At 61.6% G+C, this 56,976-nt stretch carries 51 protein-coding genes (1 of these 51 running past the window's edge); 34 read left to right on the plus strand and 17 right to left on the minus strand.

Annotated features, from left to right (window positions below; translation table 11 throughout):
• Positions 1–23: 23 nt before the first annotated feature.
• Genes A9971_RS08215 through plsB form a run of 3 tightly spaced genes read right to left on the minus strand, consistent with a single transcriptional unit; the run spans position 24 to position 3,692 of the window.
• A complete protein-coding gene (locus tag A9971_RS08215; RefSeq protein WP_011059507.1) occupies positions 24–713 on the minus strand; it encodes a DUF4197 domain-containing protein in 690 nt (229 codons plus the stop codon).
• 24 nt (positions 714–737) lie between these two features.
• Positions 738–1,136 (minus strand): YbaY family lipoprotein, encoded by a 399-nt coding sequence (locus A9971_RS08220; RefSeq protein ID WP_011059508.1) that lies wholly within the window; start codon positions 1,134–1,136, stop codon positions 738–740.
• 51 nt (positions 1,137–1,187) lie between these two features.
• Positions 1,188–3,692 carry a glycerol-3-phosphate 1-O-acyltransferase PlsB gene (gene plsB, locus A9971_RS08225; RefSeq protein WP_011059509.1) on the minus strand — a complete coding sequence of 835 codons (2,505 nt, stop codon included), beginning with the start codon at positions 3,690–3,692 and terminating at the stop codon, positions 1,188–1,190.
• Positions 3,693–3,939: 247 nt separating this feature from the next.
• Here plsB and A9971_RS08230 point away from each other — a divergent pair, with 247 nt between their 5' ends.
• A complete protein-coding gene (locus A9971_RS08230) occupies positions 3,940–4,149 on the plus strand; it encodes a cold-shock protein (RefSeq protein ID WP_011059510.1) in 210 nt (69 codons plus the stop codon).
• Between the two features lie 103 nt (positions 4,150–4,252).
• Here the strand turns inward: A9971_RS08230 and A9971_RS08235 are convergent, their stop codons facing one another.
• The 4 genes from A9971_RS08235 to A9971_RS08250 all read right to left on the minus strand — a co-directional run bounded on the left by A9971_RS08235 (position 4,253) and on the right by A9971_RS08250 (position 9,453).
• Positions 4,253–4,630 carry a hypothetical protein gene (locus A9971_RS08235; protein ID WP_011059511.1) on the minus strand — a complete coding sequence of 126 codons (378 nt, stop codon included), beginning with the start codon at positions 4,628–4,630 and terminating at the stop codon, positions 4,253–4,255.
• Between the two features lie 85 nt (positions 4,631–4,715).
• On the minus strand, positions 4,716–5,525 hold the full coding sequence (locus A9971_RS08240) for a putative RNA methyltransferase (RefSeq protein ID WP_183001382.1): 810 nt from the start codon (positions 5,523–5,525) through the stop codon (positions 4,716–4,718).
• Positions 5,525–6,676 carry a succinyl-diaminopimelate desuccinylase gene (gene dapE / locus A9971_RS08245; protein WP_015634323.1) on the minus strand — a complete coding sequence of 384 codons (1,152 nt, stop codon included), beginning with the start codon at positions 6,674–6,676 and terminating at the stop codon, positions 5,525–5,527. The genes A9971_RS08240 and dapE overlap by 1 nt, the downstream gene beginning before the upstream one ends.
• A 185-nt stretch (positions 6,677–6,861) precedes the next feature.
• Positions 6,862–9,453 (minus strand): glycosyltransferase, encoded by a 2,592-nt coding sequence (locus A9971_RS08250; protein WP_011059514.1) that lies wholly within the window; start codon positions 9,451–9,453, stop codon positions 6,862–6,864.
• A gap of 217 nt (positions 9,454–9,670) precedes the next feature.
• Between A9971_RS08250 and tcdA the strand changes: the two genes are divergently transcribed.
• Positions 9,671–10,486 (plus strand): tRNA cyclic N6-threonylcarbamoyladenosine(37) synthase TcdA, encoded by an 816-nt coding sequence (gene tcdA, locus A9971_RS08255; RefSeq protein ID WP_183001383.1) that lies wholly within the window; start codon positions 9,671–9,673, stop codon positions 10,484–10,486.
• Between the two features lie 82 nt (positions 10,487–10,568).
• Here the strand turns inward: tcdA and A9971_RS08260 are convergent, their stop codons facing one another.
• The 4 genes from A9971_RS08260 to A9971_RS08275 all read right to left on the minus strand — a co-directional run bounded on the left by A9971_RS08260 (position 10,569) and on the right by A9971_RS08275 (position 13,688).
• A complete protein-coding gene (locus A9971_RS08260) occupies positions 10,569–10,979 on the minus strand; it encodes a SufE family protein (RefSeq protein WP_011059516.1) in 411 nt (136 codons plus the stop codon).
• Complete coding sequence (locus A9971_RS08265) at positions 10,976–12,181, minus strand: aminotransferase class V-fold PLP-dependent enzyme (RefSeq protein WP_183001384.1); 1,206 nt, start codon at positions 12,179–12,181, stop codon at positions 10,976–10,978. Before A9971_RS08265 ends, A9971_RS08260 begins: the two co-directional genes overlap by 4 nt.
• Before the next feature lie 76 nt (positions 12,182–12,257).
• Complete coding sequence (dapD, locus tag A9971_RS08270) at positions 12,258–13,292, minus strand: 2,3,4,5-tetrahydropyridine-2,6-dicarboxylate N-succinyltransferase (protein ID WP_011059518.1); 1,035 nt, start codon at positions 13,290–13,292, stop codon at positions 12,258–12,260.
• 33 nt (positions 13,293–13,325) lie between these two features.
• The gene (locus A9971_RS08275; protein WP_011059519.1) at positions 13,326–13,688 is read right to left on the minus strand and encodes an ArsC family reductase; all 363 of its coding nucleotides are present in this window, start codon (positions 13,686–13,688) and stop codon (positions 13,326–13,328) included.
• A 237-nt stretch (positions 13,689–13,925) separates the two neighbouring features.
• On the opposite strand from A9971_RS08275, the gene A9971_RS08280 reads away from it, so the two are divergent.
• Complete coding sequence (locus A9971_RS08280; protein WP_015634329.1) at positions 13,926–15,572, plus strand: Na+/H+ antiporter; 1,647 nt, start codon at positions 13,926–13,928, stop codon at positions 15,570–15,572.
• 55 nt (positions 15,573–15,627) lie between these two features.
• Here the strand turns inward: A9971_RS08280 and dapC are convergent, their stop codons facing one another.
• The 3 genes from dapC to map are packed head-to-tail and all read right to left on the minus strand — an operon-like array spanning position 15,628 to position 20,399.
• Entirely contained in the window at positions 15,628–16,827 is a 1,200-nt protein-coding gene (gene dapC / locus A9971_RS08285) for a succinyldiaminopimelate transaminase (RefSeq protein ID WP_123473868.1), read from the minus strand.
• Positions 16,828–16,865: 38 nt separating this feature from the next.
• Complete coding sequence (locus tag A9971_RS08290; RefSeq protein WP_011059522.1) at positions 16,866–19,568, minus strand: [protein-PII] uridylyltransferase; 2,703 nt, start codon at positions 19,566–19,568, stop codon at positions 16,866–16,868.
• Positions 19,569–19,616: 48 nt separating this feature from the next.
• Positions 19,617–20,399, minus strand: coding sequence for a type I methionyl aminopeptidase (gene map / locus A9971_RS08295; protein WP_011059523.1), 783 nt, complete (start codon positions 20,397–20,399; stop codon positions 19,617–19,619).
• 407 nt (positions 20,400–20,806) lie between these two features.
• Between map and rpsB the strand changes: the two genes are divergently transcribed.
• From rpsB to ispD, 23 genes are all read left to right on the plus strand, one after another.
• Positions 20,807–21,544 (plus strand): 30S ribosomal protein S2, encoded by a 738-nt coding sequence (gene rpsB / locus A9971_RS08300; protein ID WP_011059524.1) that lies wholly within the window; start codon positions 20,807–20,809, stop codon positions 21,542–21,544.
• Positions 21,545–21,747: 203 nt separating this feature from the next.
• On the plus strand, positions 21,748–22,614 hold the full coding sequence (gene tsf / locus A9971_RS08305) for a translation elongation factor Ts (protein WP_011059525.1): 867 nt from the start codon (positions 21,748–21,750) through the stop codon (positions 22,612–22,614).
• Positions 22,615–22,823: 209 nt separating this feature from the next.
• The gene (pyrH, locus tag A9971_RS08310; protein ID WP_011059526.1) at positions 22,824–23,567 is read left to right on the plus strand and encodes a UMP kinase; all 744 of its coding nucleotides are present in this window, start codon (positions 22,824–22,826) and stop codon (positions 23,565–23,567) included.
• On the plus strand, positions 23,564–24,121 hold the full coding sequence (gene frr, locus A9971_RS08315; RefSeq protein ID WP_011059527.1) for a ribosome recycling factor: 558 nt from the start codon (positions 23,564–23,566) through the stop codon (positions 24,119–24,121). The genes pyrH and frr overlap by 4 nt, the downstream gene beginning before the upstream one ends.
• Positions 24,122–24,136: 15 nt before the next feature.
• On the plus strand, positions 24,137–24,892 hold the full coding sequence (gene uppS / locus A9971_RS08320; protein ID WP_011059528.1) for a polyprenyl diphosphate synthase: 756 nt from the start codon (positions 24,137–24,139) through the stop codon (positions 24,890–24,892).
• Complete coding sequence (locus A9971_RS08325) at positions 24,892–25,698, plus strand: phosphatidate cytidylyltransferase (RefSeq protein ID WP_183001385.1); 807 nt, start codon at positions 24,892–24,894, stop codon at positions 25,696–25,698. Before uppS ends, A9971_RS08325 begins: the two co-directional genes overlap by 1 nt.
• Entirely contained in the window at positions 25,695–26,885 is a 1,191-nt protein-coding gene (gene ispC / locus A9971_RS08330; protein ID WP_183001386.1) for a 1-deoxy-D-xylulose-5-phosphate reductoisomerase, read from the plus strand. The genes A9971_RS08325 and ispC overlap by 4 nt, the downstream gene beginning before the upstream one ends.
• A 49-nt stretch (positions 26,886–26,934) precedes the next feature.
• The gene (gene rseP, locus A9971_RS08335; RefSeq protein ID WP_011059531.1) at positions 26,935–28,287 is read left to right on the plus strand and encodes a sigma E protease regulator RseP; all 1,353 of its coding nucleotides are present in this window, start codon (positions 26,935–26,937) and stop codon (positions 28,285–28,287) included.
• A gap of 74 nt (positions 28,288–28,361) precedes the next feature.
• Positions 28,362–30,752, plus strand: a complete 2,391-nt coding sequence (gene bamA / locus A9971_RS08340) for an outer membrane protein assembly factor BamA (RefSeq protein WP_183001387.1) — start codon at positions 28,362–28,364, stop codon at positions 30,750–30,752.
• Between the two features lie 45 nt (positions 30,753–30,797).
• Complete coding sequence (locus A9971_RS08345; protein ID WP_011059533.1) at positions 30,798–31,301, plus strand: OmpH family outer membrane protein; 504 nt, start codon at positions 30,798–30,800, stop codon at positions 31,299–31,301.
• 3 nt (positions 31,302–31,304) lie between these two features.
• Positions 31,305–32,360: a UDP-3-O-(3-hydroxymyristoyl)glucosamine N-acyltransferase gene (gene lpxD / locus A9971_RS08350; protein ID WP_011059534.1), complete on the plus strand. Its 1,056-nt coding sequence runs from the start codon at positions 31,305–31,307 to the stop codon at positions 32,358–32,360.
• A 109-nt stretch (positions 32,361–32,469) separates the two neighbouring features.
• The gene (gene fabZ / locus A9971_RS08355; RefSeq protein WP_007924058.1) at positions 32,470–32,910 is read left to right on the plus strand and encodes a 3-hydroxyacyl-ACP dehydratase FabZ; all 441 of its coding nucleotides are present in this window, start codon (positions 32,470–32,472) and stop codon (positions 32,908–32,910) included.
• A complete protein-coding gene (lpxA, locus tag A9971_RS08360) occupies positions 32,907–33,683 on the plus strand; it encodes an acyl-ACP--UDP-N-acetylglucosamine O-acyltransferase (RefSeq protein WP_183001388.1) in 777 nt (258 codons plus the stop codon). Before fabZ ends, lpxA begins: the two co-directional genes overlap by 4 nt.
• A 2-nt stretch (positions 33,684–33,685) precedes the next feature.
• Entirely contained in the window at positions 33,686–34,810 is a 1,125-nt protein-coding gene (gene lpxB, locus A9971_RS08365; protein WP_065364546.1) for a lipid-A-disaccharide synthase, read from the plus strand.
• A 17-nt stretch (positions 34,811–34,827) separates the two neighbouring features.
• Entirely contained in the window at positions 34,828–35,460 is a 633-nt protein-coding gene (gene rnhB, locus A9971_RS08370; protein WP_015634336.1) for a ribonuclease HII, read from the plus strand.
• 69 nt (positions 35,461–35,529) lie between these two features.
• Positions 35,530–39,051: a DNA polymerase III subunit alpha gene (gene dnaE, locus A9971_RS08375; RefSeq protein ID WP_183001389.1), complete on the plus strand. Its 3,522-nt coding sequence runs from the start codon at positions 35,530–35,532 to the stop codon at positions 39,049–39,051.
• 139 nt (positions 39,052–39,190) lie between these two features.
• Positions 39,191–40,138 carry an acetyl-CoA carboxylase carboxyltransferase subunit alpha gene (locus A9971_RS08380; protein ID WP_011059539.1) on the plus strand — a complete coding sequence of 316 codons (948 nt, stop codon included), beginning with the start codon at positions 39,191–39,193 and terminating at the stop codon, positions 40,136–40,138.
• Between the two features lie 133 nt (positions 40,139–40,271).
• Positions 40,272–41,588: a tRNA lysidine(34) synthetase TilS gene (gene tilS / locus A9971_RS08385; RefSeq protein WP_152685983.1), complete on the plus strand. Its 1,317-nt coding sequence runs from the start codon at positions 40,272–40,274 to the stop codon at positions 41,586–41,588.
• Between the two features lie 274 nt (positions 41,589–41,862).
• Positions 41,863–43,494 (plus strand): CTP synthase, encoded by a 1,632-nt coding sequence (locus A9971_RS08390; RefSeq protein WP_011059541.1) that lies wholly within the window; start codon positions 41,863–41,865, stop codon positions 43,492–43,494.
• A gap of 5 nt (positions 43,495–43,499) precedes the next feature.
• Positions 43,500–44,345, plus strand: a complete 846-nt coding sequence (kdsA, locus tag A9971_RS08395; RefSeq protein WP_011059542.1) for a 3-deoxy-8-phosphooctulonate synthase — start codon at positions 43,500–43,502, stop codon at positions 44,343–44,345.
• A 155-nt stretch (positions 44,346–44,500) separates the two neighbouring features.
• Positions 44,501–45,790: a phosphopyruvate hydratase gene (gene eno, locus A9971_RS08400; RefSeq protein ID WP_011059543.1), complete on the plus strand. Its 1,290-nt coding sequence runs from the start codon at positions 44,501–44,503 to the stop codon at positions 45,788–45,790.
• A gap of 172 nt (positions 45,791–45,962) precedes the next feature.
• Positions 45,963–46,241, plus strand: a complete 279-nt coding sequence (gene ftsB / locus A9971_RS08405) for a cell division protein FtsB (protein WP_011059544.1) — start codon at positions 45,963–45,965, stop codon at positions 46,239–46,241.
• Positions 46,238–46,945, plus strand: a complete 708-nt coding sequence (ispD, locus tag A9971_RS08410; protein WP_183001390.1) for a 2-C-methyl-D-erythritol 4-phosphate cytidylyltransferase — start codon at positions 46,238–46,240, stop codon at positions 46,943–46,945. Before ftsB ends, ispD begins: the two co-directional genes overlap by 4 nt.
• A gap of 117 nt (positions 46,946–47,062) precedes the next feature.
• Here ispD and A9971_RS08415 read toward each other — a convergent pair whose 3' ends face one another.
• Positions 47,063–47,962: a LysR substrate-binding domain-containing protein gene (locus A9971_RS08415; protein WP_183001391.1), complete on the minus strand. Its 900-nt coding sequence runs from the start codon at positions 47,960–47,962 to the stop codon at positions 47,063–47,065.
• Positions 47,963–48,066: 104 nt separating this feature from the next.
• Here A9971_RS08415 and A9971_RS08420 point away from each other — a divergent pair, with 104 nt between their 5' ends.
• From A9971_RS08420 to rpoS, 8 genes are all read left to right on the plus strand, one after another.
• Positions 48,067–49,179, plus strand: a complete 1,113-nt coding sequence (locus A9971_RS08420; protein WP_011059547.1) for an S-(hydroxymethyl)glutathione dehydrogenase/class III alcohol dehydrogenase — start codon at positions 48,067–48,069, stop codon at positions 49,177–49,179.
• Positions 49,180–49,264: 85 nt separating this feature from the next.
• Positions 49,265–50,110, plus strand: a complete 846-nt coding sequence (gene fghA, locus A9971_RS08425; RefSeq protein WP_041116226.1) for an S-formylglutathione hydrolase — start codon at positions 49,265–49,267, stop codon at positions 50,108–50,110.
• 52 nt (positions 50,111–50,162) lie between these two features.
• The gene (ispF, locus tag A9971_RS08430) at positions 50,163–50,636 is read left to right on the plus strand and encodes a 2-C-methyl-D-erythritol 2,4-cyclodiphosphate synthase (protein ID WP_011059549.1); all 474 of its coding nucleotides are present in this window, start codon (positions 50,163–50,165) and stop codon (positions 50,634–50,636) included.
• A complete protein-coding gene (truD, locus tag A9971_RS08435) occupies positions 50,633–51,691 on the plus strand; it encodes a tRNA pseudouridine(13) synthase TruD (RefSeq protein ID WP_053149271.1) in 1,059 nt (352 codons plus the stop codon). Before ispF ends, truD begins: the two co-directional genes overlap by 4 nt.
• The gene (surE, locus tag A9971_RS08440) at positions 51,679–52,428 is read left to right on the plus strand and encodes a 5'/3'-nucleotidase SurE (protein WP_011059551.1); all 750 of its coding nucleotides are present in this window, start codon (positions 51,679–51,681) and stop codon (positions 52,426–52,428) included. The genes truD and surE overlap by 13 nt, the downstream gene beginning before the upstream one ends.
• Before the next feature lie 41 nt (positions 52,429–52,469).
• A complete protein-coding gene (locus tag A9971_RS08445; RefSeq protein WP_169892832.1) occupies positions 52,470–53,105 on the plus strand; it encodes a protein-L-isoaspartate(D-aspartate) O-methyltransferase in 636 nt (211 codons plus the stop codon).
• Between the two features lie 212 nt (positions 53,106–53,317).
• Complete coding sequence (locus A9971_RS08450; protein ID WP_183001392.1) at positions 53,318–54,178, plus strand: peptidoglycan DD-metalloendopeptidase family protein; 861 nt, start codon at positions 53,318–53,320, stop codon at positions 54,176–54,178.
• Between the two features lie 106 nt (positions 54,179–54,284).
• Positions 54,285–55,292 (plus strand): RNA polymerase sigma factor RpoS, encoded by a 1,008-nt coding sequence (gene rpoS / locus A9971_RS08455; RefSeq protein ID WP_011059554.1) that lies wholly within the window; start codon positions 54,285–54,287, stop codon positions 55,290–55,292.
• Between the two features lie 512 nt (positions 55,293–55,804).
• Here the strand turns inward: rpoS and fdxA are convergent.
• Positions 55,805–56,128 (minus strand): ferredoxin FdxA, encoded by a 324-nt coding sequence (gene fdxA / locus A9971_RS08460; RefSeq protein WP_011059555.1) that lies wholly within the window; start codon positions 56,126–56,128, stop codon positions 55,805–55,807.
• Positions 56,129–56,271: 143 nt separating this feature from the next.
• A protein-coding gene (mutS, locus tag A9971_RS08465; RefSeq protein ID WP_053156555.1) for a DNA mismatch repair protein MutS crosses the window boundary here: on the minus strand, positions 56,272–56,976 show its 3' portion. The gene runs 1,875 nt beyond the window's last position; the window shows 705 of its 2,580 coding nt (coding positions 1,876–2,580); its start codon lies off the right edge, out of view; it ends in the stop codon at positions 56,272–56,274.

The raw sequence follows: 56,976 nt of genomic DNA on the forward strand, positions 1-56,976 counted from the left end.
GCTCCTACAGGTAGCGGGGAGGCTTACAGGGTGCCGAAGACTTTCTTGGCCAGGCTAGTGGCGGCTGCCGCCGGGTTCTGGCGAATGGTTTCTTCCTGCTTGCCGATCATTTCGAACAGGCCATTGAGGGCTTGTTCGGTCACGTAACTCTCGATGTTGGCGCTCTTGGCATCCAGCACGCCGAGCGTCGCAGCCTGGCCGGCGAAGGAGTTGTACTGCTTGGCCAGGCCGACCTGGTCAGTGGCCTGCTTGACGATCGGCAGGAACTTGGCGCGGATCTGCTCGCGGCTGCTCTTGTCCAGGTATTGGGTGGCGGAGTCCTTGCCGCCGGCAAGAATGCCCTTGGCGTCAGCCACGGTCATCTTCTTCACGGCATCCACCAACAGGGCCTGGGCTTGCGGCACAGCGGCCTCGGCAGCCTTGTTCATGCTGGTTTCAAGCTGATCGACCTGGTCGCCCATGCCGAACTGTTTCATTTTTTTCGCGACCTTGCCCAGGTTGCCCGGCAGCTCGATGCGCACCTCGGGGTTGTTGCTGAAACCACCTGGGGTGCCCAGCTGTTTGACGGCGATCTGCGCACCCTGGGTCAGGGCATCTTTCAGGCCACCGCTGGCGTCACCCTGGGACAGGTCGCTCAGGGACAGGGCCAGGGCGCTGGCGGAGATCAATAGGCCAGCGCACAGGCTGGTGAAACGAAGCGAAGTACGGAGCATGGCGGCTTCCTTGTGCAATAAGAATTAGCGAACAGCGTCGACCCGCAGCTTCAAGGGCTGCGGGTCGCTGCCGTCGAGTTTAACGGCGTTGTTTTCGGTGGTGATGAAGACCAGCTGGCCAGCCACTTCAATCCGCGCGCTGACCGAATAGCGGTGGCCGGGCTTGACCTGGGCCGGGTCGTAGCTGAGGTGAAAGGGCAGCGGCACCTGGCCCTTGACCGGACCGCTCTGCTCGGCCAGGACCACGGCAGGGGCGTCGGCCAGTGACACGTCCTGCAGGCTCACGCTCAGGGTGGCGGCCGGAGGCAGGGCGATGCGCTGCAAGTAGAAGACTTCGCCGTCGAGGCTGGCCTTGGCAGCGGGATTCATGGACTGGCAAGCGCCGAGCAGCGCGGTGGCGGCCAGCAGGCTGAGCTTTTTCATCGCGGATCTCCGTATCGAGGGCGCCGCAGCTGCTCCGGCGCCCGTAAGAATCTAGTCGTTTTGCGCAGGTGCCGCGAGCTGGTCGGCGGCGTCTTCGCTGCGGTGCAGGGCGACCTGGCGGATCGACAGGCGAATTTCTGCCGGCAGCACGCGCTTGGCGGCACCTTCGGCCAGTTCCCCCAGCGCTTCGTGGTAGCTCAGCTTGCCGGCTTCGTCGCGGCGCAGCACACCCTGGTCCAGCAGGGTCTGGATAAAGTGGCGGAACAGGCTCTTGTCGAAGAACTCCGGGGCATTGAGGCCATGCAGGATCGACAGGCGCTGGGCCATGACCGTGCACAGGTCTTCCAGCTCCTCGGCGCTGATGCTGTTCTGGCCGCTGTTGAGCAACAGGGAAATAGCCATGTAGAAGCGTTGCAGGGTCTGGGCAATGCTCTTGGACAGCAAGGTCAGCAGGACGAAATGCCGCGAGCTTGGGGCCGGACGCTGGTACAGGTCCTTCTCGAAGCGCAGCAGGCCCTGTTCGACAAAGGCCTCCAGCCACTGGTCCACCACCGCGTCCAGCTCATCCAGCGGCCAGCGGATGAACAGCTCCGATTGCAGGTAGGGATAGAGCGCGCGGGTATAACGCAGGATCTGTTCGCGGCTCATGCGCGACGAGCTCTGGAAGAAGCTCGCCAGCAACGCCGGCAGGGCGAAGATGTGCAGCACGTTGTTGCGGTAGTAGGTCATCAGGACGGCGTTCTGCTCGTCCAGGTAGAGGATCTTGCCCAGGGCGTCGCTCTGTTCGGCCAGCAGGTCCATGTCCTTGACGTGCTGGATCAGAGCCCGGCCGTCGCCTTCGGGCAAGGTGGTGTGGGGCGAGTAGGGCACGCGACGCAGTAGCGCCAGGTACAGGTCCAGGACCCGCGCCATGGCGCGGTCGTCCAGGGCCAGGCGGGTGGTGGAGAGCAGGGCCAGGGCCACCAGGTTCACCGGGTTGATCGCCGCGGCTTCGTTGAGGTGCTGGGCCACCCGCTCGCCGAGACGGTTGGTGGTTTCATTGAGCCAGGCCGGGCGGTACTGCGGGCCCAGCTCCTGGGTCCGCCAGTCCGGCTGTTCCTGGTCGAGGAATTCCGCCAGCTTGATCGGTTCGCCGAAGTTCACTGCCACCTGGCCGAAGCGCTGCTTGAGGGCGCCGATGACCTTGAAGATGTCGAAGATCGATTCCTTCTTCTTGCTCGCGCCGCGCAGCTCGCCCAGGTAGGTCCGGCCTTCCAGCACCCTTTCATAGCCGATGTACACCGGTACGAAGACGATGGGCATGCGCGAGGAGCGCAGGAAGCTGCGCAGGGTGATTGCCAGCATCCCGGTCTTGGGTTGCAGCATGCGCCCGGTGCGCGAACGGCCGCCCTCGACGAAGTACTCCACCGGGAAACCCTTGGTGAACAAGGTGTGCAGGTATTCGTTGAACACCGAGGTGTAGAGCGGGTTGCCCTTGAAGGTGCGGCGCATGAAGAAGGCCCCGCCGCGACGCAGCAGGCCGCCGATCACCGGCATGTTGAGGTTGATCCCGGCGGCGATGTGCGGCGGGGTCAGGCCGTTGCGAAACAGCAGGTAGGACAGCAGCAGGTAGTCGATATGGCTGCGGTGGCAGGGCACGTAGATCACTTCGTGGCCCTGGGCGATCTTCTGCACGCCTTCGAGGTGGTTGACCTTGATCCCGTCGTAGATCTTGTTCCAGAACCAGCTCAGCACCACTTCCAGGAAGCGGATCGCGGTGTAGGTGTAGTCCGAGGCGATCTCGTTGCCGTAGCGCAGGGCCTGGGCCTTGGCTTTTTCCGGGGAAATCTTTTCGCGCTCGGCCTCGTCGAGGATCGCCTGTTTCACCAGGGGCTGGTTCAGCAGGCCCTTGACCAGGTTGCGCCGGTGGGAAATGTCCGGGCCGATGACCGCAGCCTTGAGGTTGCGAAAGTGCACCCGCAGGATGCGCTGGGCCATGCGCACGGTGCGCTCGTGGCCCTTGTTGTGCTCGATCAGCTCGCGCAGGTTGATCGGTGCGGAGAACTGCACCCGGGTCTTGCGTCCCAGGATCATGATGCTCAGCAGCCGGCGCAGGCGCCCGGTGACCGCCCAGCTGTCGGCGAACAGCAGCTTCCACGGGCTCGATTCGCTGTCCGGCGACTGGCCCCAGAACACGCTGACCGGAATGATCTGTGCATCTTCGGCGGCATTCTGGGTCAGGGCGCTGACCAGCCGGGTCAGGGTCGGTGGCGCCCCGCGCTTGTCCTGGCGACCAAGCCAGTCGGGCTCCGGGGTCAGGTAGAAGAAGGCCGCCGGTTCCAGCAGGTTGCCCACCGACACCGGCAGTACCGGACGTGGCAGCCCAGCCTTGGTGCATTCGGTATCGACCACGGCGAGATCGGTCAGGGACGGGTTTTGCAGGACGTAGAACACCGGTCGGCTGCGGTCGAGGTCGAGGGTGAAGGACGACTGGTTGATGGTTTCCGAGCGGACCCAGAGGTACAGCAGTCGGCGCAAGGTGCCAAACACAAGACGGCGGATCGGGGAGCGGGTCATACGGCTTCTGCGTGAGTGAGTAGAAAACCGAGCAACTGCTCGGGGCCGGTAGTGTGCCGGATTCGCCGAAAATCGGCAAAAAAGCGCCGAAACAAGATTGAGTTGAGAGTTTTTACGCCTGTCATATACTCGGCCGACTCTCCCGCGGTCGTATCGCTTTCACTCATAGAGAGGCAGGCTGGGGGAAAGTTCTCAGGGTTTGGTTGCAGTGCGCCAATCCAATAATAAAAAAATGAGGTATGGATTCATGACTACTCGTGAGACAGGCAACGTGAAGTGGTTCAACGACGCCAAGGGCTACGGTTTTATCCAGCGTGAAGGCGGGGCGGACGTATTTGTCCACTACCGGGCGATCCGTGGCGAAGGCCACCGCTCCCTGACCGAAGGCCAGCAGGTGGAATACGCTGTGGTCGAAGGCCAGAAAGGTCTGCAAGCCGAAGACGTCGTCGGCCTGTAACCCACCCTGTAGGAGCTGGCTTGCCAGCGAAGGCGCCCGTCTATCGAACGCAAGTCTTGAAGGCCTCTTCGCCGGCAAGCCGGCTCCTACGGGTATGCACTGTTCAGGCAGTGCGCCAGGTAATCTCTTCTTCACCGTCGGCGCTGATGCGAATCCAGCGATCGGCGGACTCTTCACCCTCTTCCTCGACCCAGCTGCCCGGTGCGCAGCGCACCTCCACATTCAACGCGGCAAAGGCGGCGCGGGCGCAGGCGATGTCGTCATCCCACGGGGTCTGGTCGCTTTCCAGGTACAGGCTGTTCCACTTGCCCACGGCCTTGGGCAGCCAGGTCACGGGCACCTGGCCTGCGGTGCATTTGTAGGTCTGGCCTTTTTGTACCCAGTCGCTGCACGGGCCAAGCACGGCGCCAAGCCAGGCGGCGATGGCCTTGTAGTCGACGTCGGCGTCTTTCAGGTAAATCTCGATATCGGGCTGGCGCATGGATGTCCTCATTGCCGGTCTGAAAAATCCATTCGCGGATTTCTTCGGCCGCGAGCACAGGCTCGGGGCCTTGGGTTTTAGTGGGTTATTGCAGCACGAAGTAATCGTAGCGCATCGATACGCTGACCTCGAAAGGCTCGGCCTGCTCGATCACCGCGGCGCGGCGCTCGGCGCTGGCGCGCCAGCCGTGGGGCGTCATGGCCAGCAGGTTGGCGCGGTCTTGCGGGCGTTCCAGGTGCAGCTTGAACTCCAGGGTTTCGCTGTGGGCCAGGGCCATGCCTTCGGGCACCAGGGCCAGGTGCTTGTCGTCGGTGTATTCGCGTACTTCGTCGTACAGGCGTTCGCGCAGTTCCATCAGGTGGCCGCTGGTGGGACCTACCTTCATCAGGCCGCCGCCGGGGCTGAGCAGGCGCTTGGCCTCCAGCCAGTCGAGGGGGCTGAAGACGCTGGCCAGGAACTGGCAGCTGGCGTCCGCCAGGGGGATGCGCGCCATGCTGGCGACCATCCAGGTCAGTTGCGGGGCACGACGGCAGGCGCGCTTCACCGCCTCCCGGGAAATATCCAGGGCGTAGCCATCGGCAGCGGGCAGGGCCTGGGCCAGTTGCGCGGTGTAGTAACCCTCGCCACAGCCGATGTCGACCCAGCGCTGGGGCGCGCGTTCTGCCGCCAGCTCCGCCAGGCGCCGGGCCACCGAGGCGTAGTGCCCGGCGTTGAGAAAGTCGCGGCGGGCCTCGACCATGGCCTGGTTGTCGCCCGGGTCACGGCTGTTCTTGTGCTGCACCGGCAGCAGGTTCAGGTAGCCCTGGCGTGCCCGGTCGAAACGATGCCCGGCCGGGCAGACCACGCCGTTGTCCACGACGTTCAGCGGGGCACTGCAGAGAGGACAGGCAAGCATCAGGCGAGCAACTTGATCAGGGTCTGGTAGTAGATTTCGGTCAGCACATCGAGGTCGCTGGCCAGTACCCGCTCGTTGACCTGATGGATGGTGGCGTTGACCGGGCCCAGTTCCACCACCTGGGTGCCCAGGGTGGCGATGAAGCGCCCGTCGGAGGTGCCGCCACTGGTGGAGGCCTTGGTGTCGCGCCCGGTGACCTGCTTGATGCTGGCCGATACCGCGTCCAGCAGGGCGCCGGGTTCGGTGAGGAACGGCAGCCCGGACAGGGCCCACTCCACATGCCAGTCCAGGCCGTGCTTGTCGAGGATGGCCGCGACCCGCTGCTGCAGGCCTTCCACCGTGGATTCGGTGGAGAAGCGGAAGTTGAACAGCGCGGTCAGTTCACCGGGAATCACGTTGGTGGCGCCGGTGCCGGAATTGAGGTTGGAGATCTGGAAACTGGTGGGTGGGAAGAAGGCGTTGCCGTCATCCCAGTGCTCCGCCGCCAGCTCCGCCAGGGCTGCGGCCGCCAGGTGGATCGGGTTCTTCGCCAGGTGCGGGTAGGCCACGTGGCCCTGTACCCCGCGCACGGTGAGCTTGGCGCCGAGGGAGCCGCGGCGGCCGTTCTTGACCACGTCGCCCACCAGGCTGGTGCTCGAAGGCTCACCGACGATGCACCAGTCCAGGCGCTCCTTGCGTGCCGCCAGGCGCTCCACCACGGCCTTGGTGCCATGGTGCGCAGGGCCTTCTTCGTCGCTGGTGATGAGGAAGGCTACCGAGCCCTTGTGGTCCGGGTAGTCGGCGACGAAACGCTCAGCGGCTACCAGCATGGCCGCCAGGCTGCCCTTCATGTCCGCTGCGCCACGGCCGCAGAGCATGCCGTGCTCGTCGATCAGAGCGTCGAACGGGTCGTTCTGCCAGGCCTGGACCGGGCCGGTAGGCACCACGTCGGTGTGGCCGGCAAAACACAGCACCGGGCCTTCATGCTGGCCATGGCTGGCCCAGAAGTTGTCCACGTCCTCGATGCGCATCGGTTCCAGCTTGAAGCCGGCATCCCCCAGGCGCTGCATCATCAGCTTCTGGCAGTCGGCGTCGATCGGCGTCACCGAGGGGCGACGGATCAGATCACAGGCAAGTTGCAGGGTCGGCGAAAGCTCGGCATGGGCCGTCATGGGTAACTCCGGTGCAAGGCATTGTGCAGGAGCCGGCGGGGCGGCGAGGGCGGTTTAATCGATACACCGCGTTGCTTGGTTCGCTGGCAAGCCAGCTCCTACAGGGTTGGGCGAGGCGCGCAAAATGGCGGATATCTTAAAGCAAAACGGCGGCCAGAGGCCGCCGTTTAGTGCTTTGGATCGATTTAGGCTGCTGGAGCCGGCTGGCTTTCTTCCGCCGGTTTTGGCAGCGACGAAAGGAAGGCCATGACCAACGCTGCCACGTAAGGCAAAGACTGCACCAGGAGCATGGTCACCCAGAAGCGCATGTCGTTGCTCGGCAGGCCCTGCACCAGGAAGATCCCCAGCGCCGCGCCCCACAACAGCAGCATGATGAACAGCTCTTCCCGGGCTTCCGAGATCGCCACCCAGAAGCCGTGGTTGTCGGCGTTCTTCGGGGTGCGGAAGAACGGGATGCTGCTGGTGAAGAAGCCGTACAGCACCGCCTTGGCGATGGTGTGGGACAAGGCCAGGCCCGCCAGGGCCGCGCAGAAGGCGTCCTTGAGGTTGACCCCCACCGCACGGCGGTAGAGGAAGATGATCTTGCCCACCTTGAACACGAACAGCGCCAGCGGCGGGATGGCGAAGATCAGCAGCGGCGGGTCGACCCGTTGCGGCACGATGATCATCGCCGCCGACCACAGCAGGGCGCCGACGGTGAAGAAGATGTTCATGCCGTCCGCTACCCACGGCAGCCAGCCCGCGAGGAAGTGGTAGCGCTGGCCACGGGTCAGCTCGGTGTTCTTGCCGCGCAGCAGGCTGGCGGTGTGGCGCTTGATGATCTGGATCGCGCCATAGGCCCAGCGGAAACGCTGCTTCTTGAAGTCGATGAAGGTGTCGGGCATCAGGCCCTTGCCGTAGCTTTCGTGGTGGTACGCCGCCGACAGGCCTTTCTCGAACACCCGCAGGCCTAGCTCGGCGTCTTCGCAGATGCACCAGTCGGCCCAGCCCAGCTCTTCGAGCACTGTGCGCCGGGTCATGGTCATGGTGCCGTGCTGGATGATCGCGTCACGGTCGTTGCGGGTGACCATGCCGATATGGAAGAAGCCTTTGTATTCCGCGTAGCAGAGCTTCTTGAAGGTGCTTTCGTTCTGGTCGCGATAGTCCTGGGGCGACTGCACGATGGCGATCTTCGGATCGGCGAAGTGCGGCACCATGTGCTTGAGCCAGTTGCGGTCGACGCAGTAGTCGGAGTCGATCACCGCGATCACTTCGGCGTCCTTGGCGGTGTGCGGCAACAGATAGTTCAGCGCACCGCCCTTGAAGCCGGCCAGGGGCGCGACGTGGAAGAACTTGAAGCGCGGGCCGAGGGTCTCGCAATAGGCCTGCACCGGTTCCCAGACCGCCGGGTCCTTGGTGTTGTTGTCGATGATCAGGACTTCGAAGTCCGGGTAATCGAGGTTGGCCAGGGCATTGAGGGTCTGTTTGACCATCTCCGGCGGCTCGTTGTAGCAGGGCACGTGGATCGAGACTTTCGGCCGGTAGCTGGAGTCCCCCTCCACCGGCAGGAATTCGCGCCGGCGCTTGTGGATCCACACCGCTTCGGCCAGTTCATGGGCCTCGGTCAGCAGTACGATGAACACCCCCAGCGCGCCGAGGGCCAGGAGGAAGCCCACCGTCAGGCTGAACCAGGTGCTGTATTGCTGGCTGTAGTCGTAGCCGATCCACACCAGCACCGAACCGCAGAGGAACGCGATAAAGGTCAGGAAGGTCCGGCCGCGCTGGCGCAGGGCCGAGCCGTCGATCATCAGCAGGGTCAGCGACAGCAGCGCCAGCACCACCGAGCCGATGGCCAGCACCCGCCATTGCGGGATGGCCACCACCGGGCCTTCGAAGTTGAATTTCTGCTGGCGCGCGGCGTTGAACACGCCCCAGTAGGCACCCACCGAACCTTCGTCGCTGGCCTTCCACGGCTGGTCGAAGGCTTCGATGACAAAGTAGTTGTAGCCCTGGCGGTTGAGCTTGTTGACCAGGGTACGCAGGTAGATCGCCTGGTCCGCCGGGCTGGCGTCGGCGCCACCACGCATGCGGCCGTTGCTCGGCCAGCCGACCTCGGACAGCAGCAGCGGTTTTTTCGGGAACATCTTCTTCAGGTCCCGGGCGCGGTCGAGGACGAACTGCTCGGCCTTGTCCACCGGGATGAACTCCCAGTAGGGCAGGATGTGCGCGGCGATCAGGTCGACGTGCTTGGCCAGCCCCGGGTTTTCCTCCCAGACGTGCCATTGCTCCGAGGTGGTGACCGGAACTTTTACCGCGGCACGCACCCGGTCGAGAATCACCGACAGTTGGTCGGCGGTGATTTCCTTGCGGAAGATCGCCTCGTTACCCACCACCACCCGCACGACGCTGCGGGAGGTATTGGCCAGTTCGATGGCGCGCATGATTTCCCGCTCGTTGCGCTCCAGGTCCGGGCTGATCCAGATCCCCAGGGTCACGCGCAGGCCGAACTCTTCCGCGAGCCTCGGGATGTCTTCCAGGCTGCCGTCCACCGAATAGGTACGGATGTTGTCGGTCAGCTTGCTCATGATCTCCAGGTCGCGACGCATTTCATCGTCGGACGGGTACTGGTCCTTCTGCGGGAACTGGCCCTGCTGGAAAGGCGAGTAGGAAAAACCGGAGATCTGTTCCGGCCAGTCGGGGGCCGAGACCGGGCGATTGATCAGCGCCCAGAAACCGGTGAACAGCGCGGCAATGGCCAGCACTATCACCAGGTTGAGTCCAAATTTACGCGATGACATAGCTATTTCGGGTTCCAAAAGGTGTGGAACGAGGGAAGGGTTGGCAGGCGCCAAACGGCGGGCATCCTACACCGGCCCTCAACTGAGCGTACAGCGCACAGAGGAAAGCCAGACCTTGGGCACTGTATTCGGGTTTAAGTTCTTTACTTGTAGCTTCAAGGTTAAAACTTGTCGCGTTGAGGCCCTATAATGCGCGCCGGTTTTTTAGGTGATGGTCATGAGTACAGAAGATCCACGGTTTGCCGGCGTCGCCCGTTTGTATGGCATTGAAGGCCTGGAACGGCTGCGGGCGGCCCATGTGGCGATCGTCGGCGTCGGCGGGGTCGGTTCCTGGGCGGCGGAAGCCATCGCCCGTTGCGGGGTGGGCGAGATCTCGCTGTTCGACCTCGATGACGTCTGCGTCAGCAACAGCAACCGCCAGTTGCACGCGCTGGACAGCACTGTGGGCAAGCCCAAGGTCGAGGTCATGGCCGAACGCCTGCGCGGCATCAATCCGGACTGCAAGGTGCACGCGGTGCCGGACTTCGTCACCCGCGAGACCATGGCCGAGTACATCACCCCAGACATCGATTGCGTGATCGACTGCATCGACAGCGTCAATGCCAAGGCGGCGCTGATTGCCTGGTGCAAGCGACGCAAGATCCAGATCATTACCACCGGCGGCGCGGGGGGGCAGATCGACCCGACGCTGATCCAGGTCTGCGACCTGAACCGTACCTTCAATGACCCGTTGGCCTCCAAGGTGCGTTCCACCCTGCGCCGCGACTACGGTTTCTCGCGCACCGTAACCCGGCACTACAGCGTGCCTTGCGTGTTTTCCACTGAACAGCTGCGTTATCCGAAGCCGGACGGCAGCATCTGCCTGCAGAAGAGTTTTGTCGGCGATGGCGTCAAGCTCGACTGTGCCGGCGGCTTTGGCGCGGTGATGATGGTGACCGCGACCTTCGGCATGGTGGCGGCGACCAAGGCGGTGGACAAGATTGTCGCCGGCGTGCGCCGCCCGTCGGAACGCAACAAACCCGCCGCCCCGTAGGAGCTGGCTTGCCAGCGAAGAGGGCCGCGAGGAGGGTGCAAGGCTTATGAGCCTGTTCGCCAGCAAGCTGGCTCCTACGGAGTTAGGGGGCGCTGGCCAGTTCGCTCATGCGTTGCAAGACGGCGTTCAGGCCATTGCTGCGCGAAGGTGAGAGCTGGCGCGACAGGCCCAACTGGTTGAACCAGTCGGCCAGGTCCACTTCCCGCAACTGCTGTGCCGTCAGGCCATTGACCCGCGCCAGGAGCAGGGCCACCAGCCCGCGAATCAGCCGCGCGTCGCTGGCCGCGGCAAACTGCCAATGACCGTTTTCCAGGGCCGCCACCAGCCAGACCTGGCTTTCACAGCCGTGCACCCGGTTGGCCTCGACCTGGTCGGCCTCGCTCAGGGGCGGCAGGCGCTCGCCCCATTGCATCAGCAGGCGCGCCCGCTGTTCCCAGCCGGCAGCCCCCTGGAAAATCTCCAGGGCGGCGACGGCATCCGCCGGCAGGCTCATCGCAGCAGCTCCAGGGCCTGATCCAGGGCTTCGAAGAAACGCTCCAGGTCCTCGGAATCGTTGTACAGCGCCAATGACACGCGAATCGCTCCGGCCAACCCCAGGCTCTTCATCAGCGGCATGGCGCAGTGGTGCCCGGCGCGTACGGCAATGCCTTGTTCGGTCAGCAGGTGCGCCAGGTCGGCGTTGTGCACCCCATCCACGACAAAACTGACCAGGGCCACTTGCGGCGAGCCCAGCAGGCGGATGCCATTGCGCGCCTGCAAGCCGTGCAGCAGGTAGGCGTGCAGCGCTGCTTCATGGTCGGCCAGTGCTTGCTGATCCAGGCCGGCGAGATAATCCAGGGTGGCACCCAGGCCGATGACCCCGGCAATCGGCGGTGTACCGGCCTCGAACCCCAGGGGGGCGGGGCGGAAGCTGGCGTGCTGGTAATCGGCGTCCTGGACCATTTCACCGCCGAACTGCCAGTGGCGCAGGCCCTTGAGTGCTGCATGACGGCCAAACAGCACGCCGACCCCATCCGGGCCGTACAGCTTGTGGCTGGAGAACACATAGAAGTCGCAGCCCAGGGCCTGCACATCGTGGCGGCCATGGACCACGCCCTGGGCGCCGTCGATCACCGTCAGTGCGCCCTGGGCCCTGGCCATGGCCAGCAGTGGGGTCAAGGGTTGCCAGGCGCCAAGCACGTTGGACAGCTGGCTCACCGTCAGCAAACGGGTGCGCGGGCCGATCAAGCGGCTTGCCGCGTCGACGTCGATCAGGCCGTCCGGGTCCAGGGGCAGGACCAGCAGCTTGAGCCCGCGACGTTGGGCCAGTTGCTGCCAGGGCAGCAGGTTGGCGTGGTGCTCCAGGGCGCTGATGACGATTTCATCGCCCGGGGAAAATTGGTGCTCCAGGCCGTAGGCCAGAAGATTCAGCGCGGAGGTCGCGCCGTGGGTGAAGACGATCTGCCCACTGTCACCGGCATTCAGCCATTGGCCGACCTTGCTGCGGCTGTCTTCGAACGCTTGGGTGGCGTGGGCGCCGGGCAGGTGTTGCGCACGATGAACGTTGGCGGCGCCGTTGGCGTAGTAGTGCGCCAGGGCGTCCAGCAGGGCTTGGGGTTTTTGCGTGGTGGCGGCGTTGTCCAGGTACGTCTGGTCCTGGCGATGCAGGGCGGCGATGGCCGGGAAGTCGGCGCGCCAGGGGGAGGCTACAAGCATGGTGGCAGAACTCGTTTGAACAGGCCGGGCGCCGATGATAAGCGCCTGGCCGGTTCCAGTGAAACCGAATCGCTGCTTAGTTGTGAGCGTGCAGCGCTTCGTTCAGCTCGATGGCCGACTTGTGGGTCTTGCACTCCACGGCGCCGGTTTCCGAGTTGCGACGGAACAGCAGGTCCGGCTGGCCGGCCAGTTCCCGGGCCTTGAGCACTTTGACCAGCTGGTTGTTCTCGTCCAGCAGCGCCACCTTGGTGCCGGCGGTCACGTACAGGCCCGACTCCACGGTATTGCGGTCGCCCAGCGGGATGCCGATACCGGCGTTGGCGCCGATCAGGCAACCTTCGCCGACCTTGATCACGATGTTGCCGCCACCCGACAGGGTGCCCATGGTGGAGCAACCGCCGCCCAGGTCCGAACCCTTGCCGACGAACACGCCCGCGGAAACCCGGCCTTCGATCATGCCCGGACCTTCGGTGCCGGCGTTGAAGTTGACGAAGCCTTCGTGCATCACGGTGGTGCCTTCGCCGATGTAGGCGCCCAGGCGGATCCGCGCACTGTCAGCGATACGCACGCCGCTCGGCACCACGTAGTCGGTCATTTTCGGGAACTTGTCCACCGAGAACACTTCCAGCAGCTCGCCGCGCAGGCGCGCTTCCAGTTGACGCTCGGCCAGCTCGCCCAGGTCGATCGCGCCCTGGCTGGTCCAGGCCACGTTCGGCAGCAGCGGGAACACGCCGGCCAGGCTCAGGCCGTGCGGCTTGACCAGGCGGTGGGACAGCAGGTGCAGCTTCAGGTAGGCCTCTGGAGTGGAGGTCAGCTGGGCATCTTCGGCCAGCAGGGTCGCTACCAGCGGCTTGTGGCTTTCGGCCAGGCGGGTCAGCAGGGCGGCCTGGGTAGCGTCGATGCTTTTCAGTGCGTCGGCCATTTGCGCGGCCTGGGCGGTGGTGAACGTGATGGCCTGGTTGCCTTCGCTGTAGCCGAGGATCGGCGCTACGGCAGCGACGATTTCAGCCGCAGGCTGGAGCAGGGGCGATGCGTAAAACACTTCCAGCCAAGCGCCTTGGCGGTTCTGGGTGCCGACACCGAATGCCAGGCTGAACAGGGTAGTGGACATGCAGTTACCTCTTGCGAAATTGATTGAGCAGGCTTACTTGAGCGCCGCTGCGTAAAGGTCTGGCTTGAAGCCAATCAGGGTCTTGTCTCCGAGATCGAGCACCGGGCGCTTGATCATCGAAGGTTGCGCGAGCATCAGTTCAACGGCTTTCGCCTGGTCGAGATCGGCTTTGCTTTCGTCATCGAGTTTGCGAAAGGTCGTGCCCGCGCGGTTCAACACCACCTGCCAGCCGTGCTCGTCGCACCACTGATTCAGGTGCTCACGGTCAATGCCGGAGGTTTTGTAATCATGGAAGTCATAGCTGACAGCGTGTTCATCGAGCCAGGTGCGCGCCTTTTTCATGGTGTCACAGGCTTTGATGCCGAAAAGGTGCAACGTTTTGCTTGAAGCGGTCAAGGAATTGCCCCCTTTGGAGATGCTGGAGATGAAAGGTCACGGATTATGCCACGACCGCGCCGATTCGGCGTCGGCTGCTGCGGGGCTTTGTCGCATTGTGTTTCCACGCCCGGGCGCCGTTGCGACTTTTGTGCAGCGGCGTAAACGCAGCTTAAGCGGCTAATATGGCACTTCTGCGGTGAATTCCTGCCGCCGTTGTGTGTCTGCTTTGAAGTTTCAGATCGGGAAGCCCGCTTTATGCAAACCGCCTATACCGTCCTCATCCTGCTGATGCTGGTGAGCCTCTCGCGTCTTGTCGGACGGGTGATTCCACTGCCGCTGCCCCTGGTGCAGATTGCCGCCGGCGCCTTGCTGGCCTGGCCGACCCTGGGGTTGCACGTGGCCCTGGACCCGGAGCTGTTTCTCTTCCTGTTCTTGCCGCCGCTGTTGTTTTCCGATGGCTGGCGCATGCCCAAGCGCGAATTCTGGCGCCTGCGCGGGCCGATCCTGACCCTGGCAGTAGGGCTGGTGCTGTTCACCGTGGTGGGCGCCGGCTACTTCATCCATTGGCTGCTGCCGAGCATTCCGTTGCCGGTGGCCTTTGCCCTGGCCGCCGTGCTTTCGCCCACCGACGCCGTGGCGGTATCGGCGATTTCCCAGAACCGCTTGCCCACGCCCCTGATGCACATGCTCCAGGGGGAGGCGCTGATGAATGACGCCTCGGGCCTGGTGACCTTCAAGTTCGCCCTGGCAGCGGCGGTGACCGGGGTGTTCTCCCTGGCCAACGCCAGCCTGACCTTCGTCCTGGTGGCGGTGGGCGGCCTGGCGGTCGGCGTGGCACTGAGCTGGCTGGTGGGGCGCCTGCGGGCCTGGATGATCGCCCGAGGCTGGGATGACCCGGCGACCCACGTGGTGTTCATGCTGCTTTTGCCGTTCGCCGCCTATGTACTGGCCGAGCGCCTGGGAGCCTCGGGCATTCTCTCGGCGGTGGCGGCGGGGATGATGCAGAGCTGGCTCGACCTGCTGCCGCGCCAGACCAGCACCCGGCTGCTCAATCGCAGCGTCTGGTCACTGCTGGAGTTCGCCTTCAACGGCCTGATCTTCCTGCTCCTGGGGTTGCAGCTGCCGGACATCATCAAGGCCGTGGTCAGTCACGAGACCTCGCTGTGGCCGACCCTGTTCTACCGTTGCCTGGATGTGGTGGCGATTTTCCTGGTGCTGCTGGTATTGCGTTTCATCTGGGTGCAGAGCATCTGGCGCCTGTCCGGCCTGCTGCGGCGCTGGCGCGGCAAGGGCGAATTGACGCTGGTGCCGACCGCCCGTTCCTGCTGGTTGCTGACCGTGGGTGGAGTGCGCGGGGCGGTAACCCTGGCCGGTGTGATGTCGGTACCGTTGTTTCTCGGTGCCGGTGAAGCCTTTCCGGAGCGCGACCTGCTGATCTTCATCGCTGCCGGGGTGATCCTGCTGTCCCTGGTGGCGGCCTGCATTGCCCTGCCGCTGCTGCTGCGCGGCATTGTGAAGAGCCCTGACGACAAGCGCCGTGGGGAAGTGCGGGATGCCTGGCGCAAGACTGCCGAAGCGGCGATCCATGCCCTGGAAGCCGAAGAAGTGGCTGACACCGGTGAAACCCCGGATGCTGCCCAGGCGGCCCTGGCCACCGAACTCAAGGGGCGCTTGATGGCCGAGTACCGGCATCAGTTGGAGGTCTACAACGATTCCGCCGAGGCCCAAGCCCTGGCGTTCCAGATGGACTTGCTGGAGCGGCGCCTGCGGATCAAGGCCCTGCGAGCGCAACGGCTGGAGCTGTATCGGCTGAGCCGCCAGCATCAGATTGGCGACGATGTGCTACGCGAAGTGCTGGCCGACCTGGATATGAGCGAGGCCAATCTGGGGCAGGTGAAGTGAGGCGTTCGCCGGCAGTCGGCTCCTGCTGTGGGAGCCGGCTTGCCGGCGAAAGGCCTCAAGCGCGACGCAGCACGAAATCGCGAATCCGTTCCGCGGCTTCCACGCATTCCGCCAGCGGCGCTACCAGCGCCATGCGTACCCGGCCGGCGCCCGGGTTGGTGCCGTCCACATCCCGCGACAGGTAGGAGCCCGGAACCACGGTCACATGCTCCTGTTCGAACAGGTCGCGGCAGAAGGCTGCGTCATCCCCGGCGACGTTCGGCCACAGGTAGAAGCTGCCGTCCGGGCGCTGCACATCCATCACGGGCGCAAGGATCGCCAGCACCGCGTCGAATTTCTCCCGGTACAAGGCGCGGTTGGCGCGCACGTGCACTTCGTCGTTCCAGGCGGCGACGCTGGCCAGTTGGGTCTGCACCGGCATGGCGCAGCCGTGGTAGGTGCGGTACAGCAGGAAGCCCTTGAGAATCTCGGCATCACCGGCGACGAAGCCCGAGCGCAGGCCCGGCAGGTTGGAGCGCTTGGACAGGCTGTGGAACACCACGCAGCGCTTGAAGTCCTTGCGGCCCAGTTCGACGCAGGCGCTGAGCAGGCCCGGCGGCGGTGTCTGTTCGTCGAAGTACAGCTCGCTGTAGCACTCGTCGGCGGCGATCACGAAGTCGTGCTCGTCGGCCAGCGCGATCAGCTTCTTCAGGGTGTCCAGCGGGATCAGCGCGCCGGTGGGGTTGCCCGGCGAGCACAGGAAGAGGATCTGGCAGCGCTGCCAGATCTCCGCCGGCACGGCGTCGAAGTCCGGGTTGAAGCCGTTTTCGTCGAGGCACGGCAGGTAGTGCGGCTTGGCCCCGGCGAGGAAGGCCGCGCCTTCGTAGATCTGATAGAAGGGGTTGGGGCTGACCACCAGGGCATCTTCGCCGCGGTTGACCACGGTCTGGGTGAAGGCGAACAGCGCTTCGCGGGTGCCGTTGACCGGCAGTACATTGCGCGCCGGGTCGAGCCAGAGCGCGGGCACGCCAAAGCGCCGCTCGCACCAGCCGGCGATGGCTTCGCGCAGCGCCGGGATGCCCAGGGTGGTGGGGTAGACCGCCATCTGATCGAGGTTGCTGGCCAGGGCTTCGGCGACAAAGCTTGGCGAGCGGTGCTTGGGTTCGCCGATGGACAGGGCGATGGCGCGCTTGTCCGGGTTGGGCGTCACGGTGCCGAGCAAGGCGCGCAGCTTTTCGAACGGGTAGGGCTGCAACTGGTTCAGAGCGTTGTTCATGGAGGCGGTATCTCACTCAAAGCGGTGGTTCGGACCCGTCAGATGCTCAGGCGGGTCATTTCGATAGTCGGTTCGTGGCTGACGCTCAACTGCTCGACGATCGCATCCTGCAAGCGGCTGCACAGCTGGGGGTCGGACAGGGGCTGGTTGTGCGCATCGGTGATGAAGAACACGTCTTCCACGCGCTCGCCCAGGGTGGCGATCTTGGCGTTCTGCAGCGACAGGTCGAACTCCAGGAAGATCTTGCCGATCCGCGCCAGCAAACCCGGGCGATCCGGGGCGCTGAGTTCCAGCACGGTCACCGGGCGTTGGGCGTCGTTGTGGATAGTCACCTCGGGGGCGAAGGCAAAATGCTTGAGCTGGCGCGGCACCCGGCGCTGGATGATGGTCGGGTAGTCGTCGGGGTTGCGCAGGGCGTCGGTCAGGCCCTTGCGGATCTGCTCGACTCGCTGCGGGTTGTTGCCGATGGATTCGCCGTCGTTGTCCAGGACGATGTAGGTGTCGAGGGTGAACTGGCTGCTGGAGGTGATGATGCGCGCGTCATGGATGTTCAGGTTGAGCTGGTCCATGGCGGCCACGGTCACCGCGAAGAAGTCGTGCTGGTCCGGGGCGTAGATGAAGATCTGGGTGCCGCCCTCGAACTCGCGCTGGGTGATTTCCTTGATCAGCACCAGTGGCCCGCCATCGGCCGGCTGCTGGAGGATCGCGTCGCTGTGCCAGGCCACGTCGCCGGCGGTGTGGCGCAGGAAGTAGTCGTCCCCCAGTTGGGACCAGAGTTGTTCCACTTCGTCCGGGTCGGTGCCGTTGCGCACCAGGATGTCCAGGGCGGCGCTCTGGGTCTGGCGGATCTGCTCTTCGCGGTCCACCGGGTTTTCCAGGCCGCGGCGCAGGGCTCGCTTGGTCTCGGTGTAGAGCTGGCGCAACAGGCTGGCGCGCCAGGAGTTCCAGAGCGTCGGGTTGGTGGCGTAGATATCGGCGACGGTCAGTACGTAGAGGTAGTCGAGGCGGGTCTGGTCGACCACGATCTGTGCGAAATCGTGAATCACCTGCGGGTCGGACAAGTCCTTGCGCTGAGCCGTGGTGGACATCACCAGGTGGTTCTGCACCAGCCAGACGATCAGCCGGGTATCCCACTGCGGCAACTGGTGGCGCACGCAGAAGGCTTCGGCATCCACGGCGCCGATTTCCGAGTGGTCGCCATGACGGCCCTTGCCGATGTCGTGGTACAGACCGGCCAGGTAGATCAGCTCGGGCTTGGGCAGCTTGCCCATGAGCTTGCTGGCCAGCGGGAATTTCTCGGAGATCGGCGTGTACTGCATTTTGCGCAGGTGCTTGATCAGGTTCAGCGTGTGGGCGTCCACGGTATAGATGTGGAACAGGTCGTGCTGCATCTGCCCGACGATGAAGCCGAACTCCGGCAGGTAGCGTCCGAGAATGCCGTAGCGGTTCATCCGCCGCAGGTTGCGGTGGATGCCGATTTCGCACTTGAACAGCTCGATGAACAGGCTGGTGTTGCGGATATCGTGGCGGAAGTCGTCATCGATCAGGTGCCGGTGTTCGCGCAGCAGGCGGATGGTGTCGGCGCGCACGCCCTTGATTTCCGGGTGCTGGGCCATCAGCACGAAGATCTCCAGCATGGCGAACGGAGTGCGCTTGAACACGTTGTCGTTGATCGCCTCGATGTAGCCGTCGTGCAGTTGGAAGCGCGCATTGATCGGCTGTGGCGGTGCCTCGTCCTCGGGGGCGAGGATCACCTCCTCGAAGTGCTGGATGATCAGGTCGCTCAACTGGGCGATGCTCATCACCACCCGGTAGTACTGCTGCATGAAGCTTTCGATGCTCTGTTTCGCATCTTCGCCCTCGAAGCCCAGCAGGGTGGCGATGGAGCGCTGGTGGTCGAGCAGCAGGCGGTCCTCGGCGCGCCCCGCGAGCATGTGCAGCGCGTAGCGGACCTTCCACAGGAACTCCTGGGACGAGGCCAGGAGCGCGTTTTCGCTTTCCACCAGGAAGCCTTCGCCGGCCAGGGCCCGCAGGTTCAGGGTGCCGTACTGGCGGCGCGCGACCCAGAGGATGGTCTGGATGTCCCGCAACCCACCCGGCGAGCCTTTGACGTTGGGCTCCAGGTTGTATTCGGTGTCGTTGTACTTGTGATGGCGGGCCTTCTGCTCGGCCCGCTTGGCCAGGAAGAAATCCTTGCTCGGCCACATGTGCTCGGTGCTGGTCACTTGCAGCATGCGCTGGCGCAGGTGCTCGGGGCCGGCAATGGTGCGGCTTTCCATCAGGTTGGTGATCACCGTCAGGTCGGCCCGCGCCTGTTCGGCGCATTCGTCCACCGAGCGCACGCTTTGCCCGACTTCCAGGCCAATGTCCCAGAGCAGGGTAAGAAAGCGTTCGATGGAGTCGCGGAAAATTTCGTGGTCGGCGCTGTCCAGGAGGATCAGCAGGTCGATGTCGGAATAGGGGTGCAGCTCGCCGCGACCGTAGCCGCCGACCGCCACCAGGGCGATGTCGGCGTCTTCGCTCCAGCTGAACTGGTCCCAGGCCTTTTGCAGGATGTTATCGATGAACCAGGCGCGGTCTTCGATCAGCCGGCGGATCTCCCGCCCACTGCGAAAGCGCGTATCGAGCACTTCCCGTGCCTGGCGGATGGCCTTCTTGAAGGCGGCGATAGGGCTGGCCTTCAGCGCCAGTTCCGCCTGGAACTGGCCGCGGTCGAAGAGTTCGGGGTCCACCTGCGGCATCGATTGGCTTTCCTTTCTATCTATAAGGTCGGGACGCAGCGTTGTGGATCAGGCTGACACCCGGGCGATGGTGTCATCGCTGCGCAGGGTGAAGATCTCGTAGCCGGTCTCGGTGACCAGCAGGGTGTGTTCCCACTGCGCGGAGAGCTTGCGGTCCTTGGTGATGGCGGTCCAGCCGTCGCCCAGGACCTTCGTGTCGGCCTTGCCCTGGTTGATCATCGGCTCGATGGTGAAGGTCATGCCGGCCTTGAGCTCCATGCCGGTACCGGCACGGCCGTAGTGCAGGATCTGCGGCTCTTCGTGGAACACCTTGCCGATGCCGTGGCCGCAGAACTCGCGTACCACCGAGAAACCGTTCTTTTCCGCGTGCTTCTGGATCACTTCGCCGATGTCGCCCAGGCGGCAGCCCGGTTTCACCAGTTCAATGGCCTTGTACATGCATTCCTGGGTGATCTGCGACAGGCGCTCGGCCCAGACCGGCACGGTGCCGACGTGGAACATGCGGCTGGTGTCGCCGTGGTAGCCGTCCTTGATGACGGTCACATCGATGTTCAGGGTGTCGCCATCCTTCAGCGGCTTCTCGTTGGGAATGCCGTGGCACACCACGTGGTTGATCGAGGTGCAGATGGATTTGGGGAAGCCCTTGTAGTTCAGCGGGGCAGGGATCGCACCTTGCACATTGACGATGTAGTCATGGCAGATGCGGTCCAGTTCTTCGGTGGTGACACCGGGTTTGACATGCTCGGCAATCATTTCCAGCACGTCGGCGGCCAGTTTGCCGGCGACACGCATTTTGGCGATGTCCTCGGGAGTTTTGAGGGTGACGGTCATACAGGCTCTCTTGACGCCCAGGGGCGCGATAAACACGGAAATGGCTCGAAAACCCGCATGCGCAAGGCTTGGCCTACGATGGACCAACAAGGTTTTCAAAAGCCGCAAAGGTGCGATTCTAACAGAGGCTCAGCGCAAATCTGAGGTTCTGCTGGCGCTTCTCTCCATACAATGGTGCATTCTGGACCGATTCCAAGAGGCGGGCAAAATGCTTGCGGATCGCCGAGTGTGAATCCGGGTTCCGTTTTTGCCCTTGCTGTGGTATAAAATGCGCCGCTTTCCGGGGATGCCCCGAAAAGCTCAAACCCACACACGTGTCGACACGATGACCTGGGTGCCCTCAGCACAAGCTGTTGGTTGGTCATTGGGATACGTGGAGGCCTAACCCGACTTATTAAGGAACTATCATGTCCCAAGTCAACATGCGCGATATGCTGAAGGCCGGTGTGCACTTCGGTCACCAAACCCGTTACTGGAATCCGAAAATGGGCAAGTACATTTTCGGCGCGCGCAACAAGATCCACATCATCAACCTTGAAAAAACCCTGCCAATGTTCAACGAAGCTCTGACTTTCGTAGAGCGTCTGGCCCAGGGCAAAAACAAGATTCTGTTCGTCGGCACCAAGCGTTCCGCTGGCAAGATCGTTGCTGAAGAAGCAGCACGTTGCGGTTCGCCGTACGTCGATCACCGCTGGTTGGGCGGCATGCTGACCAACTACAAAACCATCCGTGCTTCCATCAAGCGTCTGCGTGACCTTGAAGTGCAAGCAGAAGACGGCACCTTCGCCAAGCTGACCAAGAAAGAGGCGCTGATGCGCACTCGCGATCTGGAAAAGCTGGATCGTTCCCTGGGTGGTATCAAGGACATGGGCGGCCTGCCTGACGCACTGTTCGTGATCGACGTTGACCACGAGCGCATCGCGATCACCGAAGCCAACAAGCTGGGCATCCCGGTCATCGGCGTTGTCGATACCAACAGCAGCCCGGAAGGCGTTGACTACATCATCCCAGGCAACGATGACGCCATTCGCGCCATCCAGCTGTACATGGGTTCGATGGCTGACGCTGTGATCCGTGGTCGCAACAACGTTGCTGGCGGCACCGAAGTGTTCGAAGAAGCTGCAGCACCGGCGGCTGAAGCCTGAGTAACTGACGCGTAGCGTTGACTCAGCACGCAAAAAGGGGGCTTGGCCCCCTTTTTGCCAACTCGAAAATCATTTCGTCGTCGCGCCCCGACAGTTTCTGTAATGCGGGGCTGTTATGAAGTGGTTTCGGGGCAATGCCCAAGAATTGAGCGCCCGTTCGATCGGGTGGAATGGTTGAAAACCTATCCAAGAGGATTTTGAAAATGGCAGAGATTACTGCAGCGTTGGTCAAAGAACTGCGCGAGCGTACCGGCGAAGGCATGATGGACTGCAAAAAGGCCTTGACCAAGGCCGGCGGCGACATCGAAAAAGCCATTGATGACATGCGTGCTTCCGGCGCCATCAAGGCTGCCAAGAAAGCAGGCAACGTTGCTGCTGAAGGCGCTATCGCCATCAAGGACGACGGTAAAGCCGCTGTCCTGCTGGAAGTCAACTCGCAGACCGACTTCCTGGCTCTGCAGGACGATTTCAAGGCATTCGTTGCCGCTAGCGTGGAAAAGGCTTTCGCTGACAAGCTGACCGACGCCGCTCCGCTGATCGAAGCTCAAGAAGCTGCCCGCCTGATCCTGGTTGGCAAGACTGGCGAGAACGTCAACATCCGTCGTCTGGCTCGCGTTGAAGGCGACGTGGTCGGCACCTACCTGCACGGTAACAAGATCGGTGTTGCGGTTGTTCTGAAAGGCGGTTCCGTTGAACTGGCCAAAGACATCGCCATGCACGTAGCGGCCAGCAACCCTGAGTTCCTGCTGCCATCGCAAGTTTCGGCTGAAGCGATCGAGCGTGAAAAGGCTGTGTTCCTGCAGCTGAACGAAGACAAGATGAAAGGCAAGCCAGCCGAAATCGTTGAAAAAATGATCGCTGGCCGTATCAGCAAGTTCCTGGCCGAAGCCAGCCTGGTTGAGCAAGCTTTCGTCAAGGACCCAGAAATCACCGTAGGTGCTCTGGCCAAGAAAGGCGGCGCTGAAATCGTTTCCTTCACCCGTTTCGCGGTAGGTGAAGGCATCGAGAAGAAAGAAGACAACTTCGCCGAAGAAGTTGCTGCACAACTGGCTGCTGCCAAGCAACAGTAAGACGGTTTTTTCAACTGTCGCCCAGAAGAGGCTGCCCGCTCACGCGCGCAGCCTCTTTTCAAATGGGCAGGGTAATTTAGTTGTTTATCCTCGGAACCGCCTTACAAAGTCGTGTTCTGATGGCGCTGTGACAGCGTCAAGCTAGAGTGAACGCAGGCTGTAAACAGCCCGCAAAGAATTTTTTAAATACGCCGCAGGAGAGATTCGCAATGGCTCAGCAGGGCAGTGGTTATCAAGCTCGCTATAAACGCATTCTACTCAAGCTTAGCGGCGAGGCCCTGATGGGCTCGGAAGAGTTCGGGATCGATCCCAAGGTGCTGGATCGCATGGCGCTGGAAGTCGGCCAGCTGGTTGGTATCGGCGTCCAGGTAGGCTTGGTGATCGGTGGTGGCAACCTGTTCCGTGGCGCTGCATTGAGCGCGGCCGGGATGGATCGGGTCACGGGCGACCACATGGGCATGCTGGCCACTGTGATGAACGCCCTGGCCATGCGTGATGCACTGGAACGTGCGAATATCTCGGCCATCGTGATGTCGGCTATTTCCATGGTCGGCGTGACCGATCACTATGACCGTCGCAAGGCGATGCGCCACCTGAACTCCAAAGAGGTGGTGATCTTCGCGGCCGGTACCGGCAACCCGTTCTTCACCACCGACTCCGCAGCCTGCCTGCGCGCTATCGAGATCGATGCCGACGTGGTGCTCAAGGCAACCAAGGTCGATGGTGTTTACACTGCAGACCCGTTCAAGGACCCGCATGCCGAGAAGTTCGATCATCTGACTTACGATGAAGTGCTGGATCGCAAGCTGGGAGTGATGGACCTGACGGCAATCTGCCTGTGCCGCGACCACAAGATGCCGCTGCGGGTATTTAACATGAACAAGCCCGGCGCCCTGCTGAATATCGTGCATGGTGGCGCTGAAGGAACCCTGATCGAGGAAGGCGAGCAATGATCAACGAAATCAAGAAAGACGCTCAAGAGCGCATGAAGAAATCCCTGGAGTCCCTGGCCCATGCATTCGGCCAGATTCGCACCGGCAAGGCTCACCCCAGCATCCTGGGCAGTGTGATGGTGCCTTACTACGGTACCGACACACCGTTGAGTGGCGTTGCCAACGTTACCGTGAAGGACTCCCAGACCCTGCAGGTAGTGCCGTTCGAGCGCAATATGCTCGGAGCCATCGACAAGGCCATCGGCAGTGCCGGTCTTAACCTCAATCCGACCAACCTGGGTGAGCTGCTGCTGATCAAGATGGCACCGCTGACCGAGGAAACCCGCAAGGGCTTCACCAAGCAGGCGCGTGCTGCCGCCGAGGATGCGCGGGTTGCAGTGCGCAATATTCGCCGCGATGCCCTGGGTGAGTTGAAGAAGCTGACCAAGGACAAGGAAATCAGCGAAGACGAAGAGCGCCGTGGCAGCGCCGAAATCGATAAGCTGATCAAGGACTTTGAAGCTCAGATCGCCAAGGCGACTGAGGAAAAAGAAAAGGACTTGATGGCCGTATAAGGGTCAGGCGTTTTCATGGAAAAGACCAAGCAGTCCGTGTTGTCCTCGGTGCCGCGCCATGTGGCGATCATCATGGACGGTAATAACCGCTGGGCAAAAAAACGCTTTATGCCGGGTGTCGCCGGGCATAAGGCGGGTGTCGATGCGGTACGTGCAGTGATCGAAGTGTGCGCTGAGGCCAAGGTCGAGGTGCTGACCCTGTTTGCCTTTTCCAGTGAGAACTGGCAGCGCCCGGCTGACGAAGTCAGTGCCTTGATGGATCTGTTCTTCAAGGCCCTGCGTCGTGAAGCCAAGCGCCTCAACGAGAACAACATCAGCCTGCGGATCATTGGCGATCGTTCACGCTTCCATCCCGAGTTGCAGGCGGCGATGCGCGAAGCGGAGGCCATTACCGCGGGCAGTGATCGTTTCATCCTGCAGATCGCCGCCAACTATGGCGGCCAGTGGGATATCGCTCAGGCCGCCCAGCGCCTGGCGCGCGAGGTCCAGGCCGGGCATCTGCGGCCTGAGGACATCACTCCGGGCCTGCTGCAGACCTGCCTGGCGACCGGCGACCTGCCGCTGCCGGACCTGTGCATCCGGACCGGTGGCGAGCATCGCATCAGCAATTTCCTGTTGTGGCAGCTGGCCTATGCCGAGCTGTATTTCTCCGACCTGTTCTGGCCGGACTTCAAACACGAAGCCATGCGTAACGCATTGGCCGATTACGCATCTCGCCAGCGGCGCTTCGGTAAGACGAGCGAGCAGGTCGAGGCTGGAGCCCGGGTTTAATGCTTAAACAACGAATCATTACTGCGCTGATCCTGCTGCCGATCGCCTTGTGCGGGTTCTTCCTGCTCGAAGGCTCGGGGTTCGCCCTGTTCATCGGTCTGGTGGTAAGCCTCGGTGCCTGGGAGTGGGCGCGTCTGGCGGGCTTCGAGGCGCAGCCGGCTCGGGTGGCCTTCGCCGTGGTGGTGGCGGCGCTGTTGTTCCTGATGCATCTGGTTCCGGGCGTTGCGCCCTGGGTGCTGGGGGCTGCGGTGCTGTGGTGGGCGCTGGCGACCTACCTGGTGCTGACCTATCCGCGTTCCAGCGAGCAATGGTCCGGTGCCGCCTCCAAGTTGTTGATCGGCCTGCTGATCCTGCTGCCGGCCTGGCAAGGGCTGGTGTTCATCAAGCAATTGCCACTGGGCAACTGGTTGATCATGGCGGTGATGGTGCTGGTGTGGGGCGCGGATATCGGTGCCTACTTCTCCGGCAAGGCCTTCGGCAAGCGCAAGCTGGCGCCCCAGGTCAGCCCGGGCAAGAGCTGGGAGGGCGTGTACGGCGGCCTGGCGTTGAGCCTGGTGATCACCGCGGTGGTGGGGCTGGTGCGTGACTGGACCCTGGGGCAGATGATCCTGGGGCTGCTGGGTGCAGCGATCGTTGTATTCATTTCGGTGGTCGGCGACCTGACCGAGAGCATGTTCAAGCGCCAGTCGGGTATCAAGGACAGTAGTAACCTGTTGCCCGGTCATGGTGGGGTGCTGGACCGCATCGACAGCCTGACCGCGGCCATTCCGGTGTTTGCCGTGCTGTTGTGGATGGCTGCGCTGTGACTGCTGTACAGCAGATCACGGTTCTGGGGGCTACCGGCTCTATCGGTCTGAGCACCCTGGATGTGATTGCCCGTCATCCGGATCGTTATCAAGTGTTTGCCCTGACGGGCTTCACGCGTCTGGCCGAGTTGCTGGCGTTGTGCGTAAAACATGAGCCCCGTTTTGCGGTGGTGCCCGAGGCCGCGGCCGCCAGCCGCCTTCAGCAAGATTTGCGCGCCGCCGGCCTGGCTACCCAGGTGCTGGTGGGGGAGCAGGGGTTGTGCGAGGTGGCCTCGGCTCCGGAAGTCGATGCCGTGATGGCGGCGATTGTCGGTGCGGCGGGGTTGCGCCCGACTCTGGCGGCGGTTGAGGCTGGCAAGAAGATCCTGTTGGCCAACAAGGAAGCGCTGGTGATGTCTGGCGCGCTGTTCATGCAGGCAGTGGGCAGGAGTGGTTCCGTGCTGTTGCCTATCGACAGTGAACACAATGCGATCTTTCAATGCATGCCCGCGGATTTTTCCCGCGGGCTGAGTCGGGTCGGTGTGCGACGTATTCTTCTGACGGCTTCGGGCGGTCCTTTCCGTCAGACGCCTCTGGAAGAGCTTGAGCATGTTTCCCCCGAACAGGCCTGTGCCCATCCGAACTGGTCCATGGGGCGCAAGATCTCCGTGGACTCGGCAAGCATGATGAACAAGGGGCTGGAACTGATCGAGGCCTGCTGGCTATTTGATGCCAGGCCTTCCCAGGTCGAAGTGGTGGTGCACCCGCAAAGCGTGATCCACTCGCTGGTGGATTACGTCGACGGCTCGGTCCTGGCGCAGTTGGGTAATCCGGATATGCGCACCCCGATCGCCAATGCCCTGGCCTGGCCGGAGCGCATTGATTCCGGTGTAGCGCCGCTGGATCTGTTCGCCATTGCTCGCCTGGATTTCCAGGCACCCGACGAGCAGCGGTTCCCTTGCCTGCGCCTGGCACGGCAAGCTGCCGAGGCGGGTAACAGCGCTCCGGCCATGCTGAATGCGGCCAATGAGGTGGCGGTATCGGCGTTTCTCGAGCGGCGCATCCGCTACCCGGAGATCGCGAGTATCATCGATGAGGTTTTAACCCGTGAGCCTGTGGTCGCAGTCAATGAACTCGACGCAGTGTTTGCGGCAGACGCCAGGGCTCGAGTCCTGGCGCAACAATGGTTGCAGCGTAACGGGCGATAGGATTCGCGACCGGGGCGAGTGGCGGCGAATAGGATTGCGGAGAAAGTAGATGAGCGCGCTCTATATGATTGTCGGCACCCTGGTAGCCCTGGGTGTGCTGGTCACCTTCCATGAATTCGGTCACTTCTGGGTCGCCCGTCGCTGTGGCGTCAAGGTTCTGCGCTTCTCCGTGGGCTTTGGCATGCCCTTGCTGCGCTGGCATGATCGTCGCGGCACCGAGTTCGTCATCGCCGCTATCCCGCTGGGCGGCTATGTGAAGATGCTGGATGAGCGTGAAGGCGAGGTAGCTGCCGAGGAGCTCGATCAGTCCTTCAACCGCAAGTCGGTTCGCCAGCGTATCGCGATTGTTGCTGCCGGTCCGATTGCCAACTTCCTCCTCGCACTGGTGTTTTTCTGGGCCCTGGCGATGCTGGGCAGCCAGCAGGTGCGGCCGGTCATCGGTGATGTAGAGGCTGGCAGTATTGCTGCCAAGGCCGGGCTCAGTGCCGGCCAGGAAATCGTCGCCATCGACGGCGAGCCGACTACCGGCTGGGCGGCCGTGAACCTGCAACTGGTGCGGCGCCTGGGTGAAAGCGGTGCGCTGCAGGTGCTGGTGCGTGAGCAGGGCGCCACTGTGGATTCGCCGCGCCAGCTGGAATTGGATAAATGGTTGAAAGGGGCTGATGAGCCGGATCCGATTCGCTCCCTGGGCATTCGTCCGTGGCGTCCGGCCCTGCCGCCGGTGCTGGCTGAACTTGACCCCAAGGGCCCGGCCCAGGCCGCTGGCCTGAAGACCGGCGATCGTCTGTTGGCCCTTGATGGCCAGCCCCTCAATGACTGGCAGCAAGTGGTGGATTGGGTCCGTGTGCACCCTGATACGAAAATTGTGCTGCATGTCGAGCGCGATGGTGCTCAAATCGACGTCCCCGTGACCTTGGCCAGCCGCGGCGAAAGCAAAGCGCCAAATGGCTACCTGGGGGCCGGGGTGAAAGCGGTAGATTGGCCGCCGCAGATGCTTCGCGAGGTCAGCTACGGGCCGTTGGAGGCGATTGGTGAAGGGGCCCGACGGACCTGGACCATGAGCGTCCTGACCCTCGAATCGCTGAAGAAAATGTTGTTCGGCGAGCTCTCGGTAAAAAACTTGAGTGGACCGATAACCATTGCTAAAGTGGCGGGCGCTTCTGCCCAGTCGGGCATTGCTGATTTCTTGAATTTCCTTGCTTATCTGAGTATTAGCCTGGGTGTTCTGAATTTGTTGCCCATCCCGGTGCTGGATGGGGGGCATTTGCTGTTTTATCTGATCGAGTGGGCGCGTGGTCGTCCCTTGTCGGATCGGGTGCAAGGTTGGGGGATACAGATCGGTATCAGCTTGGTGGTCGGAGTCATGTTGCTTGCTCTGGTCAACGATCTGGGTCGTCTGTAACGCTTCGCTGAATTGCGAATCTGCCGCATTTTGCGGCAGTTTGTTTATTGCCAGTTGGAATAAGAAAGGACTTCATGAAACGTCTGCTGCTAACTGCGGTTCTCACCGTATTGATGATCGCCGAAGTTCACGCCGAGTCCTTCACTATCTCCGATATCCGCGTCAACGGCCTCCAGCGCGTTTCCGCGGGTAGCGTCTTTGGTGCCTTGCCGTTGAACGTCGGCGAGCAGGCGGACGACCGTCGCCTGGTGGAATCCACTCGTGCGCTGTTCAAAACCGGTTTCTTTCAAGACATCCAGCTGGGCCGCGATGGCAACGTCCTGGTCATCACGGTAGTCGAACGTCCGTCGGTTGCCAGTATCGAGATCGAAGGCAACAAGGCGATCTCTACTGAAGACCTGATGAAAGGGCTCAAGCAGTCCGGTCTGGCGGAAGGTGAAATCTTCCAGCGCGCGACCCTCGAAGGCGTGCGCAACGAGCTGCAGCGTCAATATGTCGCTCAGGGTCGTTACTCGGCCAGCGTTGAAACCGAAGTCGTGCCGCAGCCACGTAACCGGGTTGGCCTGAAGGTCAAGATCAACGAAGGCACAGTCGCAGCCATCCAGCACATCAACGTGGTAGGCAACACCGTCTTCCCCGATGAAGACCTGATCGGCCTGTTCGAACTCAAGACCACCAACTGGCTGTCGTTCTTCAAGAACGACGACAAGTACGCCCGTGAAAAACTCTCCGGTGACCTGGAGCGCCTGCGTTCCTACTACCTGGACCGCGGCTATATCAACATGGATATCGCCTCGACCCAGGTGTCCATCACCCCGGACAAGAAGCATGTCTACATCACCGTCAACGTCAACGAAGGCGAGAAGTACAGCGTTCGTGACGTAAAGCTCAGCGGTGACCTGAAAGTCCCTGAAGACCAGGTCAAGGCGCTGCTGCTGGTGGAGAAGGGCCAGGTGTTCTCGCGCAAGCTGATGACCACCACTTCCGAACTCATCACTCGCCGCCTGGGCAACGAGGGTTATACCTTCGCCAACGTCAACGGCGTGCCTCAGCCTCACGATGAAGACCACACCGTGGACATCACCTTTGTGGTGGACCCGGGCAAGCGTGCCTACGTCAACCGCATCAACTTCCGTGGCAACACCAAGTCCGAGGACGAAGTGCTGCGCCGCGAGATGCGCCAGATGGAAGGCGGCTGGGCTTCGACCTACCTGATCGATCAATCCAAGACTCGTCTTGAGCGCCTGGGCTTCTTCAAGGAAGTCAACGTCGAGACCCCGGCCGTGCCGGGTGTGGATGACCAGGTAGACGTGAACTACGCGGTTGAAGAACAAGCGTCCGGTTCGATCACCGCCAGCGTCGGTTTTGCCCAGAGCGCGGGCCTGATCCTCGGTGGTTCGATCACCCAGAACAACTTCCTGGGTACCGGTAACAAGGTCAGCATCGGCCTGACCCGCAGCGAATACCAGAGCCGCTACAACTTCGGCTACGTAGACCCCTACTGGACCGCCGATGGCGTGAGCCTGGGCTACAACGCCTTCTATCGCACCACTGACTACAAAGACCTCGACGTCGACGTGGCCAGCTATGCGGTGGACAGCCTGGGTGCCGGCGTCAGCGTGGGCTACCCGATCAGCGAGACTTCGCGTCTGACCTTCGGTCTGACTGCGCAGCAGGACAAGATCAAGACCGGCCTGTACACCGTCGACGAAATCTTCGACTTCGTGAACAAGCAGGGCGACAGCTACCTGAACTTCAAGGCCTCGGCCGGCTGGTCCGAATCGACCCTGAACAAAGGCGTATTGGCGACCCGCGGTCACTCGCAAAGCCTGGTGCTGGAAACCACCACCCCGGGCAGCGATCTGTCGTTCTTCAAGCTCGACTACCGTGGCCAGTTGTTCACGCCGTTGAGTGAGAACTACACCATGCGCTTCCATACCGAGCTGGGTTATGGCGACGGCTTTGGTGATACCAAGGGCTTGCCGTTCTACGAGAACTACTATGCTGGTGGCTTCAACTCGGTACGTGGCTTCAAGGACAGCACTCTGGGCCCACGCAGTACTCCTAGTCGTGGTGCTGGTGTAACCGGTAACGTCGGTACGGCTGCCGACCCGGACCAGGATCCGCTGCCATTCGGCGGTAACGTATTGATCCAGGGTGGTGCCGAGTTGCTGTTCCCGTTGCCTTTCGTCAAGGATCAGCGCTCGCTGCGTACCTCCTTGTTCTGGGATGTGGGTAACGTCTTCAACTCTCGCTGTGAAAGCACGTCCAACACCATTGCGGCGTCGAACGTGAAAACGCAGTGCAACGATATCAGCCTGAGCAATCTGGCCAGTTCGGTTGGTGTCGGTGTGACTTGGGTCACCGCTCTGGGTCCATTGAGCTTCGCCCTGGCGATGCCGATCAAGAAACCGGATGACGCTGAAACCCAGGTGTTCCAATTCTCTCTCGGTCAGACTTTCTAATAGCCTGATCCAAGATAACGACAATGGATTTTGTAGGAGTGCATCGTGCGTAAGTTGACTCAATTGGTTCTCCTGGCCACCGTTCTGGTCGCGAGCCCGGCATTTGCCGAAATGAAAATCGCCGTCCTGAACTATCAGATGGCCCTGCTGGAATCTGACGCAGCCAAGAAGTACGCCGTGGATGCCGAGAAAAAGTTCGGTCCGCAGTTGACCAAGCTGAAGACTCTGGAAAGCAGCGCCAAAGGCATCCAGGACCGTCTGGTGGCCGGTGGCGACAAGATGCAGCAGGGCGAGCGTGAACGCCTGGAGCTCGAGTTCAAGCAAAAGGCCCGTGACTTCCAGTTCCAGTCCAAAGAGCTGAACGAAGCCAAAGCCGTTGCCGACCGCGAAATGCTCAAGCAGCTGAAGCCGAAGCTGGACAGCGCTGTGGAAGAAGTCATCAAGAAAGGCGGTTTCGACCTGGTCTTCGAGCGTGGCGCAGTGATTGATGTCAAACCTCAGTACGACATCACTCGCCAGGTTATCGAGCGTATGAATCAGCTGAAGTAAGCCATGACCGCGACCATAAAGCTCGGCCAGTTGGCCGAGTTCCTCGGCGCCACCTTGAGTGGCGACGGGGAGAAGGAAATCACTGGGCTAGCCACCTTGCAGGAGGCTGGCCCAGCTCAGTTGAGCTTTTTGGCAAATCCCCAGTACCGCAAGTACTTGGTGGACTGTCAGGCCGGCGCGGTGCTGTTGAAGGCCGCGGATGCCGAAGCCTATGCCGGTGATGCACTGGTAGTGGCCGATCCCTACCTGGCCTATGCGCGCATTTCCCATTTGTTCGATCCCAAGCCAAAGGCACAGGCAGGTGTTCATCCTTCTGCGGTGATTGCCGCTGATGCGCAGGTAGATCCTGCGGCCAGCATTGGCCCCTTTGCCGTGATCGAGAGCGGTGCGCGGATTGCTGCAGGTGTGACCATCGGCGCTCACTGCTTTATCGGCGCCCGCTGCGAAATCGGCGAAGGTGGCTGGTTGGCACCACGGGTGACCCTGTACCACGACGTGCGTATCGGCAAGCGTGTGGTCATTCAGTCAGGTGCTGTGCTGGGGGGGGAAGGCTTTGGTTTTGCCAATGAAAAAGGCGTCTGGCAGAAAATCGCCCAGATTGGCGGCGTGACCATCGGTGACGATGTGGAAATCGGCGTCAACACGGCGATCGACCGCGGTGCCCTGGCCGATACCGTCATTGGCAATGGCGTGAAGCTGGACAACCAGATCCAGATCGCCCACAACGTCCAAGTCGGTGATCACACCGCCATGGCTGCTTGTGTGGGGATCTCCGGCAGTACCAAGATCGGCAAGCACTGTATGCTCGCCGGTGGCGTGGGCCTGGTTGGGCATATCGATATTTGCGACAACGTATTCCTCACCGGGATGACCATGGTGACCCACTCGATTACCGAACCGGGCGCCTACTCTTCCGGTACGGCCATGCAGCCTGCTGCCGAGTGGCGCAAAAGCGCGGCACGCATCCGCCAGCTGGATGACCTTGCACGGCGCTTGCGTCAGTTGGAAAAGCGCGTTGGGGACGTGACCCCCGGCGGCAATGCTTCATCTGATGGCTGATACCATTTCCATATCAAGTGTGCACAGCCGCTAGACTGCCTCCTTGATTTGCTAGAGGAGCCTGCGTTAGTCGCGCGCTCCCACTCTTTACTACAGGCTTCCCCCCGAAATGATGGACATCAACGAGATTCGCGAATACTTGCCTCACCGTTACCCTTTCCTGTTGGTGGATCGGGTAGTGGACCTGGATGTTGAAGGCAAGTGCATTCGTGCCTACAAGAATGTCAGCATCAATGAACCGTTCTTCAATGGTCACTTCCCTGCGCACCCGATCATGCCGGGCGTGCTGATCATCGAGGCCATGGCTCAGGCTGCGGGCATTCTCGGTTTCAAGATGCTCGACGTGAAGCCCGCCGACGGCACCCTCTATTACTTCGTCGGTTCCGACAAGCTGCGCTTCCGCCAGCCGGTGCTGCCGGGCGACCAGCTGATCCTTGAAGCCAAGTTCATCAGCTGCAAGCGCCAGATCTGGAAGTTCGAATGCCAGGCTTCGGTCGACGGCAAGCCGGTGTGCTCTGCCGAGATCATCTGTGCGGAACGCAAACTATGAGTTTGATTGACCCTCGCGCAATCATCGATCCGACGGCCGTCCTGGCCGACGACGTTGAGGTTGGCCCGTGGTCGATCGTCGGCGCTGGTGTGGAAATCGGCGAGGGTACAGTGATCGGGCCCCATGTGATTCTCAAGGGCCCTACCCGGATCGGTAAGCACAACCGCATCTACCAGTTTTCGTCGGTAGGTGAGGACACGCCTGATCTGAAATACAAGGGCGAGGAAACCCGCCTGGTGATCGGTGACCACAACGTGATCCGCGAAGGCGTGACCATTCACCGTGGCACCGTCCAGGATCGTTCCGAAACCACTCTGGGTGATCACAACCTGGTCATGGCCTATGCCCACATCGGCCATGACAGTGTTATCGGCAACCACTGCATCCTGGTCAACAACACCGCCTTGGCCGGCCATGTGCATGTGGATGACTGGGCGATTCTCTCCGGTTTCACCCTGGTGCATCAGTATTGCCATATCGGCGCCCACAGCTTTTCCGGCATGGGCACCGCCATCGGCAAGGACGTGCCGGCATTCGTCACCGTATTCGGCAACCCCGCCGAAGCCCGCAGCATGAACTTCGAAGGCATGCGCCGTCGCGGCTTCAGCGAAGATGCGATCCACGCGCTGCGTCGTGCCTACAAAACGGTCTATCGCCAGGGGCTGACGGTTGATCAGGCCTTGGCCGAGCTGGCCGAGCTGGCTGCACAGTTCCCTGAAGTCGCGGTCTTTCGTGACTCGATCCAGTCCTCGACTCGCGGCATCACCCGTTAATCATGAGCACTCTGCGTATTGCGCTGGTGGCTGGCGAAGCCTCCGGCGACATTCTCGGCGCCGGTTTGATGCGAGCTCTCAAGGTTCAGCACCCGGCCGTCGAATTCATAGGGGTCGGTGGTCCGCTGATGGAGGCCGAAGGCCTTGTTTCCTACTTCCCCATGGAGCGCCTGGCGGTCATGGGGCTGGTAGAGGTGCTTGGGCGCCTGCGTGAGCTGCTGGCTCGACGCAAGAAGCTGATCCAGACCCTGATTGCTGAAAAGCCGGATGTGTTTATCGGTATCGATGCCCCGGATTTCACCCTGAATATCGAACTCAAGCTGCGTCAGGCCGGGATCAAGACCGTGCACTACGTCAGCCCTTCGGTCTGGGCCTGGCGGCAGAAGCGGGTGCTGAAGATCCGCGAAGGCTGCGACCTGATGCTGACCCTGTTCCCCTTCGAAGCCCGCTTCTATGAAGAGAAGGGGGTACCGGTGAAGTTCGTCGGTCACTCTCTGGCCGATGCCATTCCGCTGGAGGCCGACCGAGCCGCTGCACGCGCGGAGCTGGGGTTGCCAGAAGGGCCGTTGGTGGCCTTGATGCCCGGTAGTCGCGGTGGCGAAGTAGGGCGCCTGGGCGCCTTGTTCCTCGATGCCGCTCAGCGCCTGCGGGCCATGCGCCCCGGCGTGCGTTTCATCATGCCTTGCGCCAGCCCGGAGCGGCGGGTCCAGCTGGAGCAGTTGCTGGCCAATCGTGATCTGCCACTGACGTTGCTCGATGGCCAGTCCCACAAGGCGCTGGCTGCTTGCGATGCGGTGTTGATCGCCTCCGGTACCGCGACCCTGGAAGCCTTGCTCTACAAGCGCCCGATGGTCGTGGCTTATCGCCTGGCGCCGCTGACCTTCTGGATTCTCAAGCGCATGGTCAAGAGCCCGTACATTTCCCTGCCGAACCTGCTGGCCCAGCGCCTCCTGGTGCCTGAGCTGCTGCAGGACGATGCCACGGCCGATGCTCTGGCCCAGACCTTGTCGCCGCTGATCGAAGGTGGTGAAGAGCAGACTCGCGGCTTTGACGAGATCCACCGAACCTTGCGTCGCGACGCATCCAACCAGGCCGCGCAAGCCGTGCTTGGGCTGATCGGCAAATGACTGTGAGTAACCCGAAAATGCAAATGGGCCTGGATTTCACCCTGGTGGCGGACGCCGAGGACCTGGTGGCCGGGGTCGATGAGGTCGGCCGCGGCCCTTTGTGTGGTGCAGTGGTCACCGCGGCAGTGATTCTCGACCCGACGCGGCCGATTCTCGGCCTCAACGATTCGAAGAAGCTCACCGAAGCCCGGCGCGAGAAGCTGTTCGACGAAATCTGCGAGAAAGCCCTGAGCTGGTGCATCGCCCGGGCTGAGGTCGAGGAAATCGACGAGCTGAATATCCTCCATGCCACCATGTTGGCCATGCAGCGCGCGGTGGAGGGGCTGAGTGTGACCCCGAAGCTGGCGATGATCGATGGCAACCGTTGCCCGAAGCTGGCGATGCCGGCTGAAGCGGTGGTCAAGGGCGATAGCAAGGTTCCGGCGATTGCTGCGGCATCGATCCTGGCCAAGGTCAGCCGTGACCGAGAAATGGCCGCTTTCGAGCTGATCTATCCGGGATATGGCATCGGTGGCCACAAGGGCTACCCGACCCCGGTGCATCTGGAAGCCCTGGCCCGCCTGGGGCCGACGCCGATTCACCGGCGCTCTTTCGCTCCGGTGCGGCAAGCCTACGAAGCCCGCGAGGCGCTGGGCGAGATTCAGTCCTGAGGCTGATGTTTTAGTCGAGGCCCGGTACAATCCGGGCCTTGTTGTTTTCGCGCTTATTACAGGATCACTATGCCGGCTTCATTCGTTCACCTGCGCCTGCACACTGAATATTCCCTGGTCGACGGTCTGGTGCGGATCAAGCCGCTGGTCAAGGCGCTGGCCGGCATGGGCATGCCGGCGGTGGCGGTCACAGACCAGAACAACATGTGTTCCCTGGTCAAGTTCTATAAAACCAGCATGGGTGCGGGGATCAAGCCGATCTGCGGCGCCGACCTGTGGCTGTCGAACAAGGACCCGGATAACCCCCTGAGCCGCATCAGCCTGCTGGTGATGAACGCCGTGGGTTACCGCAACCTGACCGAGCTGATTTCCCGCGGCTTCATCGATGGCCAGCGCAACGGCCAGATCATCATCGAGCGTGAGTGGGTGGCGGAGGCCGCGGAAGGCCTGATCATGCTCTCGGCGGCCAAGGAGGGCGAGATCGGCATGGCCCTGATCGCCGGCGATCTCGAGGTTGCCGAGACCCTGGCCCGGGAGTGGATGGCCGTATTCCCCGAGCGCTTCTACCTGGAAGTCCAGCGTACCAACCGCCCCAACGACGAAGAGCAATTGCACGCTGCGGTGGCCCTGGCCGACAAGATCGGCGCGCCGCTGGTGGCTACCAACGACGTGCGTTTCATCAAGCAGGAAGACTTCGAAGCCCACGAAACCCGGGTTTGCATCGGTGAAGGCCGGGCCCTGGACGATCCGCGTCGCTCAAAGAACTACAGCGACCAGCAGTACCTGAAAAGCGCCGAAGAAATGGCCGAGCTGTTCAGTGACCTGCCCGAGGCGCTGGAAAACACTGTCGAGATCGCCAAACGCTGCAACATCGAGGTCAAGCTGGGCAAGCACTTCTTGCCTGACTACCCGATTCCCGATGGCATGACCATCGATGAGTATTTTCGCAAGGTTTCCTTCGACGGCCTGGAAGAGCGCCTCAGCGTGCTGCTGCCCAAGGACACCACCGAGGACTACGAGGCCAAGCGTCAGGTCTACGTCGACCGGCTGAATTTCGAACTGGATATCATCATCCAGATGGGCTTCCCCGGTTACTTCCTGATCGTTATGGACTTTATCCAGTGGGCCAAGAACAACGGCGTACCGGTAGGTCCGGGCCGGGGGTCGGGTGCCGGTTCCCTGGTGGCGTATGTGCAGAAGATCACTGACCTCGATCCGCTGGAATACGACCTGCTGTTCGAACGTTTCCTTAACCCGGAACGGGTCTCCATGCCCGACTTCGACGTCGACTTCTGCATGGACGGTCGCGACCGGGTGATCGACTACGTGGCCGAGAAATACGGCCGCAACGCGGTGAGCCAGATCATCACCTTCGGTTCCATGGCGGCCAAGGCGGTGGTGCGTGACGTGGCGCGGGTGCAGGGCAAGTCTTACGGCCTGGCCGACCGTCTGTCGAAGATGATCCCCTTCGAAGTCGGCATGACCCTGGAAAAAGCCTACGAGCAAGAGGAGATCCTGCGGGACTTCATCAAGGTCGATGAAGAGGCGGCGGAAATCTGGGAGATGGCGCGCAAGCTCGAGGGCGTGGTGCGCAACGTCGGCAAGCACGCCGGGGGTGTGGTGATCGCGCCCACCAAGCTCACCGACTTCTCGCCGATCTACTGCGACGAAGAGGGCGGTGGCCTGGTGACCCAGTTCGACAAGGATGACGTCGAGGCGGCCGGCCTGGTGAAGTTCGACTTCCTCGGTCTGCGGACCCTGACCATCATCGACTGGGCACTGAAAACCATTAACCGCGACCGCGCCAAGGTCGGCGAGGAGCCGCTGGATATCGCCTTTATCCCGCTGGACGACAAGCCGACCTACAGCCTGTTGCAGAAAGCTGAAACCACCGCAGTATTCCAGCTTGAATCCCGGGGCATGAAGGAGCTGATCAAGAAGCTCAAGCCCGACTGCCTGGAAGACCTGATCGCACTGGTGGCCCTGTTCCGTCCGGGGCCGCTGCAATCGGGCATGGTGGATGACTTCATCAACCGCAAGCACGGCCGCGCCGAGCTGGCCTACCCGCACCCGGACTATCAGTACGACGGCCTGCAGCCGGTACTGGCACCGACCTACGGCATCATCCTGTACCAGGAACAGGTGATGCAGATTGCCCAGGTCATGGCCGGCTACACCCTGGGCGGTGCGGACATGCTGCGCCGGGCCATGGGTAAGAAAAAGCCCGAAGAGATGGCCAAGCAGCGGGGCGGCTTCATTGAAGGTTGCGCCAGCAACAACATCGATGCAGACCTGGCGGGCAACATCTTCGACCTGGTGGAAAAGTTCGCCGGCTACGGCTTCAACAAATCCCACTCCGCCGCCTACGGCCTGGTGTCGTACCAGACCGCCTGGCTCAAGGCGCACTACCCGGCGCCGTTCATGGCGGCGGTACTCTCCGCGGATATGCACAACACCGACAAGGTCGTGACCTTGATCGAGGAAGTGCGGATCATGAAGTTGCGCCTCGACGCGCCGGACGTGAACACCTCCGAGTTCAAGTTCACGGTGAACGACGAAGGTCGCATCGTCTACGGCCTGGGGGCGATCAAGGGCGTCGGCGAGGGGCCGGTGGAAGCCATCACCGAAGCCCGCGAGGCAGGGCCTTTCAAGGATCTGTTCGATTTCTGCGCCAGGGTCGACCTCAAGCGCATCAACAAGCGGACCCTGGACGGCTTGATTCGAAGCGGCGCCCTGGACCGCCTGGGGCCGCACTTCTTCGATGAGCCCAAGGCCTACCAGGCCAATATCGACCAGAACCGCGCCGTGCTGCTGGCGGCCATGGAAGAAGCGATCAAGGCTGCGGAGCAGACCGCCCGTACCCACGACAGTGGCCACGCCGACCTGTTCGGCGGGGTCTTCGTCGATGAGGATGCGGATGTCTACGCCAACCATCGCAAGGCCAAGGAACTGACCCTCAAGGAACGCCTGAAAGGCGAGAAAGACACCCTGGGGCTGTACCTGACCGGGCACCCGATCGACGAATACGAAGGCGAGATCCGTCGTTTCGCCCGCCAGCGCATCATCGACCTGAAGCCGGCCCGGGATACCCAGACCGTGGCCGGCATGATCATCGCCCTGCGGGTGATGAAGAACAAAAAGGGCGACAAGATGGGCTTCATCACCCTCGACGACCGCTCGGGGCGGATCGAGGCCTCGCTGTTTGCCGATGCGTTCCATTCGGCGCAGTCGCTGCTGCAGACCGACGCCATGGTGGTGGTGGAGGGCGAGGTCAGCAACGACGACTTCTCCGGCGGCCTGCGCCTGCGGGTCAAGCGGGTGATGAGCATGGAGGATGCGCGGACCAACCTGGCGGAAAGCCTGCGCCTGAAGATCCACAGCGATGCCCTGAAGGGCGATCAGCTACGCTGGCTGGGTGATCTGTTCAAGCGCCACCGCGGCGCATGCCCGATCACCATGGAGTACACCCGGGATGACGCCAAGGCCCTGCTGCAGTTTGGCGAGAACTGGCGGATCGATCCGGCGGACAGCTTGATTCAAGCCCTGCGTGACCAGTTCGGGCGAGACAACGTCTTCCTCCAATACCGTTGACGGTGAGGTGCCATCATTGCGCCTCATCGTCACTTGAATTTTTAATCTCGACCTCAACGCGTCCGTCCCTTAAGGTAGGGCGCGAATAGACAACCGGCCGGCCCAAGCTCCCTTGGACGTCGAGCCCAGACGGACGCCTATGAACCCGAATTTTCTTGATTTCGAACAGCCGATCGCCGACCTGCAAGCCAAGATCGAAGAGTTGCGCTTGGTCGGTAATGACAATTCGCTGAATATCGGCGATGAGATTTCCCGCCTGCAGGACAAGAGCAACACCCTGACCGAGGACATCTTCGGCAAGCTCACCAGCTGGCAGATCGCACGTCTGGCGCGGCACCCGCGTCGCCCGTACACCCTGGACTACATCCAGCACATCTTCACCGAGTTCGACGAGCTGCATGGCGATCGCCACTTCTCTGACGACGCCGCCATCGTAGGCGGCGTTGCTCGCCTGGACGAGCAGCCGGTAATGATCATCGGGCACCAGAAAGGCCGTGAAGTACGCGAAAAGGTCCGCCGCAACTTCGGCATGCCGCGTCCGGAAGGCTACCGCAAGGCCTGCCGCCTGATGGAAATGGCCGAGCGCTTCAAGATGCCGATCCTGACCTTCATCGACACTCCGGGCGCCTATCCGGGCATCGACGCTGAAGAGCGCAACCAGAGCGAGGCCATTGCCTGGAACCTGCGAGTCATGGCGCGCCTGAAGACTCCGATCATCGCCACCGTGATCGGTGAAGGTGGTTCTGGCGGTGCCTTGGCCATCGGTGTCTGTGACCAGTTGAACATGCTGCAGTACTCCACCTACGCGGTGATCTCGCCGGAAGGCTGCGCCTCGATCCTGTGGAAAACCTCGGAAAAGGCTGCCGATGCCGCCGAAGCCATGGGTATTACCGCCGAGCGCCTCAAAGGCCTGGGTATTGTCGACAAGGTCATCGGCGAGCCATTGGGCGGTGCCCATCGGGATCCGGCTGCCGCAGCGGCCTCGATCCGTGCCGAACTCAGCACGCAGCTGGCCATGCTCAAGGAAATGGACAACGACACCTTGCTGGCCCGTCGCTATGACCGCCTGATGAGCTACGGTCTCTGATCGAGCACTGCCTCCCCTTGTAGGGGCACGCTCGTTCGCGACCCAGGCGCCGCCATCGATTCGATGGCGGCGTTGTTGCTTATGCGGGCAAGCAGTACGCCACCCGGCCGCTCCTACAGGTCTTGAACACGTCATGAACGCTCTCTCCGCCAAACTACTGCAAAGCCTCGCGCCCTGGCGCGACTCCAGGAGTTGGCGCGTGGCTTTCTCCGGTGGCCTGGATTCCACCGTCCTGTTGCATCTGCTCGCCGATCTGGCGCAGCACCATCGCCTTCCTCCACTTTCGGCTGTGCATATCCATCATGGGCTTCAGGCTGCGGCCGACGCCTGGCCGGAGCATTGTCAGGCCTTCTGTGATGCGCTGGGGGTGCCGCTGCAGGTGCTTCGCGTCCAGGTGCCAGCCGGTGCCAGCCTGGAGCGCGCCGCCCGCGAGGCACGCTATGGCGCTTTCGCACGGCTCACGGCGAGCACTGAAGTGCTGCTGACGGCGCAGCATCGTGACGACCAGGCGGAAACGCTGCTGTTCCGCCTGCTGCGCGGTGCCGGAGTCAGGGGCTTGTCGGCAATGCCGTCAGCGCGGCCATTGGGCGACGGGCACCTGCTGCGACCCTTGCTTGATGTGTCACGTGCCGAACTGCAGTGCTACGCCGTGGAGCATCAGTTGAGCTGGGTCGAAGACCCATCCAACGCCGATCATCAGTATTCGCGCAATTACCTGCGCCACCAGGTCATGCCGGCGATTACCGCGCGCTGGCCCCAGGCGGCACTCAGCATGAGCCGCAGCGCCGCGCACTTGAATGAAGCCCAGGGCCTGCTCGATGAGCTGGCGCTCATGGATCTGGATGCAGCCCGCGGTGCTAGCGTCTGGCCCTGGCTGGATCTGCCCTCACTGGCTCTGGCACCTTTGCAGTCTTTGTCGGGCGCGCGCCAACGCAATGCCTTGAGCCATTGGTTGAGCCGGTTTGGCCGTTTGCCGGATACCGATCACTGGCGTGGCTGGGACAGCCTGCGAGATGCGGGTGCCGAAGGGCGACCGGTGTGGCGTTTGGCCGATGGCGAGTTGCATCGTGCGGCAGGGCGAGTCTGGTGGCTGTCCGGCAGCTGGCTGCAACCGGTCGACGGACGGTTGCAGTGGCTCGATCCGCAAAAGCCCTTGCATCTGCCGGGCAACGGTCAGGTGTCGTTCCCTGGGCCAGTGCCGACCGGGTCGCTGCATATCCGCTATCGCCAGGGGGGCGAGATCATGCACCTGGCCGGCCGCGGCCATCGGGACTTGAAGCGTTTGCTCAATGAAAGCGGGCTGCCGGGTTTCGTCCGTGGCAGATTGCCGCTGCTGTATCAGGACGACCGCTTGCTCGCGGTGGCGAACCTGCCGGCACTTGCGACAAACCCCCAGGGTGGCTGGCCATTGCAATGGCTGCCACCAACCAGCGATCAAGGTTTGAGCTGAAAGGGGCTTTCCGGTAGACTACGCTCCCTTCTTGATACAACTTCTGTGGATTCGCCTGAATTGCAGGAGTTGCCGATTACCAAGCAGTCTTTGCTGGGCGATTCCAAAAAATGTGTAGCGAGCAACCTACCGGTGTTTTTGCATCCGGTCTGTCACCACGCGGCGGTTTTTTTGAAAGGTGCACTGTGATTAATGCAGGTGATCGGGGGCTTCGGCCTTCCTTCGCTTTCCCCGGCGGCACTGACCGCTTTAACGCAGACTTCTAGGGTTTTTCATGACGCGCTACATATTCGTCACGGGCGGTGTTGTTTCTTCATTGGGGAAAGGCATTGCCTCGGCTTCATTGGCGGCCATCCTGGAGGCGCGGGGGCTTAAGGTCACCATGCTCAAGCTGGACCCGTACATCAACGTCGACCCGGGCACCATGAGCCCGTTCCAGCACGGTGAAGTGTTCGTCACCCACGACGGCGCCGAGACCGACCTGGACCTGGGCCACTACGAGCGGTTCATCCGCACGACCATGACCCAGAACAACAACTTCACCACCGGCCGCGTGTACGAGCACGTGCTGCGCAAGGAGCGCCGTGGTGATTATCTGGGTGCCACCATCCAGGTGATTCCGCACATCACCGACGAGATCAAGCGTCGCATCATCAAGGGCGCCGGCGATGCCGACGTGGCCTTGGTGGAAATCGGCGGTACCGTGGGTGACATCGAGTCGCAACCGTTCCTCGAAGCCATCCGTCAACTGCGTGTGGAAGTCGGTTCCAAGCGCGCGATGCTGATGCACCTGACGCTGGTTCCGTACATCGCCACCGCTGGCGAGACCAAGACCAAGCCGACCCAGCACTCGGTAAAAGAGCTGCGTTCGATCGGCTTGCAGCCGGACGTGCTGATCTGCCGCTCCGACCATCCGGTGGATGTGTCGTCGCGCCGCAAGATCGCGCTGTTCACCAACGTTGAAGAGCGTGCGGTGATCTCCCTGGAAGACGTCGACACCATCTACAAGATCCCGGCCGTGCTGCACGCCCAGGGCCTGGACGATTTCGTCGTCGAGCGTTTCGGCCTGCAGTGCAACGGTGCTGACCTGTCCGAGTGGGAAAAAGTGGTGGACGCCAAGCTCAACCCAGAGCACGAAGTCACCATCGCCATGGTCGGCAAGTACATGGAACTGCTGGACGCCTACAAGTCGCTGATCGAAGCGATGAGTCATGCCGGCATTACCAACCGTACCAAGGTCAACCTGCGCTACATCGATTCCGAAGACATCGAGAACCAGGGCACCGCGCTGCTGGAAGGCGTCGACGCGATCCTGGTTCCAGGCGGTTTCGGCCTGCGTGGCGTGGAAGGCAAGATCACCGCGGTGCAATACGCTCGCGAGAACAAGGTGCCGTACCTGGGTATCTGCCTGGGCATGCAAGTGGCGGTCATCGAGTTCGCCCGTAATGTCATGGGCTGGAAAGACGCCAACTCCACCGAGTTCGATCGCACCAGCGGCCATCCGGTCGTCGGCCTGATCACCGAGTGGGAAGACGCCACCGGTGCCGTTGAAGTGCGTACCGAAGCTTCCGACCTGGGCGGCACCATGCGTCTGGGCGCTCAGGAATGCTTGCTGGAAGCGGGCTCCAAGGTCCACGACTGCTACGCCAAGGACGTGATCATCGAGCGTCACCGTCACCGCTACGAAGTGAACAACAAGCTGCTGCCGCAACTGATCGAAGCTGGCCTGAAGATCTCCGGTCGCTCGGGTGACGGCGCGCTGGTTGAAGTGGTCGAGGCCCAGGATCATCCATGGTTCGTCGCTTGCCAGTTCCACCCCGAGTTCACCTCGACTCCCCGTGACGGCCACCCACTGTTCAGCGGTTTCGTCAAAGCAGCATTGGCTCAACACCAGAAGAAGGCGTGACCCTGATGGCGCAGAAGATCATCCGCGTAGGCAACATCGAGATCGCCAACGACAAGCCGATGGTGCTGTTCGGCGGCATGAACGTGCTGGAAAGCCGCGACATGGCGATGCAGGTCTGTGAAGAATACGTGCGGGTCACCGAGAAGCTCGGTATCCCCTACGTGTTCAAGGCCAGTTTCGACAAGGCCAACCGTTCGTCGGTGACCTCCTACCGTGGCCCGGGCCTGGAAGAAGGCATGCGGATTTTCGAAGACGTGAAGCAGGCCTTTGGCGTGCCGATCATCACTGACGTCCACGAGCCGGCCCAGGCTGCCGTGGTCGCCGAAGTCTGCGACATCATCCAGCTGCCGGCCTTCCTTTCGCGGCAGACCGACCTGGTGGTGGCCATGGCCAAGACCGGCGCGGTGATCAACATCAAGAAAGCCCAGTTCCTCGCACCCCAGGAAATGAAACACATCCTGAGCAAGTGCGAAGAGGCGGGCAACGATCAGTTGATCCTCTGCGAGCGCGGTTCCAGCTTCGGCTACAACAACCTGGTCGTGGACATGCTCGGCTTCGGCATCATGAAGCAGTTCGAATACCCGGTGTTCTTCGATGTGACCCACGCCCTGCAGATGCCGGGTGGTCGCGCCGACTCCGCTGGCGGTCGCCGGGCCCAGGTCACCGACCTGGCCAAGGCCGGCATGAGCCAGTCTCTTGCCGGGCTGTTCCTCGAAGCCCATCCGGATCCGGACAACGCCAAGTGCGACGGTCCTTGCGCCCTGCGCCTGGACAAGCTCGAGCCGTTCCTGGCCCAGCTCAAGGCCCTGGACGAGCTGGTCAAGAGTTTTCCGACGGTAGAAACCGCGTAAAACCGATTTCTCCGGTAAAGTACCGCACGATTATTGCTCAGGCCCCCGGGCCTGAGCCTTATCGTCTGCAAGACTGCCCGCTTTCCCCGCCTTGCCGACGGTAAAAGATTTCCTACAGCTGCGTCGTTTTCGTCAACTTTGGAGTGTTTACAACAATGGCAAAAATCGTCGACATCAAAGGTCGTGAAGTTCTCGACTCCCGTGGCAACCCCACTGTCGAAGCGGACGTGCTTCTCGACAACGGCATCATCGGCAGTGCATGCGCGCCGTCCGGTGCTTCCACCGGCTCGCGCGAAGCGCTGGAGCTGCGTGATGGCGACAAGAGCCGTTACCTGGGCAAGGGCGTGCTCAAGGCGGTAGCCAACATCAACGGTCCGATCCGCGACCTGCTGCTGGGTAAGGACCCGATCGATCAGAAGGCCCTGGATCAGGCCATGATCAAGCTCGACGGTACCGAGAACAAGGCCACCCTGGGCGCCAACGCGATCCTCGCCGTGTCCCTGGCTGCTGCCAAGGCCGCCGCTCAGGACCAGGACCTGCCGCTGTACGCCCACATCGCCAACCTCAATGGCACTCCGGGCGTCTACTCGATGCCGGTACCGATGATGAACATCATCAACGGTGGCGAGCACGCCGATAACAACGTCGACATCCAGGAGTTCATGGTGCAGCCGGTTGGCGCCAAGTCCTTCTCGGAAGGCCTGCGCATGGGCACCGAAATCTTCCATCACCTCAAAGCCGTGCTGAAGGCCCGTGGCCTGAACACCGCAGTGGGTGACGAAGGCGGTTTTGCACCGAACCTGGCTTCCAACGAAGACGCTCTGAAAGTGATCTCCGAAGCCGTGGCCAACGCCGGTTACACCCTGGGCACCGACGTGACCCTGGCCCTGGACTGCGCTGCAAGCGAATTCTATGAAGATGGCAAGTACAACCTGTCCGGCGAAGGCCAGGTGTTCACCGCCGAAGGTTTCGCCGAGTACCTCAAAGGTCTGACCCAGCGCTACCCGATCATCTCCATCGAAGACGGCCTGGACGAGTCCGACTGGGCCGGCTGGAAAATCCTTACCGACAAGATCGGCGAGAAGGTTCAACTGGTCGGCGACGACCTGTTCGTGACCAACACCAAGATCCTGAAAGAAGGCATCGACAAGAAGATCGCCAACTCGATCCTGATCAAGTTCAACCAGATCGGCACCCTGACCGAAACCCTGGAAGCCATCCAGATGGCCAAGGCTGCCGGCTACACTGCGGTTATCTCCCACCGTTCCGGTGAAACCGAAGATTCGACCATCGCCGACCTGGCCGTGGGTACCTCGGCTGGCCAGATCAAGACCGGCTCCCTGTGCCGTTCCGACCGCGTTTCCAAGTACAACCAATTGCTGCGTATCGAAGAGCAATTGAACGGCAAGGCCAAGTACAACGGTCGCGGTGAGTTTCGCGGCTAAGCAGTAGATGGTAAAAAGACACCGGATTGTGTCGGGAAAATCGCTACAGCGAGTTTTTTGCCACTAATCTGATGCCTTAAGAGCACAAGCCTGGGTCTTCCAGGCTTCGTGCTATCAGTAGGTCCGAAGTTGTTGGCATGGCTGTCTTTTTTCACTGGATACCCGATATTCGATGCGCAGTCCCAATTGGTTGTTCCTGGTCTTGCTCTTGCTGCTGGCTGGCTTGCAGTACCGCCTGTGGGTGGGGAACGGCAGCTTGGCCCAGGTTGCTGACCTGACTCAGCAGATTGCCGACCAGCACGCTGAAAACGAGCGTTTGCTGGAACGAAATCGCGTACTCGATGCGGAAGTCATGGAGCTGAAAAAAGGCATGGAGACCGTGGAAGAACGGGCTCGCCATGAGTTGGGTATGGTCAAGGAGGGTGAAACCCTCTACCAGTTGGCCCAATGAGCGACGTATTGCCGGCCTTCTGGGCCGTGATTCCTGCCGCGGGCGTTGGTGCCCGTATGGCCGCGGACCGCCCCAAGCAGTACCTGCAACTGGGTGGACGCACAATTCTTGAACACAGCCTGGGCTGCTTTCTCGACCACCCCGGCCTCAAGGGGCTGGTGGTCAGCCTGGCGGTTGATGATCTTTACTGGCCGGCCCTGGCTTGCGCCCATGATTCGCGGATCCAGCGGGTCGAAGGTGGTGCTGAGCGTTCCGGCTCGGTGCTCAATGCCTTGCTCCATCTGCACGCCCAGGGCGCTGCCGATGACGACTGGGTGCTGGTTCACGATGCCGCCCGGCCCAATCTTTCCCGGGATGACCTGGACAAACTGCTGGGTGAGTTGGTGGATGACCCGGTGGGGGGGCTGCTCGCAGTTCCGGCCCGGGACACCCTGAAACGTGTGGACAAGCACGGTCGAGTGCTGGAAACCGTTGACCGCAGTTTGATCTGGCAAGCCTACACACCGCAGATGTTCCGCCTCGGTGCCCTGCATCGTGCCCTGGCCGACAGCCTGGTGGCCGATGTGGCGATTACCGATGAAGCTTCGGCGATGGAATGGGCCGGCCAGGCGCCGCGCCTGATCGAAGGCCGCTCGGATAACCTCAAGGTCACCCGTCCCGAAGACCTGGAATGGTTGCGCCAGCGCTGGTCCAACCGCCGCTGACTGCTGGCTTGCGCTGCACCTTGTAGCTGCTGGTGCAGGCTGCGAACGACTCGGAAGGAGGCGCCGCTCTTGAGGCCCTGAAGGCCCTGCGGGCCTTGTCACCGCCTGCGGCAGCAGCTACAGGTCGCGGTATTCCGGGCGCTGCGCCAGCCCTTGTTTCAGATAATCCACCAGCTTGCGCACTTTCGGTGACAGGTGCCGTTGCTGCGGGTACAGCGCCCAGACTGCGGTGTTGGGCGGTTGGTGAGCTTCCAGCAAGGAAATCAGCGTACCGTTCTGCAAGTGCTCCAGGACGTAGTAGTCCGGCAACTGGCACAGCCCCACCCCTTGCAAGGCCGCGTCCAGCACCGCCTGCCCGCTGTTGCAGCGCCAATTACCCTGCACCCGTTGCGAAAATTCGCGCCCATCCAGTTCCAATTGCCAGATATCCGAGCTGCCGATCAGGCAGTTGTGCCGGCTCAACTCCGACAGGCTGTGTGGGCGTCCATAACGTTCCAGGTAGGAGGGCGAGGCGCATAGGTACATGCGGCGTGGGGCCAGGCGAGTGGCGACCAGGCGCGAGTCCAGCAGGCGCCCCAAGCGAATCGCCAGGTCCAGCCCTTCATGCACCAGGTCCAGGGGGCGGTTGCTGAGCTCTATATCCACCCGCAACTGCGGATAAAGGCTCATGAACCGGGTAACCAGCGGCACGATAAAACGCTCGCCGTAGGCCACTGCACAGGTCATGCGCAGCATGCCCTTGGGCTCGCTGGTCAGGTCGCCTACGGCCCGCAGGGCCTCCTCGCGACCATCCTGCAGACGTTGGCAATGCTGGAGAAAGGTCTGCCCGGCCTCGGTCAGGGTTACCCGGCGGGTACTGCGATACAGCAGGCGAGTCTGCAAGCGCTCCTCAAGCCGTGCCACCTGACGGCTGATATGGGACGAAGAGACCCCCAGGCGCTCGGCGGCAGCGGTGAACTGGCTGCATTCGGCGACCGCGACAAATTCGTCGATACCTTCCCAACGGTTGTCATTCATTGATTGTCCCCATACAGCAATAATGTTTTGCTTTTGCCTGGATTATTCATCGCATTGCGCTGTTTTACACTCTGTGCCTCGTTTTTATTCGCTGGAGAGTCAGGATGATCAAGTCACGTGCTGCCGTAGCCTTCGAGGCCAAGAAGCCGCTGGAAATCGTCGAAGTGGATGTCGCCATGCCCAAGGCGGGCGAGGTGCTGCTGCGGGTCGTCGCCTCCGGCGTCTGCCACACCGACGCCTACACGCTGTCTGGTGCCGACCCTGAAGGCATATTCCCGGCGATCCTCGGCCACGAAGGCGGTGCGGTGGTTGAGGCGGTGGGCGAGGGCGTGACCTCGGTGGCTGTGGGTGACCATGTGATCCCGCTGTACACCCCGGAATGCGGCAAGTGCAAATTCTGTCTGTCGGGCAAGACCAACCTCTGTCAGGCCATTCGCGCCACCCAGGGCAAGGGCCTGATGCCTGATGGCACCACGCGTTTTTCCTACAAGGGTCAGCCGATTTTCCACTACATGGGTACCTCGACCTTTTCCGAGTACACCGTGCTCCCGGAAATCTCCGTGGCCAAGATTCCCAAGGAAGCGCCGCTGGAAAAGGTCTGCCTGCTGGGGTGCGGCGTGACCACCGGGATCGGAGCGGTGATCAACACCGCCAAGGTCAAGGCCGGTGACACCGTGGCCATCTTCGGCCTGGGCGGCATTGGGCTGTCGGCGGTCATCGGTGCGGTCAAGGCCAAGGCCGGGCGTATCATCGCCATCGATATCAACCCGGCCAAGTTCGAGATCGCCAAGCAACTGGGCGCCACCGACTGCGTCAATCCGAAGGATTTCGACCGTCCGATTCAGGAGGTCATTGTCGACATGACTGATGGCGGCGTGGATTTCTCCTTCGAGTGCATCGGCAATGTGCAATTGATGCGTGCGGCCCTGGAGTGCTGCCACAAGGGCTGGGGCGAATCGGTAATCATCGGCGTGGCCGGTGCCGGCCAGGAAATCTCCACCCGTCCCTTCCAATTGGTGACCGGCCGGGTATGGCGCGGCTCAGCCTTTGGTGGCGTGCGCGGGCGCAGCGAGCTGCCAAGCTACGTGGAAATGTCCCAGACCGGCGAGATCCCCCTGGATACCTTCATCACCCACACCATGGGCCTGGAAGATATCAACAAGGCGTTCGACCTGATGCACGAAGGCAAGAGCATTCGCTCCGTCATTCACTTCTAAGAGCAGCGGCAAGCGGCAAGCCACAGGCGCCAAGCGGGAGTTCCGCTGCGGCCCATGGCTTGCGGCGTGCCGCTGGAGGTCTGCCATGAGTCTGGAAAACCTTTCCTGCCAGAAAAGCTTCGGCGGCTGGCATAAACGCTACAAGCATCATTCCCGGGTGCTGGGCTGTGACATGGTGTTCGCCGTGTATTTGCCGCCCCAGGCCGAGCAGGGCGGCAAGCTGCCGGTGCTTTACTGGTTGTCCGGCCTGACCTGTACCGACGAGAACTTCATGCACAAGGCCGGGGCTCAACGCATGGCTGCCGAGCTGGGCTTGATCATCGTCGCTCCGGATACCAGCCCGCGTGGCCCCGGCGTGCCCGGTGACCCGGACGGTGCCTGGGATTTCGGTCTGGGTGCCGGGTTCTACCTGAACGCGACGCAGGAGCCCTGGGCCCAGCATTACCGGATGCACGATTATGTGGTGAACGAGCTGCCGGAGCTGGTGGAGGCGCATTTTCCCGCTTCGCACAAGCGTGGGATCAGCGGGCACTCCATGGGCGGTCACGGGGCATTGGTGTGCGCGCTGCGTAATCCGGGGCGCTATCAGTCGGTTTCGGCCTTCGCTCCCATCAGCAACCCGATGGATTGCCCCTGGGGGCAGAAGGCGTTTTCCCGTTACCTGGGGGAGGAGCGCTCACGCTGGCGCGAGTGGGATGCCAGCGTGCTGATCGCCGAAGCCACCGAGAAGCTGCCGTTGCTGGTGGATCAGGGGGATCGTGACGACTTCCTCGCCGGCCAGCTCAAGCCTGAGGTCTTGCAGCAAGCGGCAAAGAATGCCGGGCATGAGCTGACGTTGCGGATGCAGCCGGGGTACGACCACAGCTACTTCTTTATCGCCAGTTTCATAGACGACCACTTGCAGCACCATGCACGTGCTCTTAACGCCTAATACCTGCCAAAGCAGGTAGAATCACGCCCTGACTTTTTCGGGGCGTTTTTTTATGCGTATTGGCCACGGCTACGATGTGCACCGTTTCGCTGAGGGCGACTTCATCACGTTGGGGGGGGTTCGTATTGCCCACCATTTCGGGCTGCTCGCGCACTCCGATGGTGATGTGCTGTTACACGCACTCAGTGATGCCCTTCTGGGCGCTGCCGCGCTGGGTGATATCGGCAAGCACTTTCCGGACACCGATCCGCAGTTCAAGGGCGCCGACAGCCGTGTCCTGCTGCGTCATGTTGTCGCGCTGATTCATGCCAAGGGCTGGAAGATCGGCAACGTCGACAACACCATCGTCGCCCAGGCACCGAAAATGGCACCTCACATTGAAACCATGCGGGCCTTGATTGCCGAGGACCTGCAGGTCGAGCTGGACCAGGTGAACGTGAAGGCAACCACCACCGAAAAACTCGGCTTTGTCGGCCGCGAGGAAGGCATCGCCGTGCATTCCGTGGCCTTGTTGCAACGCCCATGAATGAATTGCAATTGTTGGGCCCGCGGGCCTATGGCGATGCCCTGGGCAGCGCCGTACTCAAGGCCACTGCCGAAGACTTCCAGGTTGATGAAGTACTCGATATCCCGCTGAGCGGGGAAGGCGAGCATCTGTGGCTGTGGGTGGAAAAACGCGGCTTGAACACCGAGGAAGCGGCGCGGCGGATCGCCAAGGCGGCGGGGGTGTCGTTGCGCACTGTCAGCTATGCCGGGCTCAAGGATCGCCAGGCGCTGACCCGCCAGTGGTTCAGTGTGCAACTGCCGGGCAAGGCCGATCCGGATCTTGGCGCAGCGGAAAATCACACTCTGAAGATCCTCGAGGCCACCCGCCACAAGCGCAAATTGCAGCGTGGGGCCCATGCCGCCAATGGCTTTACCTTGCGCCTGACAGAGCTCAAGGCGGATCAGGCAGCCATCGACGAGCGCCTGAAGAGGATTGCCGCTCAAGGTATTCCCAACTATTTCGGCGCCCAGCGCTTCGGCCACGACGGTGGCAACCTGGCGGACGCCCGTAGCTGGGCTGCCCGTCAAGCGCTGCCGGAGCAGCGCAATGTGCGTTCGCGCCTGTTGTCCACCGCCCGCAGCTACCTGTTCAACCAGGCGCTGGCAGCGCGAGTGGCGGACGGCACTTGGCAGCAGGCGCAAGTGGGCGACTTGCTGGCATTTACCGACAGCCGCAGCTTTTTCATGGCCGGCCCGGATGAATGCACGGATCCGCGCCTGGCAATTCTTGACTTGCATCCCACAGGCCCGTTGTGGGGCGAAGGCGAGTCTCCGGCGGGTGGTGCGGTTCATGAACTTGAACAGCAGATGGCCGACCGCGAGGCGGCACTGTGCGAATGGCTGATAAAAGCCGGCATGAGCCACGAACGACGCATCCTGCGGCTGCCCATTGGCGGTTTGACGTGGCATTATCCCGAGCCTGATATTCTGCAACTGGAATTCGTCCTCCCGGCCGGATGTTTCGCCACCGCCTTGGTGCGTGAACTCGTCGATCTGGTGCCGGTGGGGCAGACGGACAGCTCATGCGCATTCTGATTTCTAACGATGATGGGGTAACTGCACCCGGTATCGCGGCGTTGCACGCTGCGCTGGCGGATTACGCCGAGTGCGTGGTTATCGCTCCGGATCAAGACAAAAGCGGCGCCAGCAGCTCGCTGACGCTCGACCGTCCGTTGCATCCGCACACCCTTGGCAACGGCTTTATCAGCATCAATGGCACCCCCACCGACTGTGTTCACCTGGGGCTCAACGGCCTGCTGGAGCATGACCCGGACATGGTGGTGTCGGGCATCAACCTGGGGGCCAACCTCGGTGATGACGTGCTGTACTCCGGGACGGTCGCCGCTGCATTGGAAGGGCGCTTCCTGCAACGCCCTGCGATCGCCTTTTCGCTGGTCTCGCGCCAGGTGGAGAACCTTGCTACCGCAGCCTATTTCGCGCGCAAGCTGGTGCAAGCCCAGGGCTTGCTGGATTTACCACCACGGACGGTGTTGAACGTGAATATTCCCAATCTGCCGCTTGATCATATTCGGGGCATCCAGCTGACCCGCCTGGGCCATCGCGCCCGTGCTGCGGCACCGATGAAGGTGGTCGACCCCCGCGGCAAGGCGGGTTACTGGATCGCTGCCGCCGGCGACGCCGAGGATGGCGGGCCCGGCACCGACTTTCATGCAGTGATGCAAGGCTACGTGTCTGTCACGCCGCTGCAGCTGGATCGCACCTTCAATGACGCGTTCAGGAGTCTGGATGGCTGGTTGGAGGGGCTGCGCTGATGGCTCGCGAGCAAGACGATCTGCTGCGGCGGGGAATCGGCATGACTTCCCAGCGTACCCGCGAACGCCTGATCCAGCGCTTGTATGACGAGGGGCTGTCCAACCCTCAGGTACTGGAAGTGATTCGGCGCACACCGCGGCATCTGTTTGTCGATGAGGCCCTGGCCCATCGTGCCTATGAAGACACGGCGCTGCCGATCGGCCACAACCAGACCATCTCCCAGCCTTATATGGTGGCCCGCATGAGTGAGCTGCTGCTGGCGGCCGGGCCGCTGGACAAGGTACTGGAGATCGGTACCGGCTCGGGCTACCAGACGGCGGTGTTGTCGCAGCTGGTGGAGCGGGTGTTTTCGGTGGAGCGGATCAAGGTCCTGCAAGACCGGGCCAAGGAGCGCCTGCAGGAATTGAACCTGCGCAACGTCGTGTTTCGCTGGGGCGACGGCTGGGAAGGCTGGCCGGCGCTGGCGCCCTATAACGGCATCATCGTCACTGCCGTCGCCACCGATATCCCCCAGGCCCTGCTCGATCAACTCGCGCCTGGCGGGCGCCTGGTGATTCCGGTGGGGGCAGGGGAGGTGCAGCAGTTGATGCTGATCATCCGTGAAGAACAGGGCTTTGCCCGGCACGTCCTGGGGGCGGTGCGTTTTGTGCCGTTGCTCAATGGTCCCCTGGCCTGAAGGCATTTATCAGGCTGGGGTGAATTCTGTCTGGCGGGCTGTGTCTTAGTGCCGTATCGATCGTCAATGAGTGATACGACGGTCAGAGGCAGGTTCTTGCGGCTGTCCTTGTGCTGGGCCAGCGGTAAAGCGCCTGTGTCCAGTTATACTTGCGTCACTTCACGCCTGAGTCAGGCAATCTATATCGTCAACCACCACAAAGGGAGCGGCGGGTGAGTCTCACAGTCATTGCGCAGCGTATGGGTACAACAAGCTTTCAGCGACTGATGATTGGCCTTGCCTTGAGTTCCTTGTTGGTCGGTTGCTCCAGCACCAAATCCAGCAGCGTGGGGGTGGTCGAGCGCAGTAACACTGTTGCGCCGCAGCGTCCTACGGTGACCACCGGGCAGTACGCGGTGCGTCGCGGAGACACCTTGTTTTCCATTGCCTTCCGCTATGGCTGGGACTACAAGGCGCTGGCCGCTCGCAACAACATCGCCGAGCCTTATACCATCCATCCCGGGCAGGTCATTCGCTTTGACGGCCGCACTGGTACTACGCCGGCGACGGTTGTTACCAGCACCCAGTCCAGTGCCTCCTCCTCCAGCAAGACCACGGTCATTCGTCGCCCGGCAGGCACCACGACAACGCCTGCAACTGCGACCACCACCAGCCCTGCGAGCAAGCCGGCGCCTGCTCCGGCTACCCCCGCGGGCCCCGCTCCTACGGGTTGGGGATGGCCTTCGAACGGTGTTCTGATTGGAAAATTTTCTTCAAACGGTAGTTTGAATAAAGGCATTGATATCGCCGGAGATTTGGGACAGCCTGTTTTAGCTGCGTCTGATGGGACGGTGGTTTACGCCGGGAGTGGCTTAAGGGGCTACGGCGAATTAGTCATCATCAAACACAACGAAACCTACGTCAGTGCTTACGGCCACAACCGCAAGCTATTGGTTCGGGAGGGACAGCAGGTCAAAGTCGGACAGACAATTGCCGAGATGGGATCAACTGGTACAGACCGGGTGAAACTGCACTTTGAGATTCGCCGACAAGGTAAACCTGTAGATCCGCTGCAATTCCTGCCACGTCGTTGATCCGTTACCAGCCTGTTCCGCTCACGTAGAGGGAACAGGCTCCAGCGTTGCCAGGGATAAAGGCGCCGCTTGAGCCTGAGGTCGAACTCACCAAAGGACTATAACAATGGCTCTCAGTAAAGAAGTGCCGGAGTTTGACATCGACGATGAGGTTCTCCTTATGGAGAGCAGCATCGATATGGATTCGATGTCGAATAATGAGGGGGCAACTCCACCTTCCGTTCGCACCAAATCCAAAAGCTCCGCTTCATTAAAGCAACACAAATACATTGATTACACGCGTGCACTCGATGCGACGCAGCTGTACCTCAATGAAATTGGTTTTTCTCCATTGCTCTCCCCCGAAGAGGAAGTGCACTTTGCGCGGTTGTCGCAAAGTGGTGATCCGGCCGGGCGCAAGCGCATGATTGAAAGCAACTTGCGGCTGGTGGTGAAAATCGCCCGGCGCTATGTCAATCGTGGCCTGTCGCTGCTGGACCTGATCGAAGAGGGCAACCTCGGGCTGATCCGAGCGGTGGAGAAGTTCGATCCGGAACGCGGCTTCCGCTTCTCGACCTATGCCACCTGGTGGATTCGTCAGACCATCGAGCGGGCCATCATGAATCAGACCCGGACCATCCGGTTGCCGATCCATGTGGTCAAAGAACTCAACGTCTACTTGCGCGCCGCCCGTGAGTTGACGCAAAAACTCGATCATGAACCCTCCCCCGAAGAAATCGCCAACCTGCTGGAGAAGCCGGTGGCCGAAGTCAAGCGCATGCTCGGCCTGAACGAGCGGGTTTCTTCGGTTGATGTCTCCCTGGGCCCGGATTCGGACAAGACCCTGCTGGATACCCTGACCGACGACCGTCCGACAGATCCTTGTGAGCTGTTGCAGGACGACGATCTGTCACAAAGTATCGATCAGTGGCTTTCCGAATTGACCGAGAAGCAGCGCGAAGTGGTGGTTCGACGCTTCGGTCTGCGTGGACACGAGAGCAGCACCCTTGAAGATGTGGGCCTGGAGATCGGTCTGACCCGTGAGCGGGTTCGGCAGATCCAGGTTGAAGGGCTCAAGCGCCTTCGGGAAATTCTCGAGAAGAATGGATTGTCCAGTGAGTCGCTGTTTCAGTAGCCACTGGATCGATTCACAAGAGCCCCGATCGACTCGGGGCTTTTTATTGCACGCAGCTTGTGGTTTTGAATGGGCTATTGCCAGAGAAGTTGGCTTAACTCTCAACCGTCATGTAAGCCAAAGATTACTTTTTCGTACGCATTCGGTTCTCGGCTACTTCTGCGTTGTCTAGTTTTGCGTAGGCTGTTTTTTATATTATTGATTTATATAATATTTTTTATGAATGGCTATGAGTTTCGACAAAGTTTCACACGAATAGTGCGATTGCTCTTGCCGGGGAACTCTCTAATATCAGCCCTGTGTCGACGGATAGACACAGCCATCAAGGACGATGGTCAGGACATCGCAGGAAGCGATTCATCAGGACGATGAAAAGGAACACAGGGACTAGGGAAAAATGTGGGCGGGTCATACCGCCCCTTTTTTTCGTCTGTCGAAAAGTCCCGCCGGCATTTCCTTGCCCCAGAAACGCAAAAAGGCCCGCAAGGGGCCTTTTGGGAACGCGGGGGGAATCAGCGTTCGAGATCCTTGATCTTGCCTTTGACGCCATCCCACTCTTCGGCATCCGGCAACGGATCTTTCTTTTCAGTGATATTCGGCCAGATCTCTGCCAGCTCGACGTTCAACTGAATGAATTCTTGCATCTCTTCCGGGACTTCATCCTCGGAGAAAATCGCTACAGCGGGGCATTCAGGCTCACACAGTGCGCAATCAATGCACTCATCCGGGTGAATCACCAGGAAGTTCGGGCCTTCGTAAAAGCAGTCCACCGGACAGACTTCTACGCAGTCGGTGTACTTGCACTTGATGCAGTTGTCGGTGACGACGAAGGTCATTTCTAATTCTCTCCTCAGGCGGCGGCAGCGGAGCCCCTACATGACGGGGTCGCCAGGTTTGGGAGCGATAGTCTGCGCAACCAGGCTAATAGTCCGCAGCATCCCAAACCGCGCGAGATTCTAACAGCTTGAAGGCGTTCGCGTTAGATGCGTGTCTTCAATGTATAGAGCATTTCCAGCGCTCGGCGTGGCGTCATGTCATCCAGATCCAGCTTGGCCAGGTCGTCGAGCACCGGGTGCGGCAGGCTGGCGAACATGTCGCTTTGTTGCGGAACCGAGGGTTTGCCCGGTGCTTGAGGCGCCACTTCATGGGGCAAGCTGGTGGTTTCCAGGCGGCTCAAGTGCTCCCGGGCGCGGGTGATGACTGCGCTGGGAACCCCGGCCAGCTGGGCTACCGCCAGCCCATAGCTCTGGCTGGCTGGGCCTGGAAGGACATGGTGCAGGAACACAATGCGCTCATTGTGCTCGGTGGCATTGAGGTGCACGTTGGCCACCAGCGGCTCGCTTTCCGGCAGTACCGTCAGTTCGAAATAGTGGGTGGCGAACAGGGTATAGGCGCGCAGGTGGGCGAGACGTTCTGCCGCAGCCCAGGCCAGGGAAAGTCCGTCAAAGGTGCTGGTACCGCGTCCCACTTCGTCCATCAGCACCAGGCTGCGTTCCGTTGCGTTGTGCAGGATGTTCGCGGTTTCGCTCATTTCCACCATGAAGGTCGAACGGCCGCCGGCCAGGTCGTCGCTGGAGCCGATACGGGTGAAGATCCGGTCCACCAGGGACAGCTCGCAGCTAGCCGCCGGGACGAAGCTGCCGATATGGGCCAGCAGCACGATCAGGGCCGTCTGGCGCATATA

Origin of the sequence: Pseudomonas sp. UME65, from assembly GCF_014170225.1 — a bacterium.
Lineage (GTDB): Bacteria > Pseudomonadota > Gammaproteobacteria > Pseudomonadales > Pseudomonadaceae > Aquipseudomonas > Aquipseudomonas protegens.

What these genes read in the sequence shown, in the direction of transcription:
- rseP (WP_011059531.1), top strand. Translation starts at nt 26,935, where the DNA reads ATGAGCGCGCTCTATATGATTGTCGGCACCCTGGTAGCCCTGGGTGTG.
- rnhB (WP_015634336.1), top strand. Translation starts at nt 34,828, where the DNA reads ATGCAAATGGGCCTGGATTTCACCCTGGTGGCGGACGCCGAGGACCTG.
- plsB (WP_011059509.1), bottom strand. Translation starts at nt 3,692, where the DNA reads ATGACCCGCTCCCCGATCCGCCGTCTTGTGTTTGGCACCTTGCGCCGA.
- A9971_RS08220 (WP_011059508.1), bottom strand. Translation starts at nt 1,136, where the DNA reads ATGAAAAAGCTCAGCCTGCTGGCCGCCACCGCGCTGCTCGGCGCTTGC.
- A9971_RS08325 (WP_183001385.1), top strand. Translation starts at nt 24,892, where the DNA reads ATGCTTAAACAACGAATCATTACTGCGCTGATCCTGCTGCCGATCGCC.
- dapC (WP_123473868.1), bottom strand. Translation starts at nt 16,827, where the DNA reads ATGAACAACGCTCTGAACCAGTTGCAGCCCTACCCGTTCGAAAAGCTG.
- ispD (WP_183001390.1), top strand. Translation starts at nt 46,238, where the DNA reads ATGAGCGACGTATTGCCGGCCTTCTGGGCCGTGATTCCTGCCGCGGGC.
- A9971_RS08215 (WP_011059507.1), bottom strand. Translation starts at nt 713, where the DNA reads ATGCTCCGTACTTCGCTTCGTTTCACCAGCCTGTGCGCTGGCCTATTG.
- lpxA (WP_183001388.1), top strand. Translation starts at nt 32,907, where the DNA reads ATGAGTTTGATTGACCCTCGCGCAATCATCGATCCGACGGCCGTCCTG.
- dapE (WP_015634323.1), bottom strand. Translation starts at nt 6,676, where the DNA reads ATGACGGCCCATGCCGAGCTTTCGCCGACCCTGCAACTTGCCTGTGAT.
- eno (WP_011059543.1), top strand. Translation starts at nt 44,501, where the DNA reads ATGGCAAAAATCGTCGACATCAAAGGTCGTGAAGTTCTCGACTCCCGT.
- kdsA (WP_011059542.1), top strand. Translation starts at nt 43,500, where the DNA reads ATGGCGCAGAAGATCATCCGCGTAGGCAACATCGAGATCGCCAACGAC.
- rpoS (WP_011059554.1), top strand. Translation starts at nt 54,285, where the DNA reads ATGGCTCTCAGTAAAGAAGTGCCGGAGTTTGACATCGACGATGAGGTT.
- uppS (WP_011059528.1), top strand. Translation starts at nt 24,137, where the DNA reads ATGGAAAAGACCAAGCAGTCCGTGTTGTCCTCGGTGCCGCGCCATGTG.
- dnaE (WP_183001389.1), top strand. Translation starts at nt 35,530, where the DNA reads ATGCCGGCTTCATTCGTTCACCTGCGCCTGCACACTGAATATTCCCTG.
- A9971_RS08445 (WP_169892832.1), top strand. Translation starts at nt 52,470, where the DNA reads ATGACTTCCCAGCGTACCCGCGAACGCCTGATCCAGCGCTTGTATGAC.
- bamA (WP_183001387.1), top strand. Translation starts at nt 28,362, where the DNA reads ATGAAACGTCTGCTGCTAACTGCGGTTCTCACCGTATTGATGATCGCC.
- tilS (WP_152685983.1), top strand. Translation starts at nt 40,272, where the DNA reads ATGAACGCTCTCTCCGCCAAACTACTGCAAAGCCTCGCGCCCTGGCGC.
- ispF (WP_011059549.1), top strand. Translation starts at nt 50,163, where the DNA reads ATGCGTATTGGCCACGGCTACGATGTGCACCGTTTCGCTGAGGGCGAC.
- fdxA (WP_011059555.1), bottom strand. Translation starts at nt 56,128, where the DNA reads ATGACCTTCGTCGTCACCGACAACTGCATCAAGTGCAAGTACACCGAC.
- frr (WP_011059527.1), top strand. Translation starts at nt 23,564, where the DNA reads ATGATCAACGAAATCAAGAAAGACGCTCAAGAGCGCATGAAGAAATCC.
- fabZ (WP_007924058.1), top strand. Translation starts at nt 32,470, where the DNA reads ATGATGGACATCAACGAGATTCGCGAATACTTGCCTCACCGTTACCCT.
- A9971_RS08260 (WP_011059516.1), bottom strand. Translation starts at nt 10,979, where the DNA reads ATGAGCCTGCCGGCGGATGCCGTCGCCGCCCTGGAGATTTTCCAGGGG.
- A9971_RS08420 (WP_011059547.1), top strand. Translation starts at nt 48,067, where the DNA reads ATGATCAAGTCACGTGCTGCCGTAGCCTTCGAGGCCAAGAAGCCGCTG.
- A9971_RS08380 (WP_011059539.1), top strand. Translation starts at nt 39,191, where the DNA reads ATGAACCCGAATTTTCTTGATTTCGAACAGCCGATCGCCGACCTGCAA.
- tsf (WP_011059525.1), top strand. Translation starts at nt 21,748, where the DNA reads ATGGCAGAGATTACTGCAGCGTTGGTCAAAGAACTGCGCGAGCGTACC.
- A9971_RS08235 (WP_011059511.1), bottom strand. Translation starts at nt 4,630, where the DNA reads ATGCGCCAGCCCGATATCGAGATTTACCTGAAAGACGCCGACGTCGAC.
- A9971_RS08290 (WP_011059522.1), bottom strand. Translation starts at nt 19,568, where the DNA reads ATGCCGCAGGTGGACCCCGAACTCTTCGACCGCGGCCAGTTCCAGGCG.
- fghA (WP_041116226.1), top strand. Translation starts at nt 49,265, where the DNA reads ATGAGTCTGGAAAACCTTTCCTGCCAGAAAAGCTTCGGCGGCTGGCAT.
- surE (WP_011059551.1), top strand. Translation starts at nt 51,679, where the DNA reads ATGCGCATTCTGATTTCTAACGATGATGGGGTAACTGCACCCGGTATC.
- pyrH (WP_011059526.1), top strand. Translation starts at nt 22,824, where the DNA reads ATGGCTCAGCAGGGCAGTGGTTATCAAGCTCGCTATAAACGCATTCTA.
- A9971_RS08280 (WP_015634329.1), top strand. Translation starts at nt 13,926, where the DNA reads ATGCAAACCGCCTATACCGTCCTCATCCTGCTGATGCTGGTGAGCCTC.
- tcdA (WP_183001383.1), top strand. Translation starts at nt 9,671, where the DNA reads ATGAGTACAGAAGATCCACGGTTTGCCGGCGTCGCCCGTTTGTATGGC.
- A9971_RS08250 (WP_011059514.1), bottom strand. Translation starts at nt 9,453, where the DNA reads ATGTCATCGCGTAAATTTGGACTCAACCTGGTGATAGTGCTGGCCATT.
- ftsB (WP_011059544.1), top strand. Translation starts at nt 45,963, where the DNA reads ATGCGCAGTCCCAATTGGTTGTTCCTGGTCTTGCTCTTGCTGCTGGCT.
- lpxD (WP_011059534.1), top strand. Translation starts at nt 31,305, where the DNA reads ATGACCGCGACCATAAAGCTCGGCCAGTTGGCCGAGTTCCTCGGCGCC.
- rpsB (WP_011059524.1), top strand. Translation starts at nt 20,807, where the DNA reads ATGTCCCAAGTCAACATGCGCGATATGCTGAAGGCCGGTGTGCACTTC.
- A9971_RS08265 (WP_183001384.1), bottom strand. Translation starts at nt 12,181, where the DNA reads ATGCTTGTAGCCTCCCCCTGGCGCGCCGACTTCCCGGCCATCGCCGCC.
- truD (WP_053149271.1), top strand. Translation starts at nt 50,633, where the DNA reads ATGAATGAATTGCAATTGTTGGGCCCGCGGGCCTATGGCGATGCCCTG.
- dapD (WP_011059518.1), bottom strand. Translation starts at nt 13,292, where the DNA reads ATGTCCACTACCCTGTTCAGCCTGGCATTCGGTGTCGGCACCCAGAAC.
- A9971_RS08390 (WP_011059541.1), top strand. Translation starts at nt 41,863, where the DNA reads ATGACGCGCTACATATTCGTCACGGGCGGTGTTGTTTCTTCATTGGGG.
- A9971_RS08240 (WP_183001382.1), bottom strand. Translation starts at nt 5,525, where the DNA reads ATGCTTGCCTGTCCTCTCTGCAGTGCCCCGCTGAACGTCGTGGACAAC.
- lpxB (WP_065364546.1), top strand. Translation starts at nt 33,686, where the DNA reads ATGAGCACTCTGCGTATTGCGCTGGTGGCTGGCGAAGCCTCCGGCGAC.
- map (WP_011059523.1), bottom strand. Translation starts at nt 20,399, where the DNA reads ATGACCGTCACCCTCAAAACTCCCGAGGACATCGCCAAAATGCGTGTC.
- A9971_RS08230 (WP_011059510.1), top strand. Translation starts at nt 3,940, where the DNA reads ATGACTACTCGTGAGACAGGCAACGTGAAGTGGTTCAACGACGCCAAG.
- A9971_RS08415 (WP_183001391.1), bottom strand. Translation starts at nt 47,962, where the DNA reads ATGAATGACAACCGTTGGGAAGGTATCGACGAATTTGTCGCGGTCGCC.